Raw genomic sequence first — 57,671 nt, 5'->3', positions numbered from 1 at the left:
CTGTATGCCACGCCTCTCATCTCATTTTCATACATACTACCTTTACCAAGGTATGGACTCACCTGCCCAATCGACAAAACTTCCTGATTGCGCGGCGGTCATGCCATTTAACACCTCTAATAAGCATTCGGCACTATAGGCTGGCGAGAACAAGTGTCCGTCAGCCACGTTTCCTTGAAAAGGCGCAGACAGTTGCGTATTAACTGTGCCTGGCTGCATGACAACGACGCACACATCTTTGAGTGATCTTGCCCACTCAATACTCAGGTTTTTCATGCCCATATTGAGCGCCGCCTTGCTCATCCGGTAGCTGTACCAACCGCCTAATTGATTGTCACTGATGCTGCCGACGCGTGCCGATATTGTTGCAAATACGGCTGGTTTGTTCGTAGTACGCTGAGCGTTGGCTAAGAAGGGCTTGAAATGTTTGGCAATCAGCAAACTTGCCAAGGCATTCACCTGCATATTTTGTAAAAAAAACGCCGTCTCGATCTGCCGTAGCGCTTTTTCTGGTTGCTGCGCGTCCGTGTGTAATAGACCAGCACAGTTCACCACCCAATCAATATGCGCGGTTTGCTGCTTGAGGACGTCAGCGGCTTGCTGGATACTTTGCTCGTCACAGATGTTCATGGGTATCCAGTACAGATTGTCTGCGGCAAAATCAGGGACGTTTCTATGATACGTTGCAAAAACGCGAGGCCCATCCGTCTCGCTGCTTTTTTCACTGTTGATGAGCTGCTCAACCATGGCTCTGCCAATGCCGCCCGTACCACCAATGATGAGATAGGTTTTGCCCGTCGTTGTATCCGTCATAACAATTCCTTTTTTTGATTATTTTTGTGATGCGTGTTCATGGCGTCTGATGAAACTTGTCATTCATATCGTCTTATCATGATCAATTTTGGCGCATTTTTATTGGATTTACCATGACAAAAAGGTATAAAACCGCAATTATATATAGGCTACAATATTCAAAAACTGCCTACCAAATAAACGCTTTTATACGGATGTTATCGACCTATGCTATCCCCCCAAGACCAATTGACTGAGCTGGTACGCACGCTTGAGACTGAGCAATACGTCTTTGCCACTGATCCGCTACTCATCACGGAAAAGCTAAAAAATGAAGACGGCAAGCCCCTCCAAAAGTTGCATCGCCGCGCCGCGCGTATTGATAGCAATGGTGCATTGGCACGGGTGCTCGGTAAGATTGACGGTCGTATCAAAGGCATCATGATTGTCATGAGCATCTTGTGGTGTGTTTCAGGGTTTTTAGGACTATTCACCTTATTACAGAGCAATGTGGTGAATTTCTTTTATGTGTTGGTCTGCTTGCTGGGGTTTCATACCCTGATGCTGGTCGGCTGGCTGGTAATGGCACTCATCAATCAAGGCAAACAATCCTCAAATTGGTTCGCCAATTTCGTGAGTCCCAGTTATCTTATACGCGGCAAGGATGATGTCACTATCGCCGCCGTTGATTTATATGAGCGCCAATTGTATCACAGCGGTATGCGATGGTATTTGGGCAAGTTCAGCCACCAGTTATGGCTCGCCACGTTAACCGGCATGCTTTTTGCGATCATATTTTTGCTCGTGGTAAGGCAATATAGCTTTAGCTGGGAGTCCACCTTACTCTCTGATCAGGCGCTGATTACCTTAACGCGAGTGCTTGGCTGGTTGCCAAGTATGGTGGGATTTGAGGTTCCTGACAGCACTGCTATCGTCCAAAGCCGCTTGGTAACAGAGGCGATGCCGTTGTCTGTTGCGCGTCAATGGGCAAGTTTGCTTGTCGGTAGCTTGCTGATGTACGGTATCGTGCCGCGTGCGATTGCATGGTCATTTTGTGCGCTCATGTTCCGCCGCAAAAAAATGCGCTTGGATATCAAACTGCCCTATTATCAAAAGATTTTGAACTTTTGGCAGCGTCAGGTGGTGGATGCCGATGATTTTAAAGAAGCACCAGCGCCCATCGCGCCAACAGCAACGATCAGTGCGGGCAAAAAACTGGTTGCCTTGCTTGAATACCCATCAGATCAGGATGATTGGTGGCAATTGGGTTTGGATACTCATTTCAATGATAAATTTGAGGTCGAAAATTTTGGCATTATCGATGACCGTGATGATATGGCAAGGCTCACGTCTTATTTGGACAGGCATCCGGTACAGGTGTTATTGGGCATTCATGAAAGCGCGCTGCCCGACCGTGGTACCCTTCGCAAGCTCGATCAAATCGCCAGTCATGCGACAGAGGGGTTGATTGTACAATTACTAGGAAGTAGTCCTATTGGTGCTGACATATCCATATCACCAGACGATCCTAACAACGTGCGTTATCAGCAGTGGCAAACCGCCCTTTCTGCTCGAAAAATAGGCCTTGTCAATCCTGACAGTCACGTTGGTGGTACCGTTGTTGATCGTAACCTGTAGACAATTTTTTGATATCACCGATAAGAACTGACAGAACACCATTTTTATCCATGCTGATTCATAAGTTTAGTATCATACTGACATAACAAGGAATGTTTATAGTGCATTGACGATATAGTGGATAGGAGTCCAGCATGGCAGCAGATAACAATCTTATGACCCTAGGTCAGTACGGTCAGATATTGGATGACTATAAAAATACGTTGAACCAGCATATAGTGGCCATCTCTCCTGAATCTTGGCAGCCAATATTGAGTAGTATTTTACCTGGGCACTGGCAAGAATGGTTACTGCCGCTCGCTGGCGGGCCCTTTTTTCTGCTGTTTTTAGCCGAGTGGTTTTATCAGTCCAAGCGTGGCAATGGCAAAAGCTTTAGCTGGCGCCGTGCGATGACCAATTTTAGTTTAGGCGGTTCTTACTTGGGTTTTGAGCTGATTGTGCAAGCGCTCATCGTTTTACCTATTTGCTTGTGGTTATATCAATATCGCTTGTTTACTATTGAGGTGACCTTGCTGACCGCCATTCCGATATTCATCGCGGTTGAATTTAGCTATTACTGGTTTCACCGCGCCTCACATCGAGTCAATTGGTTTTGGTCGGCCCATGTCGTGCATCATTCTGATGACCATATGAACCTCTCTACCGCCATGCGCCAAAGCCTTTTGTATTCAGTCACCGGTTGGTGGGTATTCTTTGTACCACTGATGATACTTGGCGTACATCCAGTATGGGTATTTTTCCTTTATGCGTTAGATCTGATTTACCAGTTTTTTATTCATACCGAAACAGTGGGCAAATTCCCAAAATGGGTTGAATATGTTTTTGACACGCCATCCAATCATCGCGCTCATCATGGTACCAATGGTGCGTACATTGATCAAAATTATGGCGGGGTACTCATTATTTTTGATCGATGGTTTGGGACGTATGTAGAGGAAGACACGGTCAATAATCCGGTAAAATATGGTGCCGTTGGTGAAGACAGTCATGATCATATTATCGGCTTAATTTTTGGTGTGTTTTACCGGATGTGGCTACGGTTTTTTCGAGTCAAAGGCATTAAGAAAAAACTCAAAGTGCTGTTTTATCCGCCCAGTGCTACCGAGTCTAAAACCCATTGACGATTGTGTATGAATACCGATACCAAGCCTGACTTATTTACCATAAACAGCTACTATTATGTTTTTTATGCTTTTTGAACGTTACTCACTGATATAAGACGCTAGTATGAACCATGACAATAAACAAAATCGCGATAATAGCTATGACAATCGTGAGAATAATAAACCTGCGGGTCTATTTGCCGACAAGGCTTATGAAACAGCGCCTATCATCAATGCTGAGTCAGCACCGCACCCACAAAACCCACAGAAATTAAGTGAAGAGCCAGACCCGAGTACTGTGCCTCTTAAGAAAACCATCGCGAGTGGTGAGTCACTAAAGCTGACGGTCGTTGGTCACACCAACACAGGTAAAACCTCCATCCTGCGTACCCTATTACGAGACGTTTATTTTGGTGAAGTGAAAAATGAAGCGGCAACCACGCGGCATGTTGAGCGTGCCCAGCTGACCGACAGTCAAACCGGTGAAGTGCTGGTAACCTTATACGATACGCCTGGTTTAGAGGATGCCTCAGGGCTGATGGACTGGCTGGAAGACAATACTGCCAGTCGCCGCGATGGTATCGAGCGCTTACAGCAGTTTTTGGCAGCAGATATCGCCCAAGCGTCAGATGATGGTGCGGCTTATGGTTACGACGCGCAAGGTTATGATTATAGTCAAGAAGCCAAAGTGGTTCGGCAATTGCTGGCAAGTGATATGGCGATTTATGTCGTCGATGCCCGTGAGCCCGTGCTGGGTAAATACAAAGACGAGCTGGCGATTTTATCTTGGGCCGCCATTCCTGTTATGCCTGTATTTAACTTCACTGACAGCCAAGATGCCAATATTGATGATTGGCAGACCATGCTGGCAAGACGCAATCTGCACATCTCAACACGCTTTGATTCGGTGGCGTTTGAGTTTGAGGATGAAATGCGCTTATGGCAAAACCTCGCCACCATGCTCACTCACTCTGAGCGACTTGAGCAACTGATGGCGCAACGTGCTGAAAATTGGGCACAACTGCATGATGAGGCCAATATTATCATTGCAGATTTTTTGTTGAATGTGGCCGCTTTTGTACGTGAGATTGACGAAGATGATGACCCAATGCCTGTGTTACAGCAAATGCAGGAAGCAGTGAGACAAAGCGAGCGTACCATGCAGCACAGCCTGCTCAATTTATACAAATTTTATGACAATGCAGTAGCAGCGACCCCACTTGAATTGCAAGCGTATCAGCAAGATCCATTCGATCCTGAACTTTTAAAAAGCTATGGCATTCGCACCACATCAGGTGCTGCTGCTGGTGCATTATTGGGATTGGGGATTGATGCTGCTGCATTGGGCACAACGCTAGGACTGGGCGCGGCAATCGGCGGTATCGCAGGCGGGTTATTGTCTAACACCAGCAGTATTGCCGACAAGATTACGGGCGTAAAACGCTTATACATTGATCCTGCAACACTGACATTGCTCGCCACGCGTGCGATAGACTTGCTCACTGCCCTACGCCATCGCGGACATGCCGCAACCGATGCGACACAGCTTTTATATAAAGGCGAGACAAAAACCTTTGAATCATCTGACTCAGCAGCTAACGATGATAGTACAGATGAAACAAGTCGCTCAATCACGCCATGGCCCACGCATAAATTGCCAAGTGAGTTAAAAAAAGCGCGTGGCAAACCGCAATGGTCATCGCTTAGTAGTGGTAAATCAGAACAAGCACAGCTGCTGCGAGCGGATACGGCATGGTCATTGTCTGCAAAGTTACAATCTAATGAGCGCGCAAACTAGTGATTAATAAATTGCTCAAGGCGTCCGTACCGCGTACATCGGTTTGTTGTAGATAGATTGGATACAAGGGATATTTAGAAAAATTATTTTCGATATCTTGCATCAATTGCTGCTGACGATCAGCCCGATGACGCCAAAACGCATCAGATTGGGCTGGTGCTATGAGCTGATTGACGACGATTGCAGCTGGCGTGAGCTTACTCTCTTCCAACTGTTCTATGGCGCGCTTGGTCTCAGCCAATGGGAGTACATCAGCGGTCATAACCAATACAATAGCGGTCTGCGTACGATCATGTAGCAGTACCCCTGCCTGTCGAAACAGCTGTTTGCGCTTTTCTAGCACAGAGACGGCTTGCTCCCAGCGGTCTTGTTTTTTTGGAGCAAATGGGTTGGCAATCTCGTTTTTTTGCTGGAGGCTTTTTTGACCACTATTATCCAAATGTAGTGATACTGAGCGCAGCTTAGATTGCCTGCGCTGCTGGGCAAGCAGTCCATCCGTCCACGCGCCCATCATCTCTGGTAATACCAGTAACCGTAGCGTATGTCCGGTCGGTGCTGTGTCAAAGATAATATGCTCATAATGTTCATCAGCTGCCGTGACCAAATGCTGACACATAGATTCAAGCATAGCGGCTTCTTGCGCGCCAGGTGCTGACTTTGACAAACGCAAATGTTCACGAATTTTTGGCATCATATCAGGATTGGCATAAGATTTTATCGTACGCTCAACTTGAGCGAAATGTGCGTCAACGATGACATCAGGATTGAGCTCAATGGCATCCAGATAAGGATTGATCGCGATTTTTTCATTGGTTAATTGTACGTTCAGTACATCACCCAAACTGTGGGCAGGATCGGTTGAGACAATTAGCGTCTTTTGGTGTTGGCTGGCATAATAGCTGGCAAGTGCCGCAGCGGTGGTGGTTTTGCCCACACCGCCCTTTCCACCAATAAATATAATAGGCTGCGTTTTTAATTGTTCGACTAGAGTCGGTAGAGGTTGTAACGCCATACTCATTTCTCATTTTTATCAATTTACAACAGTTGTTGATGCAATTAACAGCAACCAACATGATCAAAAGGACATCTGTCCATACCCATGCGTGTATGCCATTCGTGGAAATTCTCTAAAAATAGTGGTTGCAGCTCCAAAGTATAAAAGCTGGCAGGATTATCAATCCCCAAACTCTCGGCAAACAGCAGCAGCATAAAAAAATCTTCTTCATCGCGGACAGCGCGCGCCATCGTTTGGCGATAAGGGGCATGATAAAACTCATTGAGCCCAGCCACAAAGCGCTGCCACCATGGTTCTATATCTGCATGATCCTTTGGTGTATTTGTATTTTCCATAATTATCTGTTCTCTTGCATGTTTTTTTACATTGACTTATCTTTAATCTATCATGCCTACACGATATAAAAAACGCCAGCAATTGCTGCTAGCGTTCTTTTGCTTCATTTACTATTTATAGAGTTTAGGTATCGCTTTTACCTTTGTGTATTGTCCATTCTTTGCGCAATACCGACAGACTCTCAAACGTCACCAAAATGGTTGCTATCAAAATAATGATATCCATAATGATGAGCAGCCAATTACCATCAGTGAAGAAAGTTTTGAGCTGAATGAGTAGTGCGAAGACCGTCATGACCAGTAAGAACGTCAATGGTGCCAAGGTATACCAGACAGGCTTGCCCTTACGTAATAAAATCACGGTGACAATCATTAAGGTCAATGCGGCCATTAATTGATTGGTTGTACCAAATAGTGGCCAAATAATCATACCGCCTGCACCATCGATACCACCTGCGCCAAACGCCAATAACAAACAGCTTCCGACTGCAAGTAACGTTGCGACAACCCCTTTGTTCAATGCTGGCAAGTTATAAAACTCTCCAAACTCTTGAAAAATATAACGCTGCAAACGCACCCCAGTGTCCATAGTAGTACCGGCAAATAGTGCTGCCATGACTGTCAGCATCGTTTGCGATAACACTAAGTCAATGCCAACCCCGGCATTTAGGATGGTAGCGCCACCATCAATAAAGGCACCGATAGAACCATCGCCGAATTTTTGATAAACCGCTTGCCAATCAGCCAGTGTGGCAAAACCTGCCGTGGCAGCAAGTATGGCACCCAGCGCAAGCATACCCTCACCAAATGCACCAAAGTAACCAACGAACCGAGCATCTTCTTCTTTATCAATCTGCTTGGACGTGGTACCTGTTGCCACCAATCCATGGAAGCCTGAAATAGCACCGCAGGCAATCGTCACAAACAACAATGGCATCAGTGACGGTGTGCCAACGGGTAATGCTGTGTTGATGGCTGGCGCGACAATATCTGGCGTCGCAATAAAAATGGCTGCGTACAATAAAATCAAACCGACAAATAACTGCAAGCCATTGATGTAATCGCGTGGTTGCAGCAGCATCCATACTGGCAATAAAGACGCAACTGCCGCATAACCGAATAAAATCAGAATCCATACGGCATTATCAGGCAAACCGAAAACAGTCTCAGGTAACACAATTGGGAACATGGGGCCAAGATAAATAAGTCCGTATAAAGCCGTGACACCAATGATTGATACCCAAAGCAGATTCATCTTATAGCGATAGATACACTGACCAATGATGAAGGCAACAATGAGTGCGCCCCACACAGGCAATACCGCTGAAGGCGTTTTTATCATCATATTAGCGATAGCAACACCGAATACGGCGTTTACCATCAGTAGGAGTAAAAAAATGACAATCATCATCAAACTGCGCACACGTGTACCCATTACAGTACCAGCGATAGAACCAATCGATTGGCCTTTATTACGCATACTTGCCCAAATGGCTGACATATCGTGGACACCAGCCATAAAAATGGTGCCCAGTACTACCCAAATGATGGCTGGCACCCAGCCCCAGATCACAGCAATAGCAGGACCGATGATTGGTGCTGCCCCTGCTACTGAGGTAAAATGGTGACCCCATAATACGTACTTATTGGTGGGAACGTAATCTACGCCATCTTTCATCGTATGAGCTGGCGTGGGACGACTGTTGTCTAATGCCAAAATTTTAGTGGCGATAAACTTTGAATAAAACAAGTAGCCGCATAGCATAGCGGCAACGCCAAATAACAGTACAATAGCACTATTCATTTATCTCTCCCTAGATAAGTATTAGTTAGCCTTATAAGTTCAAGCTTTTTAAATTAGAATATAAAAAATATGCTAAATTAGTGTGCGGTGAATGGTTCGGCTCATCGGTTATTAGATAAATCGTAAAAATATCGCAATACTGGCTATATTCAACAAAGCCCTGCATTTCATAATTGAAGCACACAAGTGATTAGCATGTATTACGATGAGCCTTTGTTTGGTATTCTTTTTAAATAGTAACTGATTTGACCAAGAATGTAACGTTGGTAAGGCATTAAAAACAACAAATAAAGGAAGCATGATGGCATATTATTTTGGATTCGTACCTTCAGATAAATTAAAAGCATTAATCAGCGAGGCCGAACAAGTCGTTGCTTCAAATGAACAGGTAGATTATTACCCTTATCGTGATGCCCTTACTCACCAAACAGCGCGGGATCTGATTGATAATCTCTTGGTAGGTTTGGTTGAAATTATTCCCAATCCTGAGCGTCAAGCTGCTATGCGCAAAATTGTCACTATGATTGAACGCTCAACCGATACCCTACTCAACATTTTACTGGGTAAAGAAAGCAACGAAGAAGTGATGCCAAGTTTTCATTTTTTGAGAGACAGAGCAACATTTATCGATAATGACGGCATAAAACGTGTGGGATTTAAGTTGTCTGATGCAGATGCCAAAACTGTTAATACAGGTTTCGCCGCTATCACACCTGAACACGTAGACGTGAAAGCATTTAAGACTGCGCTTGAAACGATGAATGAAGAAACGCTCACGCACTTTATCAGCCGTTATGCTGAGACGTTGAAACTGGGTATGATTAAGCGTAAGTCCGTGCCCGTTGCGAAAGCGGCTATTGATAAAGGTATGAACATGGCACTTAATAAACTTCTACCTGACTTACCAGATCGCTCTTTGAATCGTTTGGCAGACTACTACCGTCCTTTTATCATAGAAAAATCAGAATAACCGATAGGTCGTTTTTATTAGGACTGTAATGTTGGGCAAATTTACTAAAATTTGCTAAAATAGGCGGCACTTTTATCCAAGGCGCAAATCATGACCCAAATTAGTAATCAAGAAATAGAAAAAACCCTGCGTAATTCAGAGTGCCTTATTAGTAGTATCGAAGTTGCTGCTGCTTATGAGCGTCTTGCTGCTCAACTCAACCTACATTATGCGGGCTTAAACCCAATTGTAATGGTTGTAATGAATGGTGGACTTATCCCAGCTGGTCAATTATTGACTCATCTGACGTTCTACCATCGTATGCATTATATTCATGCATCGCGCTATCGCGACAACGAAGGCACCAGCGAACTCGATTGGAAATTCAAACCTGATGTCAGTATCGAAAACGAGCACGTATTGCTGATTGATGATATTTTTGATGAAGGTATTACTTTAAAAGCAGTCGTTGAAGAGCTGAGCAAAGAAAAACCTTTATCGATTGAATCTTGTGTCTTACTCAATAAAGAACACGATCGTAAAGTCGCAGATTTTGAGGTAGATTTTGTGGGTATCAATGTTGCAGACCGCTATGTTTATGGCTGTGGTATGGATTTTCATGGTTACTTGCGCCATTTGCCTGGCATCTATGCAATTAAAGAAGATAAAGTGTAACGCTTATATCTGAATTCTAAAAAAGCATCCAATTTGGATGCTTTTTTATTAGCTGAAGCACAAGTATGGCTAAGGATAATGACTAAAATTGTAGTCCTAAACCAGTATGACGCTCAGTTGGGGTTTGAACTGCTTTTTCAAACGCATATTTTGTACTATAGATGGTCACTTGTTTTTTAGCCCGTGTCACCGCTGTATAAATAAGCTCTTTGCTGAGCAGTCTGGCATGACTATTGTCAAAAGTAATAGCAACATGATCAAACTCAGATCCCTGTGACTTATGAATGGTCATCGCATATGCGGTCGCAATCACTTCTTCATTCAGTAGATTAACAGCGATACCTTGTGCTTTATTCTCAAAAAACACTTCTAATCGACTTCTCTCATCTCCTGTCTGCAAACAAAAACCAATATCGCCATTAAACAATCCTAACTCATAGTTATTTTGTAAAACCATAACAGGGCGACCATGGAACCATGTATTCTGACCTAGTGGTAGTTTGAGTTCAGCAAGATGCCATTGTGTGAGGTAATTATTGATATAGTGATCACCCCATTCACCATTATGACCCGCGCTTAAAATTCTAAATTGATTAAACACCTCTATCAGCGCTGTAACTGTCGCATTTACCGATTCTGGCATGGATTTTTTCATTGGATTTTCTAGTAGACCTTTAATTTTGGCTATATAGGGATGGTAATTTTCTGTCATTCTTGAAATATTTTTATTTCTACTTAGGCTATTTTTTATCTTATTATCATTACTCTCATCTATTTGCAGGGTGTTTACGTATTGGAAGCTCAATGCGTCGTCTTGTTTTAATAACTGCCAAATTTTTTGAGTGTCTACTTCTGTTTGATTGATTTGATTTGCAAGTTTACCAATACCTGATTCTGCGCTAAAACGGCGGCTTTCGAGTAGCTCAGCATGAATGGATTGTAATATCGGAATATGACACAAATCAGCCAGTACTGCTCCTGCATCTACCGCTGCTAGCTGGTTGGCATCTCCTAACAGTATCAGCCTTGCACCCGGCTTTACGGCGCTGACAAGATAATTGGCCAATTCAACACCCAGCATTGAGGCTTCATCAACAATAATGATGTCCTCACCCAAAGGATTACTGGCATCATAACGCGGTCTACCCGTTCTACCGATGCCTAGCAAACGATGGATGGTTTTGGCTTCTTGTAATTGCATTTTCACTTCTGATGTATCTAGAGCCGCTTGCAAAGACTCTTGCATTCGCTGTGCTGCTTTACCAGTCGGTGCTGCGAGCGCTAGGCTTGCACTATCTGTACTGAATCTAATGCTCTCTTGCTGCTCATCCCTACTCTCTGTGGCCTGTTGTAACGCAATAACGAGCTGGGCGACCGTATAGGTTTTGCCTGTGCCTGGACCCCCAGTGATGATACTAAACGCATTGTTGTTGGCCACATTGATGGCTTTTGTTTGTTGCTCGTTCAGGTTTTTGGGTATGGATAACGCTAGAGGTGTTATGGGTTGTTCTAAAATAGTACTGATGTGTTTTGCTAAGTTGAACTCCGCTTGCCAAGAGCGATGCAGCCAAAAAGTGATGGATACTGCTGATGTTTTTTCATGCTCAATTTTTTTATAAATAATGGGTTTGTTGTTGCTTAGGCTATTTTGTTTTGTGATGTCAGCGCCCACGTCTGCGAATAAAGTATGCTGAGTGACCAATTCCATGAAAAAATCTAAATCTGTATTTTTTAGTAGTCGATATAAGCTGGCAATCGTAGTAAAGCGCTTGTTCAGCATCTCTTTTTCAGGATTACTTAGGGCAAGCTGCACCCAAAGCTGACTTTCCTTGGTAAATAAAGTATCTAGCAAGGTAAATAGTGATATTTCAGCTGTCGAATCCTCTTCCATTTGTGTACTGATTTGGGTGTCTATCAGAGCGAAGATTGGCGTTGCGAGCATTGCTAACAACGCTTTTTGCCACCCATATAGCGCAACGAATTCGTGATTGATCTGGCCTTGCAACGGTACTTCATCCTCAGCTTCCTCAATAGTTAGTACTGTGTGCCCCTCTTCTAAATGGGTCGCTAACATCACAAAAAAAGCAGTGAATAGCATACTGTCTTCTGTTTTATCGAATTGATTGCTATCAGTATTTGCTTTTGAATCTGTTGCACTATACGCTAAATGCGTTTGCTGACGGCGTAATAGAATGTAGTCACTGAGGTTACTGGCCCAGCTTTCTTTTACCCCAATCGCTGCCTTACTTTTATTGTTATTATTACTCATAGTATGCTTGTCTCTATATTGATCTGCTGAATCGATAGGATATTTTTTGGATAGCTGATATGTATTTAGTACTTACGAGTCAGGCGTACCAAATAACGCGTTTAACCCTTTAATAAAATCAATTGGAATATCCCAAGTTACCAATCCATAGCGCTCATTAGGTGGTACGCTGCCAGCAGGTTCGCTCGTATTGGGTGATACATTATCGATTGCATCGGTATGTGAACCATATACGCCTCGTAAAAATACATACTCTACAGGGCCTAGATATTTCTCTTCATTACCTGCATAGTCCTGAATTCTTATGGAAAGAAACCGATGCAATGCTACTTGATAAATGGCTGCTTGTAGCCAGTACCCTGCTTTGGACATGGCGTGCTTGAGCGTATTTTTGTCATAATCACTTAGGCTATTTCCTAAAAAATTACTTTTATAATCGACCACATAATACCTGCCAGCATGCTCATATACCAAGTCAATTTCGCCGCGTAAATAACGATACAAATGCGTTGTGTTTTGCGCAACAAGGCTAACGTGTTTGTCTGTGTCATTAGGCAGATGCTGCTGAAACAGCTTATTCATATCCTGTGCCTTAAAACGTTCTGACAAACCCATATTGAACTCTAATTCAGCAAATCGCTGACTGACGCTAAGAGAACGTAAAGGTTGGTTGGATGCCAATAACGGCGCATGTATTACTTCTTCAATCCAACTGATCAATGCGTCATGCTTCGTCGTATCTATCGAATCAGGTTCAATGAGGCCAGCTGCTTTGCCCTCTTGCCCTTGTAATCGACGGCTTTGCTGCTCGGCACTGCTATAGACCAGCGGCAACTGATAGCTACTTACCGCTCTATCAATCACCCCAGACCACTGCGATTTATTGGTAAAATCAATTTTTTCAAATATCTCATGCAAAAACGTACCTGCATTCGCCCCTTTAACAAAGGTAAAGCGGATATCATCTTCCATCTTAAGCTTTGATTCATTGGCTTCTGTAACAGGCTCACTGCTATTGGATAATGGCTCAGCTGGAGCGGATGCGTTTCTCATGTCAATATCTATTGCATCATCAATACGCTCATCCACTATCGCCATCGCTTGGGTGGATTCATCCAACTGACGGGCGAGCGCGGTAAAACTGGTCTTGGCCCAGCCATAAAAGTAGTTGGTTTTCATGACCTCTGAAAAAGAATCGTACTCAATAGACTCTGTCATGGGTTTAATTGTAGTAAGCTGGGTTGCATCATCCAAGCCTGCTGGGTTGGCATGTTTCGCAAAGCTGTCATTATGGAACTCATTGACCTTATGCCCTCTGATCATGCCTATTGTACCTTTTAACCGATCAGGCAATTCAAAGTTCGCTTCTGGCGTATCAAACCAATAAAGCACGGGTTTTAAGTGAGCGTTTACATTTTTTTTCGGTTCTTGCAGCACTATATAGAGTTGCTCACTGGCGCGAGTAAATGCTACATAACCAAGACGGCGTAGCTCATCGAAATCCTCTTGCGTTTCAAGATCGGTATAGTAACCATCGGTGGTGGCAGAGCTTTGCAGTGGTGAGAAGCGGCGCTGATTGCCTATCAATTGATTTTGTAGTGATTGCTGCACTAATGCGGAAGGAGCTTGTGCGGCATTGTATAAATAAAGACCAGACTTCTCATTATTACCTGACTTTCTACTGGCATCACCCATACCCAGTACATAGACAATCGGGAACTCAAGTCCCTTTGATTTGTGAATGGTCATAAGCTGCACACCAGACTCTGTCGGTAGCGGGTACTGCTTGGCCCAATCGCTATTGGGCGCTGCATCTATGTGCTGTCTGAACCAAGCCAGCAGTTCGTGCTCGCCCATACCTGTGCCATACTGCGCCAACACATCCATTAAATGGCGCAGATCCATGATATGCCGATCTCCTTCGGCGTGAGCAGCCAGAGATTGCCAAACGCCTTGTGGCTGCACGGGGCTTTTATCCAATAAGTAATGTAGCGCCGACAATATGCCAAAATGCTGCCAACGCTGTGTCCCTTCTTTTAAATAGGTAATAAAGTCTTGATAGCTTTTTTTGTGATCAGTCGTTGACGCATCTTTTGAGTGAGTATGTGTTGTACTGCTGGCCTCGACCATACCTGACTCATGATCCGTCATCATAGCTTTGACGTCTTTGATGCTAAGACCATAGAGATGACTGGTCAAGACCCGATTGATCATGTCATGGCGGTACGGATATAGCATGGCGCTGAGCAGTGCTGCCACGTCTTCTGCCATGATGGTCTCAAAAATACTGACATCACTGGTGGTCAAAGTCGGTACACCCAGTTTCACCAATTCGTCTTCAACCCGCTTTAAGTCTTTTTTGGCACGTGCCAGCACACCAATATCACTAGGCTGGATGGCCTTGCCTTTTAGTGTCTGATTACTGCTGAGCAAAGTGGCAATATGACGCGCGGTGATTTCATGCTCATCATACTCAAGCTCTACGTCTTTATCACTAGGCAAATGCAATACGCTCACTGGCTGAGCAGAGAGCACCTCAGTCACCAAGTCGCTATTTATCCTGTCTTGGTTACTAAACCAAGACAGCTGACTTTCAGGTCGTGATGCTTTCATATGCTGGTAATAAATGTCGCTGCCCAGCTGCGATAACTTATTATTATCAGTTGTTACGATTGGCATACCAAACCAGCAGTTCAGTGCATGAATCACACCTGAATTTGAGCGGCGATTGGTATCAAGCGTCCAACGACTGCTGGTATCAAACTGGGCTTTCATGTAGTTATAGTTGGCCACATCGCCACCACGAAACCCATAAATGGCTTGCTTTGGATCACCCACCAATAGCAAAAACTCGCGATTGGTTTTATTAGAGCCTGATAGTTTGTCTTTTCCCTCTTGTGTTCGCTTGTTTTTTGGCAAATAAATGCTTTCAATCATAATGGCTTGTTCACCATTGATGTCTTGCGATTCATCGATCAGTGCCACTGGATAATGATGACGAATATAACGCGCCAGCTTGTTGCCTTGTCGCCCTGTCAATGCTTGGTTTAAACGCACCATTTGCAGGCTAAAGGTCGTCTCGCCGCGCTCTTCTAAAATCACTGGCAGCCTATCACGCACGGCAAGTACAATGTGACGGTTGAGATTGGCTAGTATCAGGACAATATGCTGATTCAATCCTTCAACCATGTCTAAAAGAGCCATTAACCTGCTGATGGTTTCTAACTCAAAAAGCGTCTGATGTTCTTTCTCTTTATTTTTATTGAAGTTCTTAATTTTACCGTCTTCATCTGGATATCTGGCATCCTGTAATGAGGTCAAAATCTTACGTTCGCTCTCATTTAAATAACTGTTAAATGCTAACTGATATTTTGCTATTTTCTGATGTACATCAATGAGGGCATCAAACTGCTTGGTTAAATTAGAACCACCACGAAATCCTTGCGACTTTCTATAATCAGGATTCAAATAAGGCTGAATATCGGCCAAATCTAACTGTGCAAACTCAGCAATGAGCTGTTCATATGCATTAAAGTCAAAACCTTGTTCAAGTTTTATCTCATCAATCGGTGCAGAAATAAAGTTAAGCGAACGAGAAACATACTTTTTATGATCGCTCACTGCAGTCAGCTTTCCCTGCTGATCCATCAGCGCATACAGCTTAGGCTGCTCATGATACAAGCGGCTTTGAAATTGGCGCAGCTCATCATGAATGATGCTGTCGGTCACTTGCTCAATGCTACTGTCTTCGATAATAGACATGCCTTGCTGATGACCAGTTTCGCTACTGTATTCGGTCAACCATTTTTGCGCCAAGCTATCTAGCGTACCGACGAAGAGCTTGTCCAATGTGGTTAATACCAGTGCGGTACGTCGCAGCGCTTCTGCCATCGGGTAGCTATACACATGATCTAATAAATAACTCACTAAATGTAAATTAATAGGATCTTGCATGATGTTATCTAAGCGTACATATTCGGCTTGCTCTATCAACCAATTGTCACGCGTTTCTTTTGCTTGGATACGCTTTTCAGTTACAACTTGCTGGTCTTGCTCAATATCTTGATTGAATGCATCAATATCTGTCTGAGTGTTTGAATCGATACTTAAATCATTACCTGCTGGTTTATCCTCATTACTGTCAGGCATTATCTGCAATACATCGGGATATAACATAGTTCTGTTCTTGGTGTCAGCACTTAGATTATTAACCCATTGTAGTAGCTGATAAAAATCTACCAAACGGTCGTGGATACGCTGACGCATCTCTGCTGCAGCCGCTCGCGTAAAAGTCGTGGCAATGATTTGCTCTGGCGCGCGCCGTGCTTCAATCAGGAGACGCAGCACAATACCAGTTAGCGTCCACGTCTTGCCAGTCCCTGCTGAGGCTTCGATAAGATGCTTACCCGTTAATTCAACGGCCACTGCTGGTGTCACATCTGCTTTAGGCTCAGCCATCGCAGTCAAATCATCACATTCACTTGAATACTCATCAAATAAATGCGGTTGCGTAGAGATATCAGTTGTGTCACTAAAGTCTGTCATATAGGCGGATACTTTTCATTATTATCTACAAGGTCAAAATCTATGAGGTCAAAGAACTAAGTGAAAGAAACTAGGCGTTAGCCATCCTACTAATTATCTAGCCCGCTTAGTGCCGTAAACATCGGCTCATACAGTGGTTGCGCCAAGGTGGTCAACGCCCTTGATAGCGCTCTAAAAGCATCTTGATCACGCAATATGTATTGCCAAATGGCATGTTGCGCGCAAGTATCGTATACCGCGTCTGAATAATAACTGGGTCTTAACCAGTCGGAAAAATCTGATCGTTTTGGCCAATAGCGTTCAGTTGTACTCTCGCTTTCTTCAGCTTTTGCGCATTTACCAAGGTAACTGAGTGCATACTCCGGCAGCAACGTCATCGGTACTTGACCTGATAGATTGCCAAAAATCGCCCACTTAATCAGCTCAATGACAGCATCTTCATACACAATAGGGCTTAGTTTAAATGTCATCGAGTTTTTATAAGCATCCACTTGCGAGCTGGCTTTATTAAAACGCCAAATGCTGACGCCATCATTTAATACCACCTGCTGAGCGGTGGTGCGTCTGGCAACTTGCCAATACAAATGTGACAACCAAAACTTGAGTAAGTGTCTGGGACTCGCAGAGTTAGGTAAGATATTTAACCATTGCTTGGGTGATTGCTCAGCATAAGACAGGCTTGATTGCTGATGAGCGTTTATATTACGGATATCTGGCGACACTGATAACGGTGCTGATATTGGCACTAATATCGGTACTGAGCCTTTTATTTTAATAGAGGCAGGCAGTAATTTACGCCATGCTTCTGTTTTTACCTGACGGTCTGAGCCGCTGTCTGATTGATGATTGCTGGCATTTAAAACCATTGCCACATCTCTGATTTCAATAGGTTTTTCTATCGTTGGGGTAAGCAGTTGCAAACCATTGCTATCTGATACCTCACTATAGCTACTATCCATGTCGATATCATCGAAACCATTAGCAATCAATTGCTCTTTGAACTCCATACATTGCTGTTGTAGCTTTTGCTTTTGGTTGGGTATGGTGGTTTGGCGAGCCACCCCTGCTGGTATCATTTTTTGATACATCATAGTGGCGTTGGCATTTTCAATAACTGCATTGCCATCACTTGAGGCGGTTGCATCGGCAACCAATGACTGAATCAAATGCTCTTTGATCTGATAAGTCGTCAGGTTATCCAAAAATAACGGCTCTTGGTGCGCCATCGCTGCTTCACCTTGCACCACATGGACCTTTTGAGTGCGTAAAAATGCTTTGGCAGGGTGACGTACTTGATAGACCAATCCTCCTTCAATGTCTATCTCACCAATGTTAAATATACTATCAAACATCGTTAAGTCAGGCGCTTTGGTCGCGTCATTGATATTAGGAGCACCATCTAGCGCCAACATATCAGCCAATGCAGACAAGATGTGATCATCTAGTTTTCCCAATTGACCAACGCCTTGACCAAGCATCGTAGCGATTGCTTCGTATTGTGCGTTATTGGGTAAGCCAACCAGTGGCGCATGCTTGCTAGTGGTTCTACCGCTTAAGGTATCAAAAACAGCTTGCCATAATGGCGCGGGAGGAAATTGTTTTTTCTGTGCCAATTTGGTTTTACGCATGGCTTTATTTAATAAAGCATCTAGCTCATCAGATACTGTGACGGCGTTATTACTCTGAGCATCAACAGTGGACTGACTATCATTAACGGATACCTTGGTCTGTTTTTCGTGCTCAAAGAGATCATTTTCCACGTCTGTCTCAAACAGACTGCGATGAAAAGGCAGTGCTGGATGCTCAGTTACCAGCCATTGTTTAATTAGCTTGGGTAAATAACGTTTAAGACTCTCAGTATTCGGATCAATATTTTCAGGCAAGGTTTCAAGCGAGTTTACCTGCCACTGTACCTCACCTTGTAAGAATTGTAGCAACTCACTGACGGGATTGGCTGGCAAGTGCTCATGCGTATCCGTCAGGCTTTGACCATTGTAGAATATCCAGCATGCGCTACGCGCGCACAGCAACGCATCCAAAAATGCGCCATTGTCATCATCTTCGCTGACTCTATCACCGCGACGGGCATTGGTGGCTTTGATCAAATCATATCGGTTATCACGGTCACGCGCCGGAAACTCAGAGAGATCCATGTTAAGCATCACCACCAATTCAAAAGGCACGTTTCTCAGGGCACCAAATCGACCAAAAGTAATCACACCCGTTGGCTCGGCACTGACTTGCTGACTTTCTAGCTCGTCTTCGATACTATCTAGCATAAAGCTCAGTTTTAATGGTAACTGCTCAACGCCTGCCAGCCTGTGTTCAACTTCTTTGTTGGCGCTATCACCGCTAGAGTACTGTCTATAATGACGGTTGGCGCGCAAACTTGATTTAAAGCCGTTCATGGCATTGTATATGGCGCGCATTGTACGAGTTTGATCGACATCGCCAAAGTAACGATGGATCACTTGCGTCTCGATCTGATCCAGCCAATCTTCCGCTTTCATTCTTTGGGTATGATCATCACGTCGTTCAACCAAACCTACATAAATACGGCTGAGCGCTTCAACAATCATCGCATCATCTAGGCTCACCTGTGGTAATGGCAAACTCATCTCAGGCATTGCAGTGCTTGCCCAGTCATCCTCATGCAAAGGATACAAACAATCACTCAAACTGGCCTCTGGCATCACTAATCCTAAGGCCAATCTGTCTAACGCTTGGGCAAAACTAAAGCGATAATCGTAGTCATTAACGTCTAAGGTTTGCTTGAGATGTCGCTCATCAAACCCGCGGATAAAGCCCGCCTCTACCAACAAATCGCAACCACGGCTCATTTGTTCATGAGTCAGGCCAAAGCTTTCAAATAAAGGAGGCAACATTAGCCAGTCTAAGACCTCGGCTGCTTCAAAACGGGCGCTATGACTGCCTAATAATTTGTAAAACCCAATGATGGCTTCCCATAGCTGACGAATATCAGTATCGACCACCCCTGTTACTTTTGCAGGCAGGGTCAAACCATCTTGGCCTTTACCATTGACAAAAATAGAACCAATGAGTGCATGATGACGCTCAACATCAGGTAACAAAACCACAATATCTGATATATGGCGTTTTTTCTGATTAGGTTTAACAGGTTCATTGAGCCAGCGCCCAATCATGATACGCAGTACTTCAAGTTGACGCTGTAAATTATGACACGAATGAATGCTTAGGCTATTATCTTGTGACGATATCGCCCAAAAACGCTCTTTTTCAAAGCGCTTATTTTCTAGCACTTCATCGTCGTACCAAGGCGTATCTGACGCTTCTTGCTCAAAACCTAACTCGATTTGTTGACTGACCGCTTCTGAAACTTTTGCCGCTGTTGCTTGTTGTGTCGATTGCTCATCCAGCATCAACACATCGTTTTGCAAACGTCGCAATAAGCTTGGGCTATTTTGCGCCCGCTGATAGGTATTATCATCAACACCTTGACCAGTCTCATCACTAAACCCGTCATCAAAATTGTCTTGCCACTCTACAAGCGCCTCTTGGTACTGCTCATTACCTGATAGGTTGGCAAGCATAGCAAAAGTATCGCGAGATTGTTTTCCCAAACGCGACAGCAAACTGTGACCATAATCACGCAAAAACACGCTTTCAGGATTGATGATCTGTTGACGCTGTAGCCATGACTTATCGACAATATCTGCCCAAAACAGCTTTGAGGGATTATAGTGCAGTAATGTGATGTCCATGTATTGCGATAAGCGCTGCAAAAAATCAAGCTCAGTCTGAGGCAATTGCTGAATGGTAAAGATACGCAATACCTTGGGCAATTGACCCCGCTCATTTGCCTGATTGTGCTTCAAAGCTGACCAAAAGTTGTCCTCAATGGTCACACGGTGCTGATGAACATCGGCAAACAACTGCGACCATAAGAATCGTTGCGCAACTTCCAGCTCTACATAATGTTCCACCAACCATTCAGGCGTACCGCGTGCATACTTATCAAAGCGCAATGACAACGCGTCTTTATCTGCTATCAGTGCATCTACGTTGAGTGGCTTATTGTGTGACCATAATGCCAGCCAATCCTCACGATGGGTTAAGTAGCGGTTAAATACTCTAGCCAAATCACTTGCCAGCTGCCAAATACGCGCATCTTGTTGTGCTTTGTCTTGTTGTACAGCGTCTTGCTTCACGCTTTCTTGTGGCTCATCAATCAAAGACGCCAGTAAGGGGTGAACGGGATGTGTCTCACTTTTGACAATCGACGCTTGATAGTAGGTGAGATATCCAAACAGTCGCCACTGCATGACTGTCGGCGATAATACAGCCACTTCAGGCACATTTAAAACGACCGCCTCAGGATTATTTTCTAACAAATAGGCATTGTGACGCGTTAGCACGTCCTGCATCAGCGTCCACTGATACTGACCCCAAAACTTGGTACGCACCAACGTACTGATGCCAGCACGACTGGCAATCGTCTTATCCAACCAGTCACCCAATACCATTGAGGGTACAATGACAATAAAAGGCTCGAACACAGATTGGTTCTTTGACTGATATTGTACAAGCAATTGATCAACGAGTTTTTCGGTACGGTGCGACTGAATGATGGTAAACATAGCGGATAATCTGATTGGAGTAGTAGAATAATAAGACCGACGAACACAAATTAAAGCAAAAAAGACAAAAAAATCTAAGACCAAAGGCCTTGAGGGGATTAAAAATCAAGCAACAAACGGTACTCATCAATACATGTTTGGTAGTCGTTACCGTACTGCATTTCTGCTAGCATGATATTTACGAATACAAAATAATGGCAGCCTCAGTGTGCCATTGATGGTTATCGTTTACTAGTGTAGATGTCAGTATTATAATAACTTGCGACAGCGAGTGTCGTCTTATTATGCCATTCGTGGTTACTAAAAAAGAGAGTAAACTGATATCTTTTAAATTGATTTCCATGCATTACATAAACTTAACCTTTATTATTCACGGAATGAATTAATATTATGCTCTTACGCCCAATCGATGCTATTTTTGTACATCCAAAACAACGCGTATACGTGGTGTATTATCGTGGTGAGTTATGGCAACTACCACGTATGAAAATTGATGACAGATCATGGCAAAATAAGCGACTTTATACTGATGATAGCAGTGGGCTTTACCTCAGTACTCATCAAACCATTAATGACCCCGTATTATCACAGAAACTGCGAACGTTGAATTTGCCTGTAGCAGTGCATGGCAGCACGTTACCACGCTTTGAGGCATGGTGGGAGACCCATGGTTTTAAATGGCTTAAAGATAAACTTATGAAGGGACAGTCGCCGCTAGCAGGCCATCAAGCCTCTACAAAAGCGATTGACAACCATCCTACTTCCGCTTCAAACTATTATCCCGCTGAGAGCCATAATACGGATCGTAACAGCGTTAATAAAGGTACAGCTCTTTCTCTAAAGAAAGACGTTTTTGCAGAGATGTTGGCAGAGTTGACAGAGGAAGTGCTGCACCAACCACTTTAAACCAAACAATAGATTACGTGTCTCACGTAACCTTTGAATCACTCACAAACAGAAGATCGGTCATATATGAAAGACTACAAGCTACTGATAGCTGGACTAATTTTACTGTTGATAATCTGTACTGTTCTCTTTACTTGGTTATGGGTTAATAACCGCAAAAACACCAACCCATTACCTATCATGGCTGGTGAAAACGAACCTAAAGTGATAGCTGGAAACGATAGCGAAATGCCTACTTCCGATAGTACGTTACATATACAAGCAGAAAAAAGCTTACAGGTGGCTCTAGACGAGGTTATTGTCCGTTTTGAATCTCGTTATCCAAGCATAAAGGTTGAGACAAGCTATGTACCCTCTCGTACTCTGCTTACACTACCTGATAACTCTTCTAACAATGAAGAAAACTCAGATTTCATTGTCAGTACAGACATGATTATTTCAAACAGCAGCCTACCAAAAAAACGACTTGCACCCTTACAAGCAGAGCTAAAAGCGGCTCAAGATAAAATCAATCAAAATGAAGCCGATACCAGTCAAACTGCTGAAGATAATAAAGACTCAATTAATGAAGATAGTGCGGAAACGGAAACAGCTCAGACCACTCATACAGATACTCGCATACTGAATTCTTATAGCTATGCGCTCAAAGACGATCAGATGCTTGAAGGCGTTATTTTGACGGATAACACTGCCGCGATTAATTTTCGCAATTTTTTACTTTCTAGCGTGGGGCAAGATATATTAAAAAAACATGATTACAATAATATTGAAGGTTATAAAAACAGTGTCAATGATTTATTTAGTCCAACCACCTCATCAGAAAAACCATCAAATGATACTTCAGTAGACGTCTCGGATGCTCTCAGCAATAGCGAGTCATAATAAATTGTCTCTATTTGGACTTTGCGGATTGCTTTTGTAACAACTTTTTCCTACAATGTCACTCCTCAGTGCGCCTATAGCTTAACAGGATAGAGCAGTTGCCTCCTAAGCGACCGATCGGGGTTCAAGTCCCTGTGGGCGCACCATCAAATATAAAGGTATGTATCGATAAACCCTTGTAAGCCAAGTGCTACAAGGGTTTTTTATTTTTTATTTACCGAAAAGCTATGTTAGCTTACAATATCCACTGGTTACAAACGATACTTTTTACGGTATTCCTTACGGTATTGATCGAAACCTAAATTAGGATACCGCAAAAATACCAAAAGTTAGCAAACCTCTCATTAATACACAGACCAAACAGGCCAAAGGAGTCAGAGAAAACTTATAAGCCTTCTCTGACTCCTAAAAATAATTATAGACAGCTTAAACGGCTGAATACACTAGAAACTCTCTATCGGCGCATTATCAAAGCTATTACATATACAATCTATTGAGCACTTTCTGGTGGTGTTTGATTGAAACTCGTATTTTCTTCGTCTACCATTGTTGAGTCACCGATTACTGAGCCATCAGTCATTTCATCGGTTACGGTATTATCCGTCATCGTACCAGTGCCTTCTGTACCAGTCGTAGTTGTGTCAGCTGGATCCATGGGGCTATCTGCCATGCCCATATCGTTCGTTGTTTCACCCATAGCAGTGTCTGTACCTACTTCAGTATCAGTCGGTCCTGTTTCAACAGATGCAGCTTCAGTAGTGTTCGTACTAGCTGGCTTCTCTTCCACTTCGTTACTGCAAGCACTAAGTCCCACAGCGCTGACCAATAACGCAATCCATAATTTACTTTGAAGTGAATGGTTAGAGGTAAGTTTCTTCATTTTAATATCCTTAATAAGGTTAAGATAAATAGTAGCGCTAAGATAAAACATTGATTATGGTGTTAAATATTGCAACCTAACCGTCACTTTAAACGAATTCTCATATTAATATATATACCTACTAAGACGTTTTTGTTAACTTTTAATAGCTTTTAATAAATTATTAACAATAACGTTTTTGAAGAGTAAAATAGCTGGACCCCTTAGGGTATTCTTTTATAATACTGATTACTTGAAAGCATAAAACATGAGTTCAAAGTAAAATATTCCATTTCTAAATGCGGTGACTGAGTTACCTAAAAAAGCAGTGGCATGGGGTGAAAGATGTTGAAATGGGGACCCTTGTCACCCTTTGAATTTAAAAAGCGGTATTATAATAATCTAAGCCTGTCAGGCATTTCTGACTGACTCAGGTGAACCAGTCTTTGATATAGTCGGATCAGTTCATTGACTTGATAGACCTGAGCGGCTTAGGATTCGCCTTGCACCGATCAGAAACTCCCACGCGCTCGTTAGCCCGCCAGATCAATACCCTTAAGGAGCTCGAACATGATCCTGAAACTTAACGTCAAACTCCATTATCGGCTCCCCGCCCCAATGGACCTTTTGCTTCAAATCGAAGCTGCCGATCTTGCGGATCAACGGGTGCGTTCGGCCGAGATTTGGACATCAGACGTTTCGCATTTTTCACGGGTCGTCGCCGATGATGGCATAGGAGAGCGGACTTGGATCCGCGCCGACGGGGATTTTAGCTGCACTTACATCGCAGAAATTGCCGTTGACCGTCCTGCCTTGGATATATCGACACTGCCCCAAGTGCCCCTCCATCTTTTGCCTGGAGAGACAATCAAGCATTTGATGCCGTCTCGCTATTGCCCGTCAGACCAGTTCCAAGCCTTCGTGGACGCCGAGTTTGGCGATCTTGCTGGCGGCGCACGGATTACCGCAATGCGCGATTGGATCGAGTCAGCGTTTAGCTATGTGCCCGGATCGAGCCACGCTCAAACTACCGCGCTTGACAGTTTTGTTCAACGTCAGGGCGTATGCCGCGACTTCGCGCATGTTCTTGTAGCACTAGCGCGCGCGTCGTCGATACCAGCTAGGTTCGTGAGCGTTTATGCGCCCGATGTGACGCCACAGGACTTTCATGCGGTGGCCGAAGTCTATATTGGGGGGAGCTGGCACCTCATTGATCCCACTGGCATGGCAGATGCTGACACGATGGCCCGCATTGGTGTTGGATCCGACGCGTCTAGCGTCGCGTTCTTAACTGCGTTCGGATCTATGGAATTGGTCAACCAATCGGTATCCGTGACCAGACAAGCTTAGCCTCGTTTAATATAACGGTTAGATGAAATCACTTTATGACCTTTATTTAAGTGCGTATACAATTCGGAACTTTTATTCTGACCTGCACTGCTTTCTATAAATAATCGCTCATCATCACTTATACTTATAATTTCAACAGACTCAGTTTAATGATTCAGTTTTGCCAAACAGTCAGAATTAATATCAGCAATCGTTTTGGCGCCAGTTAAAGTCATCGCGACACGCATCTCTTTATCCATCAGCTCTAGCAAATTGCTTACCCCTGCACCGCCACCTGCAGCTAAAGCATATATAAATGCACGCCCTAGCATACAAACATCAGCCCCTAAAGCTAACATGCGCACAATGTCTAAGCCATTGCGTATGCCAGAGTCTGCTAAAATTTTAATCTCTCCTTTCACCGCATCGGCAATAGGAGGTAGAGCACGCGCGCTTGATAAAACACCATCTAACTGTCGTCCACCATGATTAGACACGACTATACCATCTGCCCCAAAACGCACCGCGTCTTTGGCATCTTCTGGGTCCAAAATACCTTTGATGACCATAGGCCCATCCCAGTATTCACGAATCCAATCCAAATCTTTCCAAGAGATAGAAGGGTCAAAATTATTACCCAACCAGCCTATATAGTCCTCTAGCCCTGTAGGCTTACCTAAATAAGTAGAAATATTACCTAAATCATGCGGACGGCCATTCAGTCCTACGTCCCACGCCCATTGTGGATGCGTCACAGACTGTAAGTAACGTCGCATAGCGGCATTTTTACCACTCATACCAGAGTGCGCATCGCGGTAGCGTGCGCCTGGTACTGGCATATCTACCGTAAAGACCAGAGTCGAACACCCTGCCGCCTTAGCACGCTCCAAGGCATTTTTCATAAAGCCTCTATCCTTCAATACATAAAGCTGAAACCACATCGGACGGTTGATCTTGGGTGCCACTTCTTCAATTGGACACACCGAAACCGTCGACATTGTAAACGGAATGCCTTTTTGATCGGCTGCCGTAGCGGCCTGTACTTCTCCGCGGCGGGCATACATGCCTGTCAGACCGACGGGGGACAGGGCGACAGGCATAGACAGGGTTTCATTAAACAACTGCGTCTCTAAGCTCAGTTGTGACATATCATTGAGTACACGTTGCCTAAGGGCAATTTGTGATAAATCTTCAACATTACGTTTTAAGGTATATTCATCATAAGCACCGCCATCTATATAATGAAACAAAAATGGAGGCAGTCGGCGCTTGGCAGCGGCTCTGTAGTCATTTGCAGATGAAATAATCATACGTTTGCCCTTTTTATTCTGTTAGATAATTAGGTAATATTTTCGGACATCTACTTGTGCATAACTCAGTAATAATCGAGGGATACAACTGACTTATTTTTAAAGCAGCAAGCTTAGCCCGCACTTGCTACTACACACAGCACGAGCAGTTGCGTTTAGTTTTTAGCATTTTACCAATGCCAGGATTAAACGTATTCGTTGGGTCTAGGCTTTTATAAAAGTTCTGTAAATCAGGTTCCGCTTCGTATAAGTGCCCAACATTATGTTCAGCAGGATATTTTGCGCCGCGTTTATTCAACAGCTCTAACATCATTTTTTTGACCTTGTGAGCATCACTACCCTTTTTCAAGATATAGTCTTGATGAAACACATAACAAAAGAAATGTCCGTAATAGAGCTTTTTTTCTAGATGTTGTGCTATTTCTTTAGGTAGGGTTTCCAGCCAGTCTAATTCATTACGTGGGATAGCGATATCAAGCGCTAATATCTCACCCACCTCTTTTTCATGTATGACTTCATACCGTAGTGCAGCGCCTGCTGCTGCAAAACGATTTAAAAAGGCGCTTTCTGATTCTTCTTTATTACATTCAAAATAAGTACCCGTTTCCGAAGTTTCAAAAAAAGATTTCAAGAAATCTTGTGCCTCTTTTATACCGTCATCACTCATTTTTACGATGAGATGATGCTCGTACTTATCCCGATATTCTATCATTCGCTTGGGCAAATGCTTTGGAAATATATTGCCAATAAATTGCATGACTTTATCAGTAAAATGTTTAGGCATCCACGGCCACTTATTCAACTTGGCATCAATAGCGCCTTTGATAGAGAACAGTCTTGGCAATGCATTCGTACCTAGGTGCTTAATACTCAAGAAAGTGTCTTTGCCGTATTTAGCAGATACGTCAAATATATCACGGTGCATATACTCGCCAATTTCAGGAATATTTTTAAAGCTTGATAATATCTGTCGTCGCAACTGTGCAAGCTCACCTACGCTATTACTGCCTATATAAAAGGTTTTCTCTCTTGCAGCGGTTGGATAGGTATCAAGGCGTACGGCAAATACAGCAAGCTTGCCTGCACAACCACTTGCTTCATACAGTCTTCGCTTGTCAGCATTAAAACGACTGGGCGTGCCTGCCTCAACATCTGTCACTCTGGCGATATACTCTTTATCCGATGCCAGCTTGCCAGTGTCAGGTAATTCTCTTTTATCAAAATTACCTGTTTGTAAGTTAGTGAGTATTTCTTCAGGGGTATTTCCTAACTCTACATCTAGGTGATTGACTAGTACCAGCTGACCGTGTTCGTTTATTTGGGCAAACAGCGCCAGCTCAGTATAAGCAGGGCCTCTTTTAACAAGAGCACCACCTGAGTTATTAGATATACCACCAATAATAGATGCACCCAATGTCGAGGAACCAATGACTGAATGAGGTGCTCTATTTACGGCATTCAGTTGGCTTTGCAACTGATGCAATGTAGCCCCAGGTAAGCTAATCACTTGCTCATTATCATTCACCAGATACAACTGGTTCATTGCAAGCGTATTGATAACAACAACTGGTCTATCATAGTCATTACCACTAGGTGTTGAGCCTTCAGTCAGGCCTGTTTTTGCTGCTTGCATAATAATGATGCAGTCGCCTTTAACGCACACTTCTAAGCTACGCCAAATATCTAATAACGTTTGCGGGAATAAAACCGCCAAGGCATTGCCGCCACCAGAACGCCACCCCATTCTATAATGCTCGTTTTTCTCTGAGTCTGCCTGTACATTACTGGCTCCTAATAAGCTGGTTAGTTTATCTAACACGTGCTCAGGACTGAGTAGGTCTTGAGAATCTCTATTTAATGAAGAAATATGACGCTCCTTGTATTGTAATTGCATGTCACTCATGAGGCCAAAGGCCCTTTAAAACCAAAAATATAAATGGCGGCCATGACGATTATTCCACAAAACAACACATAATATAGAGTGGGTAAAATAGTACGCCTAAGTGTGGCGCCCTCCATACCAAGTAAACCCACCGTTGCTGATGCAGCCACTACATTATGTATAGCAATCATATTACCGGCGGCTGCACCAACCGCTTGAGCTGCGATAATTAGAGAAGGTGAAATATGTAAGCTCATGGCAGCTTCATATTGGAACTGACTGAACATCATATTAGATACGGTATTAGAGCCTGCGATAAAGGCACCTAAGGCACCAATGGTTGCACTTACTAAGGGAAAAGCATTGCCAAACGTACCCGCAAACAGCTCAGCACTAGCGACTGGCATACTGGCTACATCTGTTAGATTGACGCCAGAGTTGATAAAGATTCTGACCATAGGAATGGTAAAAATTAGCACAAACCCTGCACTCAAGACAGTTTTACTGGATTCCCCAAAAGCATCGCTCAAGGCTTTGGTTGGCTTGTTGGTTTGCGCAAAAGCAGCAACCAATGCACTGATCAATAATAATCCACCAGGCAAGTATAAGGGGCTAAAGCTGGCACTTATATCAGACTCACCTAAAATAGAGGTAAAGTCTAACGTCGCACTGGTGAGTAAGGTTTTAAACTCAACAAACACTCTTGAACAAACCAGCAGCAGCGCCACCAGCAAATAAGGAAACCATGCCATAACAGCGGACATTGTTTTATTTTCCAACGGGACAGCAATATCTTCCTTACTGATGACCAATTTACCCATCCACTCGCTTGGCCAGTTTTTTTGCGGTTCAAAGTCCCATGTTGTTTTTGGTACCAAAAACCCTCTTTTCGCCGCGTTAATCACAATCGCGATACTGACCAACCCACCGATTAGGGCTGGAAATTCGGGTCCTAAAAAAACACCAGTTAATGTATAAGGAATCGTAAAGGCCAAACCCGCAAATATGGCAAATGGCCAAATCGCAAGACCTTCTTTCCAGCTTTTGTTTTTGCCAAAAAAGCGCGTGAGCATCATCACCATAAGCAGGGGCATAAATGTCCCAATCACACCATGAATCATAGCAACTTGGCTGGTGATTAATTGTAGAAAATCCTCCCACGCCAAGCCTTGTTGTGCCAGTTGCACACTAATGGCAGTTGTATCCAACCCTTTATTGACACCAATGACGATAGGGGTACCGACCGCACCAAACGATACGGGCGTACTTTGTATCATCATACCCATTAAAACAGCACCCAGTGCCGGAAAGCCAATAGCCATCATCAAAGGTGCGGCAATCGCGGCTGGTGTCCCAAAGCCAGATGCACCTTCAAGAAAAGTACCAAAACACCATGCAATAATAATCGCCTGCACGCGCCGATCAGGCGATACGTTTATGAACCCAGCACGAATTACGGCGATAGCGCCTGTATGTTTTAGCGTATTCAGTAAAAAAATAGCACCAAAGACGATCCATAATACCGATACGGTTATCACGCTCCCCTCAAGAATAGAGGAGAACACGCGGTTGAATGTCATATCCCAGATAAAAAGAGCAATAGCAGCGGTTACAGCCAGAACAATCGGCATAGTTTTTTTTGCTGACCATTGCAAGCCAATAAGCAGGATACCGCTCAGTACAATGGGTAATAATGCCAGCAGCCCATATATTGTTTGATTCAAAATCACAACTCCTTTGTATTGTGTGTGCTTCCTTGTACAAAATTCCTTAAGCGCTTATCGTTATGATTCAATCGCACTTAATATAGGACTAACACACTCTACTCTTTGCTAATGAAGAGATAAATGGCATCAAAAGACAATGTTATTTTCCTTTTTTGCTATAATATGAAACACATTACACCAGTTAGAGAACAGATATGGCTAAAGCTGACGATATAATTCTATTCGTTCTGGTCGTTGATGAAGGCTCATTTTCTAAGGTTGCTGAAAAACTGGCACTAACCAATTCTGTGGTCAGCAAACGTATTGCACGGCTGGAGGAAAACTTAAATGCACAGCTTTTGTACAGAACCACTCGAAAGCTCAGCCTAACCGATGCCGGAAGAACACTGTATAACAAAGCTAAAATAGCTAAATTTGCCTTTCAAGAAGCAGAAAACGCGGTAAACGGTTATGGTGATAATATGAAAGGCCATATACGTATTACTGTGCCTGTGGTGTCCGCTAATTTGATATTGAGCGCGTCAATTGCCGAATTTTGTAAAATCCATCCTGAAATATCGGTAGAATTACAAATTACCAATCGAATCGTTGATTTAATTGAAGAAGGCTATGATCTTGCGATAAGAACTGCCGAACTTGAAGACTCATCACTCATTGCAAGACGCCTTATAGATAGCCAATGGGTCATATGTGCGACATCAAACTACTTAAAGCAGCATGGCACTCCTCAAACGCCTGAACAATTACAAAACCATGAGTGCTTGATCTATAAGTTTGATAACACTTCTAACGACATATGGCCACTATATATAGACGGCACAGAACAACTACTCCCTGTACATGGTCGGTTTCATAGCAATCATCTTAGTGCCATTAAACAAGCCACTCTTAGCGATTTAGGCATTGCATTTTTACCACAAGCACTTGTTTATAATGAGCTTCAGCAAAATACGCTTACGCAGATTTTGCAACGTTTTACCCGAAAAAGAATGGGGATGTACGCTGTTTACCCTAAGGCAAAGCAACCAGATCAAAAATTAAAACTGCTCGTTGCCCATTTGCGAGAATCATTACATCAAAAACAGGCTTACTACTGTTAAGTAATAAGCCTATTTTTGATGTATATAAGATGAATGGAATCGAAAAGCTAATAAGAGGTTCTTATTATTCGCGCTATAGAGGTTACTTGTTTTATATATAGGGCGTGTCATCAACATTGAATATAATCACACATACCAACAGTGAGTTTCTTAATATGAGCAACAAGCATGAAAACAATTCTATGATGCCACCCAAAAAGATAATTCAAGGGGGCGCACTACCTCATAAGACCATACTGAGCTTACAAGGTAGTACAAACAACTCTGACAAAGTTGTTGAAGTGCGTAATGGAGGGTTTGGATCGGATTTAGCATCCCATCCTACTAATCCCAATCAGTTTTACGCTCTAACTGATAGAGGCCCTAATGCGGACTTTGAAGGCTCAGAAGGTGCAGGTAAGAAATTTTTAATAGCAGATTACACACCCCGTATTGGGCTTTTTGAGATCCAAAGTGATGGCACTATTATCAAAATAAAAGAAATCCTACTAAAAGATACCTCGAAAAACCCAATAAGTGGACTGCCAAATCCCAAGGCATTAGGGGGCACAAATGAAGTGCCCTATGATATCAATGGTCAACTAATAACTTGTGATTCTACACGACCATTTGATGTAGTAATCAATCCAATTAAAACAGATGTATGGGGCCTTGACCCTGAAGGCTTAGTCGCTTTGATGGATGGTAGCTTTTGGGTTAGTGATGAATATGGTCCGCACATTGTGCATTTTAATGCTGAAGGTGTAGAGATTGAGCGAATCAACCCTTTTAATAATGATAAGCGTAATAATGTCATCGTGAACGGTAAAATCCTTCTACTACCCTATGAGCTGTGCAAACGTAATGCAAATAAAGGTATGGAGTCTTTGACCATTACTCCAGATCAAACAACTTTGGTTGCCATAATTGAAGCCTCTTTGAATAACCCTTCAGGGTCTGGTGCATCATGTGATCTCACCCGAATAGTGACCATTAACCTCAAAACAGGACAGATTTCTCAATACTTATATCGATTAAACAATGCACAGCAATTTACATCCGGTATTGTCGCCATAAATCATCATGAGTTTTATGTGATTGAACATGACAGGAAATTCCCATTACAGACTGGACATCCTCAAAAACATATTTACAAAATAGATGTCTCACAGGCTACTGATATTGAGAGCATTGTAAAAGCTAATGGTGATTCCAGCATAACCGATAACCCTTACCGCGAATTCGACTTAGTACAGGATGAGGATTTGGGATTACTTATTGATGGCAAAACCCTTGAACAGATTGTTGCCTCAAAAAATTTGGGATGGGAGCGTTTATTTGAGCTTGCAATTCTACCTGTGAAAAAGCAGTTAGCCGTCGATGTAATGTCAGAGATTGATTATCCGCATGATAAGCTTGAAGGCATTTGGTTGAGAGAGGATGGGTCTATTGGACTCTTAAATGATGATGATTTTGGCATCACTGATGAAGATGAAAATATAGAACAAAAATATTTAGATATTAATAAAACAATCGAAGATACCAATAGGCTTTATATTATCGAACCTAAACAATGTGAATAGAAAATCGCTATATATAAGACCGATTTTAAAGTTAAAACGGTCGAAAAGATAGCCGCTAATTACGTTGGTCTCTCAGTGGCTAAAAATCAGCTTCCGGATGGTCTCAGCCGGGCTTACAAAGTATAGTAGACAAAAATAAATAGATTACCAAATTTTCAATTGATGACCGTAGATAACCAAATAATGTGTCTTTACGTGCATTGACTTCTTTTAGATTACTTGGCTCGCTACATAGCCATTAAACTGTAAGTTTTATGACTAATATTTACATTGTCTTGGTATTTTGTTGTCAGTCTTATATTTCATTCAAAGACTTAAATTTCCTTGATACTCTTGTGGTCCATCAATCGTACGCATCCATTTAACCGACATAATTTGCCAACGTGGATCCTCTGCTTTTAAAAGCTGATAAGTTCCTTTAAAGTGTTCAAAACCATACATTACATAAATCTTATTTTCGGACTGTGTGGTAATGGATTCATAAAGTTTTTTACTATAATCACGTGGTTTTTTTCACAATGATATTTATTTACGGGCTATTTAATCCACGATTTAGATATGAGTATTTTATATATTGAAGTCGCTATAGACCTACTATCTCTTACGTGAGTTTTTTGCCACCTACATTGCTATACATTTAGAATATAGGTGGTCCTACCTCAATCTAAACTACAATCCAAATCCTTCTACACACTTACTAACTGGCTAATAGCTTTTTTCAAATTTCAAAAACAAGCTCGATAAGATCACTAAATAGCACTTAATCCCTATTGCTTACGCATTGAAACAGGCATCACTAACTTTCAAAATGAGACACAGGCTTAGCATTGCTTGTCGGCGTACTTTCTATGTCATTCAAATTGCCAGTCATGCTTGCTTTAACATCGCCTAGATTGGGAGATGAAGGAGTGAGCCACAGCACCATAATCATGCCTAGTAGAACGAAAGTAACACCTACTAAACGGCCAGCATTTATTTCTTTCATTGGTAAATTCATAAAACCGTATTGATCTAATATTAATGAAATAAGCATTTGCCCCGCTATCACGCACACGATAAAGCGAGTTGCTCCTAAACGAGGAACTAAAATTAATGCGGATGTAATATAAATGACGCCAGCTATACCACCAAGCCACACCCACATCGGTAATTGTCCCATTTGATTCAATATTGGCGCAGGGACACGCATAGCGAGAATGACAGGTATTGCTATAAGCACACTCACTAATAGCGACACTACTGTCGCCCAAAGAGGATGTCCAAGAGCACGGCCTAGCTCAGCATTACTTGCAGCTTGGAGAGGGACTAAAGCGCCGGCAACTAGGGCGATAATGGCAAAAAAGATGCCAGTCAGTGGGAAATTCATAAGTTTGCTCCAGATGTATTTAATTTTCTGGAATAATTATTTCATATTAAAAATTTGAATTGAAATTATTGTTTTTTTACTTCACTATTCGTCATATGAATAACTTAAGACGTATCGACCTTAATTTGCTCGTGACGTTGCACGCATTATTAATTGAAAAGCACGTATCACGAGCTGCTCTCCGGTTACATAAAAGTCAGCCGGCAGTTAGCCATGCGCTGGCTCATTTACGTACCATATTTGATGATCCTCTATTGGTTCGACGTTCGGGAAAGTTGGAACTGACTTCGCGAGCGAGCGAGTTAATTCTGCCCTTGACTGATGTCTTAGAGCAGCTTGGTGCGTTGATTGATACCCCAGAATTCAATCCTCTCAGTGCGAAGCGAGTATTTCGTCTGGCTATGTCTGACTATGGCGCGCGTGTATTTATGCCGAGTTTGGTGCGCTCATTAAGAATGCTTGCGCCTGGTATTGAGCTTGAGGTGAGTCAAGGAAGTCGAGAAGCGATGATGGCGGATGTGTTCGATGGTGAAACTGACATGGCTTTCGGTGTCTTTCCAGATAAAGTGCCAGAAGCGCTTCGTATGTACACCCTGTTTGTTGAGTCTTTTGCTTGTTTAGCAGACAAAAACACTTTGCCAAATAGTGGTACTCTCGACAAGAGTAGTTGGTTGGCTCGACCGCATATCCTCGTAGCCATGCAGTCAGGTGCCAACAATGAAATTGAACGTGCACTTAGTGGCACAGGATTAAGTCGTCATGTTGTAATGACTCTGCCGCACTGGGGAATTGCCAATCAATTAGTGGCCGGTACTGACCTGATCTTGACAGCGGCGCGGCGTAGCTTCGATATGACTGATAGCAACTCACAGGTTCAAATATTCGAACCGCCTTTTCCAATTGAATCATTCGATTTTAAATTGCTATGGCATCAACGCCGTGAGGGCGATGCCGCGCATAATTGGCTGAGGCAATTAATTATTAGTGTGCTTAATTCAGAGCTTAACGAAAAAAGTTAGCAGAAACGTTTAGAACAACAACTCAGTCCAACCACATATACCTATTATCAATGCTAGCCAACTAACCTTTAATATGTGTATAGCGCTTTTTGATCTATGCTGTCAAACCTGCAAATACCGACATTGATAGCTCAATGGCTCTATATCTTACTGAACCAATTTAATGAGCTAGTAATTGCTGAACTGATTCAATATAGATCGTTCCCTATACAAGCATCAAACTACTAATGTTAAATATAACTCTAATGGCTGCGAAGTCGGTAGCATGGTTAATTATCATTAAGCTGTTTGATTGAAATATCCCAAGTTGGTTCCTATAGGATAGTAAGCATAGCTCATAGTAATTTTAGTTTTAAGTAGGGCTAAGGAATTTAAATAGTTACTAAGTTTTCAATACACCAATTCCATACTGCATCCACATTCTTTCTCGATGCAGTCACTCGTTTTCGGACAAGATAATAATTTGGTTCTACGATTAGATCCGACTCACTCACTTGAATCAAGCGACCCGCCGATAAGTCCGCTTGTACAAAAGCCTGACAGGCAATCGCAACTCCCTGACCAGCCAAAGCAGCATCTAAAGCGAGTGCAGTTTGATTAAATACTGCACCCGGTAATTTACCTGTAATCCCAAAGAAGCGTGGCCAATGATTGTGCGAGTCGTGCAGCAATGGCATATCACGCAAGTACTTAAGTGATATAGGAAGTGTTCTGTCACCGATAAGATGAGGGCTGGCAACTGGTACAAGTTTTTGTTTAAACAGTAGCCGCGTCTCAAACGATGTAGGGAATGGTGGATCAGTGAGACGCACAGCAATATCTACTTGATCACGATCAAAGTCTGCAATGGATTCGGTCGCTACCGTGCGCAAATCAATATCAGGCACTGCGGCCGTTAAGGCAGATAGTTGAGGCAACAAGATTTTAGTTGCAAAAGCAGGTGTCACGCTAATAGTAACAGTTTCAGGCTCCTTAAGTAGTTGTACTGTTGCCTTATTTATAGTGTCAAAAGCCTGTGTGATTTCTGCAAAATATACGCTTCCTTTACTGGTAAGTGAAACGCCTCTGGGTAGCCTCTGAAATAAAGAAAACCCAATATATTCTTCTAATATGCGAACTTGCTGAGCAACTGCCCCTTGGGTCACAAAAAGCTCATCAGCGGCTGCACGGAAACTTAGCTTGCGACCAGCAGCTTCAAATGCACGTAAGGCATTTAGCGGCGGCAGAGAACGATGGTTTGGCATAACACCCTTCCAAACAATAGATTATCTACAGTCTAACACCTTTTAATATCATGCAAGTTATTTACATTCACTGGCTATAATGAATAAATGATAGCTAATGAAGTAGAGGGTGACTGTAGAAAAACTCATTCCTTTTACAGCAGTAGATCAAACAAAGAGCCTACTTCAGCTCTTAAACTTCTTTAATCTGTCATAAAGCCATACTCTCATCTATAAGTTATATAAAGCATAGATTTCATTGGCTCTACGCTTATCAAGTAGATACCTATTGATGGGAGTTTGTTCTACCTCACAAGCGAGGCAAATCGCCGTCTAGCTACTTAGATGGCTTTCGAGTTTTTAAGGTGGCTTTTATGTTTAGAGTATATACAGCGCTCATTTTACTGGGTGTGATTTGGGGGTCAAATTTCATTTTTATGAAATGGGCTACAGACTTAATTTCGCCCGCTCAAACTGTATTTTTACGAGTACTATTTGGTTTCTTGCCATTAGCACTAATCGCATGGCGTAGTAAGGTCATTACTCGTAAACAGCTGCCTCATATACCAAACTTTATAGTGATGTCAGTGCTCGCAACTTCTTTTTATTACTATGGGTTTGTTGCAGGCACTGCGCTATTACCCAGTAGTATTGCAGGATTATTGAGCGGTTCAATTCCCATTTTTACTTTTTTAGGTGCTGCGTTATTCTTGCCTGAAGAGCGACCAACTAAGCAAATGGCTCTAGGCGTTTTGTTAGGGTTTGCTGGTATTGCATTAAGCGCCCGACCTTGGCAAGGGGCGATGGGTGTTTCTCTCATAGGCGTATTATGGATGTTAGCAGGATCTCTGAGCGTCGGTGCATCATTTGTATATGCACGTCGTTTTCTATCTCCTTTGAAACTACCACCACTTGCGTTGGCAACTTGGCAGACGGGTATAGCCGTTTTAACGCTGTCAGTACTGATTGATTTTGAGGGTATTACTAAGATAGCAACAAACACGAAGGCAATGTGGGGAACAGTACTTGGACTTGGCGTATTAGGAACAGGTGCAGCTTATCTCATCTATTATTTTATTATTGAAAAATTAGGTTCTGTGAAGGCTGCTGGTGCTACTTATATTGCGCCAATCGTTGCTGTTATTATTGGTATCATAATTGGAGAGGATATTACCAGTCTAGAGATCGTAGCTTTAATATTGATTCTTGGTGGCGTTCTATTGATCCAAACTGGCAAAAGGGCTCCAGTCTAAGTTATATTTTTTTAGGTCTATCTAAGGCGAACCAATCAGATGCTTTCACTGGTTCGGTTCGCTAGTGAGGGCTTGAACCTTTGGCTGTTACTACTCTTTTCATCCCTCGGAGTATTTTTTGATACACTACCATAACTTTAATAGAGGCTTAAGCATATGACTAAACTACAAATGGTTACCTTAGGAATATGGTTACTGTCTATACCTTATTACTTTATTAGCCAGCGATTAACAGAGGATATGATCGCCCCTATCCGTATTGATCTATTGGCTATCTGTGCACTATTAGCAGCATTAACGTTAGCTACCTTGATTCAGTGGTTAATTAGGCAATATAAGTTACGGTCAACTTAGCATTACTTATAAAAAATCCGATGGTGGTCTAAAAAGTATGCTGACATGCTGGCGTTATCTATACCTAAATACTGCACAACTGAGGGACGCACTTGCTCGTTATTTAGAGCCTCACCTTCAATCTAAGAGGTTTTAATAATCTCTAGAGTCACTGTATTTAACCGTGTCTCGACATTCAGATCAAATCCTAGCGTGAGCAGTTTTCCTAATAAACGTCCTTATAGTATTCGTACACGACTGACGAGTGGCAATAGTTTTTTGTCCGACCATTACCACTCAGTCCTGTTTGAATGCTCATGAATATAAATCATATGCTTCATATTTTCCTCAGAGATGTGCAGAGATAAAGCCATTAATCTCCTTATATTATGCGGAGATTAAGCAATAGAGACAATACATAAGATCAATGAAGTCAGTATATGTAGGATAAAATAATCCTAGGTATTTTCGTCGACCTACTTTGACACGTAGAGGTTAAATTGAACGTTTGGGTCAATTTATATGACTGAAAGTAATATGTAAAAACAGTATTTTTAAGGTAATATTCTAATAAGAATCTGAATAGAATATTGACCCCAGTTGTCTATACTTAAGGAATATTGTGGAAACAATCGGCACACCTTGGCTATATGCCATTTTTTTTGCAATAGTCGCAGTCATGCTACTGATCGACTTTTTGGGCTTTAAGCATAAAGATCCGCTAGAGAATTCCGACGTAAACGCAGTACAAAATGAGCATCAACCTGTATCTATTAAATTGGCTGTGCTATGGAGTATTGCTTGGGTCAGTGTATCTGCTTTATTCGCAGGCGGATTATGGTGGTATCTAAATACAAATTTAGGCACGGCAGTTGCTAACCAAAAAACCTTGGAGTTTGTGACTGGTTATTTAATCGAAAAATCACTAGCGATTGATAATGTGTTTGTCTGGCTCATGATTTTTGGCGCGTTTGCTGTCCCACCTGCTTTGCAGCGTCGTATACTATTATATGGTGTAATAGGCGCTATTGTTTTACGCACTATTTTTATTCTTGCAGGCGCATGGCTAATTCAAGAGTTTTCATGGGTACTTTATATCTTTGGTGCGTTTTTGGTTTATACCGGTTATAAGTTTCTAAAAGGTGGTCACGACGAACCTGTCGATCTTGAAGAAATGAAGCTGTTAAAATGGCTACGTAGACATATGCGCATTACGCCCACGCTGCGAGGCGAAAAATTTTTAGTGCGTGAAAATGGTCTATTGTGGGCGACACCCATGTTGGTAGTGCTAATTTTAGTCGAAATCTCTGATGTTATTTTTGCGGTTGACTCTATTCCTGCCATTTTTGCCATTACCACCGACCCATTCATTGTATTGAGTGCTAACTTATTCGCTATTTTAGGTCTACGTGCTATGTTCTTCCTGTTAGCAGGCGCAGCAGCCACAATGCACTACTTACCATATGGGCTAGGCGTAATCATGACCTTTATTGGTATAAAAATGCTGCTACTTGATCTTTATCATGTTCCAATTGCCATCTCTTTAGGCTTTATTGCAGTAGTGCTAATTATTACTGGGTTGATGTCATGGCGTTATGCTAAAAATAATCCGCAGGCGCAGATATAAGCAAATATGGGACTAAACATATCTATCAAAACCTTGGTCTGAAACGTGCACTGTAAGTTTCTGCAGGAGCTGGTTTAGCTGCGTCAAGCTCCTGTTTAATCTCCTTATCTAACACTAAAAACTTAGGTATAGTTGACCAATACACTTTGACGAATGGTCATGCTTTTAGACTATTTAATATTATTGATGAGTACAACCGTGAAGCCTTAACCATTGGGATTGACTTCTTACTGCATGCTCAATCATACGTAGGCTGAATCAGCTGATTGAAATTGAATACCGAGGTAAACCGGTTCAAGTAAGATGTGATAACAGACCTGAATACCTTAGTAATACACTCAAAGACTGAATGATAGAACAAAGCATCCTGAACAATTATATTAAGGCTATCTACAACAAAATGCTTATGTTAAGCGCTATAAAAGAACGATACGCTATGATTGGTTAAACCAAGAATTGTTTACGGATTTAGATCGAGTCCGTAAACAAACAAAGGATTGGTTGCATCATTACAATAACGCACGACTTAATATGCATAGTAGCAGCTCTACGCTGACACAGAAATTAGATCAGGCAGTTTAATTATATTTATTAAGTGTCTTATAGTTAGAAGGATCGTCATTAGAGCAACAGATCCATGGATACATTCATTATTATAATATGGCAACGGCCATCGATAAAACGATGAATAGAAACTACTGTTACAAATTACCTTTGATTTGAACCCGTTCTATTCCATTACAATAATAAATAAGTCACCAATAGGATAAGGTAATTTAATGCATCAAATGAGTGAGTGGGTGCTGGCTATCATGGTAAAGTTTGGGTATCTCGGCATTGTATTTGCTATGTTTGCCGAAAATGTTTTCCCGCCTATACCGTCTGAGCTTATTATGCCAGCAGCAGGTTTTGCGGCAGCTAGAGGTGATTTAAATATATTTCTAGTTATACTAACGGGTACGTTTGGCAGCGTTATTGGTGCCTTGCCTCTATACTATTTAGGAACTTTGTTTAATAAAGAACGCCTAATATTATTTACTGAAAAGTACGGTAAATACGTATTTATTAAGGCTGAGGATATTTTATCTTCCAATGCTTGGTTCGATAAACGTGGTAAGAAAGCGGTCTTTTTTGGCCGTATGGTACCTGGTATTCGTTCACTGATTTCTATCCCTGCAGGAATGAATAAAATGTCGCTGATCTCTTTTTTAACATTAACGGCTTTAGGGTCTAGTATTTGGACGACAGCGTTGACTCTAGCAGGGTTTTATCTGGGTAAAAATTATGAAGTCATTGCGACCATGCTAGCACCATACTCTAAGCTTTTCTTACTGCTTGCCATAGCTATTGTTATCGCTTGGCTTATCAAACGTCGAATTTCTGCTCAGCACAGTAATATTAATATTTAAAAGGCTTTCTTAAATAAATAATTTAACTCCTATTTAAACCATTGCCTTAGATGATGTAATTGATCTTTTGGGATGCCATTATATTTACGCATATAATGCCTGCCTTAACTCCAAAAGTTGAACCGCCCAGAGATTGTCGAAGACTTCCTGTCCTTAAAGAATCAGACAAATTTGGGACGGTTTATAGTATAGCTATAGAAGCCATGAGTTTCATTAAATGTCATCTCTCTCAATTTTTACTAGAAGAATTCTTGTAGACAAAGCTTCTAAAATTGTAAAAACATACCCATCACTGCTGACTTGCTCATTAACTTGACCAATACCGCCTAGCCTAAAATTGATATAGCCACCTAAGGTCAACTGCTCGACTTCTTCTAATAAACTTGGCTCATTTAACTCAAGACGCAATTGATCTAGGCTAATAGTACCTTCAGCTATCCAATGATCCTCTTGTTTAAAAAACTCTAGCGTTTCATCTTCATCAGGAAACTCGCCAGCAATGGCTTCAAACAGATCTAAAGGCGTCACTAGTCCTGCGACTTGACCATACTCATCAACCACTATGGCCAAGTTACCCTTGGCATTTTTTAGTAAATTAATAAGACGCAAATTACCAATGCTATTAGAAACGAAGACAGGCTTTTGCTTAGTAAATAAAGGTTCTAAAGCCGAGTAAATATTGTCAGGCTGTTTGTTCAATACCGATAAGATATCTTTGGCTCGTACTACACTCAATATCTTGTTTAACTGTCCTTGGCAAACAGGTAATAAACTGTGTGGTGTTGATAGTACTTTCTTATATATCTCGTCTATACTATCTTCTATATTAATCCAAGAGATATCTGAGCGTGGCGTCATGATGGTTTCAACATCTCGTTCGCCTAACGCGAGCACACCGCTGATCATATAACGCTCCTCTTCTTCAAAAGGAATGACTGGTATGGAGCTTTTGTCTTCCGTTAGCAGATCTTCATTGTCGTTAGAAGTTTTACCACCCATCAGTTTTAGAATACTATCTGCAGCTCTATCTCGTAGAGGAATAACGCTCTCATGCTTATTACGGTTACGTTGCATGAATTGATTAAAGGCTTCAATAACAATAGAAAAGCCAATAGCTGCATATAAATAGCCTTTTGGTATGTGAAAGCCTAATCCTTCAACGATCAAACTAAATCCAATCATAAGCAAAAAGCCCAAGCATAGGATAACGACAGTAGGATGCTTACCCACAAAATCAGTTAAAGCTTTGGCCGCTAAAATCATTACTGCCATGGCTACAATAACCGCAGCCATCATTACTTCTACATGCTTTACCATGCCGACCGCGGTTATCACTGCATCAAAGGAGAAGACGGCATCCAAGATAACGATTTGCGCAACAACAGCCGCAAAGCCTGCATATACTTTACTATTATTATTAGTATCAGGTTTGCCTTCTAATCGTTCATGCAGCTCAAGTGTTGCTTTGAATAATAGAAAGAAACCACCGACAACCAAGATCAAGTCTCTGATTGATAAATTGAATGTACCATAACTAACCACAGGTTCAGTCAGTGTCACAAGCCATGACATGACAAACAGTAGCCCTAAGCGCATAACTAGCGCTAGACCAAGCCCTAGATTGCGAGCTTTACTACGTTGATGCGGGGGAAGTTTGTTAGCAAGAATGGCAATAAAAACTAAATTATCAATACCTAGGATAATCTCAAGACTAACTAACGCAAGAAAACCAAGCCATATCGAAGGATCGCTTAGAAGTTCTATCATTTAATTTGATACTCTTTATTGAAAGGGATTAAGAGAACAATACAGCTATTGCTAAAAAGTAACAGTGGTTTCAGTGATAATGCTGGTCTAAATCCAGAAGATAATTAGACAAACTACATTACAGATTTAAGCGTTACGGTTTATTAGTTCTTTTGCAAAAAATACCGACTTTATCCTGAATTCTGTGTAACAGTCATTCATTTTATGCCAACATTTACAAAAAATCTAGATACGCCTATTTAATATCGATAACTACACCTTCCCACACACGCCTTTAGAATTCTTAACTAAAGCCGAAATTTTCTGCCAAACTGAGCTATGCTGAAAAAATGTAAAACCAAACTTGGTAAACTAAGCATATTAAGCGGAGTTTATCAAAGAGTTGGTCGGCTATGCTATCAATAAGCGAATGACCGCAGATCTAGTAGGCAAAGCATTGAACATGGCTGTCAAGAATAGAGGCCCAAGCCAAATATTAATCGTGCACTCTGACAATCGAAGAATGAATTAGTATATCAACAAGACTATAAAATAAGGATTGTAGCGATCAACGATATTATTAGCTATATTAAGCTGTACTACAATCAAACGAGGATTCAAAAGAGTTTAGGTTATAAATCGCCAAGACAGGTAATGGAATCGCCTTTAATATTGACATCTCGACCAATATCGAAGGTAGTGATAGCCGCGTGCGACTAACCAGTGGTTATAGTTTTTTATCCGACCATTGCCACTCGGTCTAGTTTGGCAGTGATTGAGTGGAGGTAAAACACTATAAAAATATAGTGCCCAAATACGAGTTAAATTTTGTAGTACGGTGAGGTTATGACAATGTCTATCAAATCATTTTAAAATTATCAAAAGCCATAATCGCCGTTTTTTTAGTCTCATCAATATTTTTCTTTTGCCCACTATCTTTATCAAGATATACTAATACTGACTCACCACTAGCGACGATAGTATTCGTAGCCGTACTATAATAAGTATATTCATGAATCAAGCTAGCATTGCCAATTTTTTTGACTCGAACGCCAATCCATAAGGTATCAGGATGAGTCACAGGTTTGAAATATTGACAGGACGACGCTGCCATGACAGAAAAAGTCTTTTCATTGAATAAATTCAATTGACTGTTATAGTAGATACGGGCATTTTGAGCGTAAGTGTAATAGACCACATTATTGACATGGCCAAAAGAATCCATATCGCCCCACTCTACTTGTTGAGAGTAAACCGCAGCGAAACCATGCATAGGGTGATGCTTGTCTTTATCAAGCGTTTCTTGTATTTCCGGTAATATACCTAAAGCCTTCATATTATTCCCGTCTCGTCATACCGATGAATGTACCTATCTATTTATAAATCTATGTAAAAACCAGCCTATGAATACACCTACTAAAATAAGCATTCAGCTTAAATAATGGTTGTATAATCCTTAAAAAGTATTCTTTGAATCAAATCAGTTTTTCTGCGCACATCATCCGCATTCTTTTCTTATCAAGCTTGCCCACACTAGTCTTTGGCATCTCTAATAAAAATTTGATTTCATTTGGTACGCCATACTTTGGCAGATATCCTTTTTCAACTGCTTGAAGGCCTAATGCTAAAATATCAGCCGCTTTGGTATCCGCATAGTCAGGTTTTAAGACGACCAACGCTAACGGTCTCTCGCCCCACCTTTCATCGGGCACCCCAATCACCGCAACATCAGCGACACTTGGGTGAAAAGAGAAAATAGTTTCAACTTCAAGCGAGGATATCCATTCACCACCAGACTTAATCACATCTTTTAGCCGATCCGTAATGCTTAAAGTACCACTAGAAGAAATACTGGCAATATCTTGGGTATGCATCCAGCCACCTTCCCATAGCTCATTTCCAGCATCTGAGTTTTTAAAATAGCTTTGGGTCAGCCAAGGCGCTCGAATAACCAACTCTCCTGTAGATTTACCATCCATGGGTTGAGGCTTACCACTTTCGTCCCATATCTCCATGGAGACGAGCATAATTGGTGAGCCAGAAAGACAACGATAGTTAAGCTGCTCTTTCATTTCCATCGAGTCAGTTTTATCATCAAATACCGCTCTGGATAATACAGGACAGGATTCTGACATACCAAATCCAGACATAAACTCTATACCGCTTTCAATGGCCGCTTTGGCTAAGCCTTCATTTAACTTGGAGCCACCTAACAATAATTTGAGACCATCAAACTTACGTCCTCGTGCTGCCATCTCCTTTAATAACATCTGTAAGATTGCTGGAACGCCGTGTGAAAGTGTCACCTTATGCTGTTCAATTAAGTCTACCAGCCTTGGGGCGAGGTAGCGCCCTGGATATACTTGTTTGAGTCCTATCATGGTTGCTCCATACGGCCAACACCAAGCGTGCACATGGAATAACGGTGTCATTGGCATGTAGACATCATTGTAGCGAGCGCCTTGGCCTTCAGCATTTAGTGCGGATGCTAGCGTACTTGCCAGCGTCTGTAATACGATTTGCCGATGGGTAAAAAAGACACCTTTTGGGTCGCCCGTCGTGCCACTGGTATAAAATGTCGTGGCAATGGTGTTTTCATCGAAATCTGGAAAATCAAACGCGTCACTGGCCGCAGCTAACAGGGATTCATACTCACCTTCGACATAATCCGGCATGCTGGATCGCTCAGTTTGTGGCTCATATTCGCCATACTTTTCGTTATCGAGTTTTGTATCATCAAGCTCTGTGTCATCGAGCCAAATAATTTTCTCGATAGAAGGCGCGTCATGACGGTAGTTTTTCGCCATTGGCTCAAATTCAGCATTTAATAACAATGCTTTCGGCTTGGCATGATTGATGGTATAGAGCACTTTGTCTTCAGCCAGACGTACATTGACCGTTTGCAAAATCATGCCAGACATGGGTACAGCAAAATAGGCTTCAAGGTAACGATGACTGTCCCAATCCATAACGGCAACCACATCACCTGCTTGTAAACCCATGTTTTTAAGCACGTTTGCCAAACGGTTAACGCGCTTGAAAAACTCAGCATACGTATAAGTAACCTTATCGGCGTAACTAATAGTTTGATTCGTAGAGGGTCAAATCAGCACGCTTCAACGCCAGCTTAATGGCCTCAACAGGACCTACGCCCATAATATTTGGCTCAACCCCCGTGGCACCAGATGAGAGAATCTTGGCGATAGGCTTGAAGCCTAACTTTTCTTCCGCCTGTTTTGAGCCAATAATCAAAGCAGCGGCGCCATCATTGATACCTGACGCATTGCCAGCTGTAACGACACCTTCGTCATTTAAAGGTTTCAATTTTTGTAATGCTTCAACCGTAGAGCTGGCGCGCGGATGCTCATCTTCCACTATCACTTTTTCAGGAAGCTTTTTGCCTTGTGATACCATAATTGGTGTTATTTCATCGTCGAAGAACCCAGCTTGTTTGGCGGCTTGGTATTTAGCTTGCGAAGCTGCTGCGAACTTATCCGCAGCTTCACGACTGATACCATATTTACGAGCAACATTATCGCCCGTTTGCGGCATACTATCGCTACCAAACTGTTTTTCGATTATAGGATTGGGGAAGCGACTGCCAATGGTGGTATCAAATACTTTACATTCACGACTAAAGGGCTGCTCGGTTTTGGCAAATACAAAGGGTGCGCGAGTCATGGATTCAACACCGCCCGCTAAAATGATATCTCCCTCATTGCAAGTAATACTGTGAGCAGCATCAATGACGGTTGATAATCCTGAAGCACATAGGCGATTGACCGTTTGACCCGGTGTTTTTACATCTAACCCTGCTAACAGCGCAGCATTACGGGCGATGTTGCGTGAGTCTTCACCAGCTTGATTGGTATTACCGATCAATACTTCATCAAAGATATCGTTAGGCAATTGGTGCTTTTCCACCAAGTTCTTTATCACCGTGGCAATCAAGTCGTCAGGACGAGCCGTTGCTAATGCACCGCCATGCCGACCAAAAGGGCTTCTTAATCCATCATAAATATAGGCATCTAACATAACTGTTCCTTGTCGTATTTTTGATATTTGTCTTTTAAACCGTTGTCTTCTAAAGTATGGTTTTTAAAAAAGCTGTCTGCCTAAAATAAGCAGCCATAAAATGTATGGTTGAATAAAGTGACGCATCTATTATTACGAATATTGGGTTTGCTGAGTAAACAGCGAGATGCCAAGAGTAGCGCGGCGCTGTAACCATGGACTTGGACGATAACGCGGATCACCCGTTAACGCATAGATACGCGTTAGGATAAGTAGTATTCGCTCAGCACCAAGCTCATCTCCCCATGAGATAGGGCCATACGGATAACCCAATCCAAGCTTAACCGCCTTATCAATATCGTTAGGAGATGCGATGCCCTGTAGTGCAATATCACACCCTAAATTAACTACCATCGCAATGACTCGCTGCGTCACAAAGCCCGTGCTTTCATTGATGAGCGTGGCACCAGCAGTAGACTGTATTAATTCTTTATTTTCATTGATAGTTTTGTCTGGACTCTTACCGAACAAAGCATAAGCTTGTGCCACAAACTTATCTTGGGTGACGATACTTGGCATCAAAGTACGATGCATTGACAAGTCAGTCAGCATATCGATGGCAACCGCTTGTTTGGGATTCACTTGATAGCGCATAGCAGCATTGGTTGTGTCCTCGCCATACATGGCCAGTAATATCAGGCTGTCAGAATGTGGCTTGTCGTTATCATCAATATTGATATTGTTAGAATACAAATAATCAACCAGCTGCTGCCTATCCTCTACTAAATCTGCGCCAATCCAAACTGAAGTAATGGCTGCATCAGATACTGACACCTCAAACGATGACTGTTGAGGGGTATTTGCTGTGATTTTTTGACCCTCTTCATACTGATAAAAGCCTTCACCAACTTTGCGACCGAGCTTTTTCCCTATCAGCATTTGACGCGTTAAAGGATGGGGACGATAACGTGCCTCAGAGTAAAATTGGTTATAAACAGATTCCATCACTGGATGCGATACGTCGATACCCGTAAGATCAAGTAGTTCGAACGGTCCCATCCGAAAACCAGCCCCTTTACGCAAAATGCGATCAATATCCTCAAAACTGGCAACCCCTTCCCCTAATATTTTTAAAGCCTCCGTGCCATAAGCGCGGCCACCATGATTGACGATAAAGCCTGGCGTGTCTTTTGCTACCACACCCAAATGTCCCATGTGTGTCGCTAATGCAGTCAATGTCTCGACGACGGATGGATGAGTAGAAAGCCCCGGAATTACTTCAACGATTTTCATTAATGGCACTGGATTAAAGAAGTGAAATCCAGCCACACGTTCTGGGTGCGCACAATCGGCGGCAATCGCGGTCACGGCTAATGAGGAAGTATTGGTTGCCAAAATTGTCTTGGTAGACACAATGCTTTCTAACTGTTTAAAAAGCTGTTGCTTGATTTCTAGGTTTTCAACAATGGCTTCAACAATGACATCTACTATAGATATTTTGGCTATATCGTCAATTACTATCAGATTTGCCAAAGTAGATTGAAGCTGCGCGTCAGTGAACTTACCTTTCGCCGTTAGTTTTTCGAGCATGGTTTGAAGAGATTGACGCCCTTGTGCAGCAGCGCCCGTTTTGGCATCGAACAAAAGCACCTGAATACCTGCTTGGGCAGCAATTTGGGCGATACCCATACCCATGACACCTGTGCCGATGATGGCCAATGATTTGATGTTTGTTGTATTGGCGGTCATAGTAGTCCTTTATATGATCTTGTTGAATAATTTTATTTTCAAAAACGAGTCTGCTTATCCTTAGCAAACCACACGCTACTGACCTTTATAATTGGCGTCGCGTTTTTCCAAAAAGGCCTTCACGCCCTCTTTTTGATCTTCGGTATCAAACAAAATCTGAAAGGCTTTACGCTCCAAAGCCAACGCAGCCTGTAGCGGCATATCGACCCCAAGATTGGCCACTTCTTTGATTTGCATCAACGCTATGGGCGAGTAACCTGCCAATTTTTCAGCAATCTCAATGGCACGCTTGATGGTGGTTTCATCGTCAACCACTTCAGAGACCAGTCCCATTTGATCCGCGGCCTCAGCGCTGATCATATCGCCTGTCAGTATCAGCTTCATGGCTTTATGCTTGCCAATCACGCGAAACAATCGCTGCGTGCCTCCAGCTCCTGGCATCAGCCCAATTTTGATTTCTGGTTGACCAAATTTAGCGGACTTGCCAGCCACAATGATGTCAGCATGCATAGCCAGCTCACAGCCACCGCCAAGCGCATAACCATTGACCGCAGCAATGATTGGCTTGCGACAGTTGGTAATCGCATCCCAATAACGCTCACTATGACGTAGATATACATCGACTGTTTTTGCCGTCAAAAAATCATTAACGTCAGCACCAGCTGCGAATACCTTATCACCACCAGTCAGCACAATGGCTTTAGTCTGTGGCTCGTCATTGAGTTGGATAAAGATATCTGCCAGTTTCTGACGCAATTCAGTATTTAACGCATTGCGAACTTTGGGTCGATTGAGCGTGATCACGCAAACACCATTCACTGGCGACTCAATCAAAATTGTTTGCTCTTCCATGACACCATTCCTTTTAAACCTTTGTAAACAATAAATACCGCATAGCGATATTTAATTCCAATATATACTGTTTATTTCTATTTGTGAAGAGACAACCACAGATATTATTAAAAGAAGACCATAATTCTAATATATTCAATTGTCGTTAAATACCGCATTGCGGTTTTTTAAACCAAAATCATTGTAATTTAACAAGCTATCTATTATGCTGTTTATTCGAATGAACCGTAACACCCTCATTAAGCAAGCTTAGCCATTGTTTCAACAAGGAAGAAATACATGATTAGAGATAAGGAAGTACTCGACCATATCGTCCAAACCGTCCGTCAGTTTGTCACCGACCAACTGATACCAAAAGAGGATTGGGTAGCAGAAAACGATCGTCTGCCAGAAGATATCATTGAGCAAATGCGTGAATTGGGTTTGTTTGGACTGACTATTCCTGAAGCCTACGGTGGACTTGGCCTAACGATGGAAGAGGAAGTCATTGTGGCTTTTGAATTGGGGCGTACCTCACCTGCCTTTCGCTCATTAATAGGCACGAACAATGGTATTGGCTCGTCCGGTCTTGTAATTGACGGTACCGAAGAACAAAAACAAAAATATCTGCCAAAACTTGCGAGCGGTGAAATTATCGGCTCTTTTTGCTTGACCGAACCAGAGTCAGGCTCGGATGCTGCTTCACTTCGAACCACCGCCATTAAAGATGGTGACAACTATGTACTCAATGGCACCAAACGTTATATAACCAATGCCCCTCAAGCTGGCGTATTTACTGTGATGGCCCGTACTGACCCCGAAAATAAAAGATCAGGGGGCATCTCAGCATTTATCGTTGAGAGTGACACGCCTGGTATCACACTCGGCAAAATTGATAAAAAAATGGGACAAAAAGGCGCTCACACTTGTGACGTAATTTTTGATAACTGCGTCGTGCCTGCCAGTGCGTTAATAGGTGGTGTAGAAGGTGTGGGTTTCAAAACTGCCATGAAAGTGCTGGATAAAGGGCGTTTACATATCGCGGCTGCCAGTACAGGCGCTGCTACACGTATGTTAAATGACGCGCTGCATTATGCGGTAGATCGCAAACAGTTTGGACAACCCATTGCCAATTTTCAGCTCATTCAAGCGATGCTTGCCGATTCAAAGGCAGAGATTTATGCAGCCAAATCTATGGTGTTAGATGCAGCGCGTTTACGTGATGAAGGCAAAGATGTCATTACAGAGTCCTCATGCGCCAAAATGTTTGCCACCGAAATGTGTGGCCGCGTCGCTGATAGAGCCGTTCAGATTCATGGCGGCGCAGGCTATATCGCCGATTATGGTATTGAGCGCTTTTATCGTGATGTGCGTTTATACCGCTTATATGAAGGGACGACTCAGATTCAGCAAATCATCATTGCACGCAATATGATCAAAGAAGTGAGCGAGTAATGCGCACTTCTTTCAATGCCATTGGTTTGAGTATCAGCAGGCATTAACTTTATCAAAGCGTATTGAGGTATTTGCTAGGACGCAGATACCTCATTCATGTTAGTCACGTCACTATAGTGTTTTACTCTCACAACAATAAGGATATATATATTGTGAAAAGTGCTGCTATAACTTCGGATCCAGACTTGGGTGCTGCACAAAAGCAACCTTGGAAACTGGCGTTCTTTTTTTGTTTTTTAGTCTTGTTATGTGACGGTGCCGATATTGGTATTCTCGCCTTTACTCTCTCAAGTTTGAAGCAAGAATTTGGATTGACCAATGTTCAAGCTGGCGCGCTTGGCAGTTGGTCATTATTTGGTATGGCCATCGGCGGGGTTTTTGGCGGCTGGGCCTGTGATCGTTTTGGGCGAGTACGGGTTATTGTAATTGCAACGGCAATGTTTTCTATCTTGTCTGGTTTTAGCGGATTTGTGCAGAGCTATGAGCAGTTTGTGGGCTTACGATTTGTCGCCTGCTTGGGTCTTGGTAGTTTGTATATCGCAACCAATACCTTGATGTCTGAGATGGTGCCGACTAAACATCGAACGACGGTACTTGCCGCATTGATGACAGGTTTTACCTTAGGGTCTTTAGTAATCACAAGCATCTCCGCTTGGATCATTCCAAGTTATGGCTGGCGCACCTTATACCTCTTAACCTTTATCCCTATTCTTCTCTCAATCTCTATGTATTTTTTGATTCCTGAGCCGCAGTCTTGGAAAGCGGCGCGCGCGCTCAAACTCAGTGGCGCAAAAGACCCTCTACAAAAACCTGAAAATCCTTATAAAGCCATCTTTGAAAATCCAAAGCATCGCTTGATGTTTATCTTATGGTCGATGAGCTCAGGATTACTACTCTTTGGTTATTTTGGGGTCAGTAACTGGCTACCTTCTTATTTAGAAACCGAGCTTGGCATAAAATTTAAAGAGATGGCACTCTACATGGCGGGTACTTATTTGACTATGATGTTTGCTAAAGTCGTCGCAGGCCTTGTCGCTGATAAAATCGGTCGCAAAATCGTGTTTGCCTTTGGCACGATGGGTACCGCCTTATTTATTCCTATTTTGGTATATATGCATACACCGGAAAACATCGGCTGGCTGATGATTACCTTTGGTTTCTTATATGGTATTCCTTATGCCATTAATGCCACCTATTTAACCGAAAGCTTCCCCACCGCTATTCGCGGAACGGCGATTGGCGGTGCTTTTAATCTTGGACGACTCGGCTCAGTGATTGCCCCTGTCGCCATTGGTTATATGGCCATGCACAACTCTATCGGCGCAGGCCTATTGCTCATGGCAGGCGCGTACTTCTTATGTGGCCTTATTCCAACCCTATTTATCAAAGAACAGCAATATGACCCACAAAAAGCATAATAGTCGTCCATGTATGTACCGCATAGCGAAATAGATTATAATACCTTTGTGAATCTCTTAGTCGTGTCTTTAATATAATATTATTACCGCGAATTGTGCGTTTACTATCATATTTATATGAACTTAATTGAGATAAAAATACTATATGACCACTAAAAATCCTACAGACGAAGGTGCTAATAATACGACGCATATTGAGTTGCTAGAGCCCATTGCAGAGATGAGAGATCAAAACGATAGACAGTTCATCACTGCTTTGGCTCGAGGACTTGAGCTATTGCGTTGTTTTACCCCGCAACGCCCTTTTTTAGGAAACCAAGAGTTAAGTCAATTAACAGGGCTTCCTAAAGGAACCATCACGCGTCTCACTTATACCTTAGTCAAGTTAGGTTATTTAAAGCAATCTCCAAATAGTAGCAAGTATCAACTTTCTGTAGGCGTGTTGGGGTTCGGCTATACCATGATGGCCAATATCTCTATTAATAATTTGGTCACCCCCTTTATGGAAGAGTTGGCAGACTATGCTAACAGTGCCGTGGCTATGGCCACTCGTGATCGCCTAACGATGGTGTATCTCAATGTTGTGCAAGGATCTAGCACCACGACCATGCGACGCAATGTCGGCTCGTATTTACCGATTCATTTAAGCTCAATGGGAAGAGCCTGCCTAGCCAGCATGCCGCAAGCTGAGCAAGAATTCATACTGGATGCCATTCGTACGAAGCATAAAGAGGATTGGTTAAAGATCAGACGCGGGCTCGATAAGGCTTTTAAAGATTATGACGATTACGGCTATTGTTTTTCTATCAGTGAATGGCAAAAAGACGTCAATGCGGTTGCCACAGCATTGATGCATCCGACTGAAGGCCTATTGACCTTTAACTGCGGGGCACCAAGCTTCGTCCTTAGTCGTGACAAACTAGAAGAAGACATCGCCCCTCGCCTGCTACATATGAAAAATAGCATTGAAGACAATCTGTACATTAGCTAATTTATAAGGTTATTTTCATCTCGTTCATCTGCATTTTAGTCATAACAAATCGATAGTTGTTAATCGACAATCCACTTAAGCCAAGATAGCGGCTCTCTAGCCGTTCTATACCTTGCAAAAGCATTGCAGCAAAAACCGAGTAGTGAAACATCATACGAAGAAATACCTACTAACAATTTTTAAACGACTAATGCATAACCGTAACGACCTGCCGTTAGATGTGCCCTATAAAAATAACAAGTCATCCCCATCAACTATTTAAGCGGTCATCACATATAGTCAGTTCTCAGTAAAATAGATACGTTCATCATGATGTGAGACTGGTATAGATTTTTGTTGCGTGCTGTTAATACAAAGACTGCGCAGCACTCATCCCAGTCTTACGTCTCTTTTAAAGAGCATCGACCATAAATAATTTATATCACTTTTGCATATTATTTTCCGTGCCTTTAGGCGCGTTTTTTAAGGATTCACCATGAGCCAACTTTTTTCGCCTTTGACACTTGGGCAACTCACATTAGACAACCGTATTATAATCGCACCCATGTGCCAGTACTCTGCCAATGATGGCGCGGCAAGCGATTGGCATACAATCCATTTAGGCCAAATGAGTTTGAGCGGCGCAGGACTACTTATCTTAGAAGCAACTGCGGTCAATTCACAAGGACGTATCAGCTATGCTGATTTGGGATTATGGGATGACCGAACGCAAGCGGCACTAGATAAAACGCTAACAGCTATCAGACAGTACAGCCCGATGCCGATTGGCGTACAACTTGCGCATGCTGGGCGTAAAGCGTCAACCGAAAAGCCATGGGACGGCGGCGGGTCGATTGCCCCTGATAAGGTAAATGGTTGGCAAACGGTGGCACCGTCGGCGCTGGCATATGATGAAAGCTCTACCGTGCCTACAGCAATGACTCAAAATGACATTGACGAGTTAATAAGCGATTTTGTCAATGCGGCAAAACGCGCCGATGCGCTGGGTCTTGACTTGATTGAGATTCATGGTGCGCACGGTTACCTATTACATCAGTTTTTATCGCCACTTTCTAACAAACGTGATGATCAATACGGCGGCAGTCTTGAGAACAGAATGCGCTTGTTACTTGACGTATTTAAAGCAGTTCGAGCTGAGTTTCCAAGTGACAAGCCCGTGGGTGTGCGAGTGTCTGCAACCGATTGGGTCGAAGGCGGCTGGGACCTTACCCAAACGATCGAGCTGGCTAAAGCATTAGAAGCATTAGGCTGTGATTATATCCATGTGAGTACCGCAGGACTGAGCCCAGAGCAGCAAATCCCTGTGGAAGCGAGCTATCAAGTGCCTTTTGCCGCCGCGATAAAAGAAGCGGTCAATATACCCGTCATCGCAGTAGGCTTAATCACCGAAGCCGAGCAAGCGCAAAGCATCATCACCAAGCAGCAAGCGGATGCAGTTGCATTGGCACGAGGCATGCTTTATGACCCGCACTGGCCTTGGCACGCTGCTGCAAAGCTTGGCGCAAAGGTAAAAGCGCCTAAACAATATCTGCGCTCAAGCCCACATGGTAAGCCTTCTCCAATAGAGTAAGCATATAGGCAATACTGGCTCAATTGGTTATGACCGATTGAGCCTTTTTGTTATAAACAGAGTCGTCCAGCTTCGAAGTGGTTAAAACGCTAGGTTGTGCTATTTTGTATAATCAAATGAGAAGTAGGGGTTCATAACGTTCAAGTAGTGGAGTAACTTGTTATGTATCAAGTTTCAGCTCTGTATCAACACCTGAAATAGTTACTTTAAACCCTCTTTGAGAAAGATTTTCAAATGCCTTCGATAGGTTAACTTTACTAAAGAATGGCAAGTTACTCTTTAGGCTAGCTGAATCTTCGCCTAAAATTAAGAAGACGACTTCAACTCCATCACTTTTGAAATTGTCAAGTGAAACGCTATCCTGCAAGCCGCTGCTGACTTTTTTCAAAACTTTCCGTGCTTTTTTCCTAAACTCTTTGTCACCAAGTAAGATTTCAGCAGAAACGCTACCTTGAGCGAATAAGTGGCTTAAACCAGCTGAACCTCCTTTTCTATGCTTTACATGAATAAACTGTTTGTTATCGGTCATCAAATCGCAAAGTTCAATAGATGAGGTTGTCTTGTTACTTTTTATCAGCTTCTTATCAAGCAAGTGATAAGAATGGTCATTAGCAACCCTTTCATTGTAGTCGCCTTCAGTTTCAATTTTTGATTTTAGCTGCTCATCTTTAGTTTCTTCCCATACATAGATCTTGGGGAAAATCAAGTTTGATATATTTATTTGAGCAAGAACAGAATCAATTCTAGACATAAAACTATTATCAATTTCATACCATAAACCCGCGAACAATATATAAGTATTATTTGCTTCTTTATATTCAAAATAAATGCATTTATATATTTTATATGAGGATTCATTTTCGTGAACATCATATACGAACAATCGGTCCCGTTTAATTGAATCAATTGAAACCGCTGCAATATCTAAACTGTCAAAATAATTACTTGTCTCAATTATTGGCTTTATTGAACACTTAGAGCGAGTAAAACTAAAACCATAAATCGCATCCCATTGAACAATCTCAGGAAGAGTTATTGTTATGTCTAAACTCTTTAATTTAATTTTTTCAAGTAGCTTTTCGTCCAGACTATTGATTTCTGAATTTCCTTTAACCTTCCTAATATTGTCAACCCATGAAAATCCATTTTTATATGAGTCATTACTATAGTAGTTAGAAAGCAAATCTACCAAGCTTGATATTTCATCGACATCAATCTTTATAGCAAAGGAGTATACAGAATCACCGCCTGAAATATTTTCTAAATTCACGCTAGTTTTTGGTGACCCAGTAACAGCTCGTAAAACATCTCTGGAAATATCAATACCAAATACTCCAACCGTTGATTCCCTCGATGCTTGCGACTTTTTCTGTACGGCTTGATCTTCTAAAGTGAAGAGGTCAACACTGCGCAAGCTATCATGATTGAGCGTATTGAGTGCAGTTTTTATCCCAAAGTCATGAACAAAGTATTTTGTGTCTATCAAGAACCGACCATAACCGAAGGTAAAAGCCATTGTAGTCTTTGCTGTTTTTATAATGAGAACTGCCGAGCTAGAGCGATTAGTAAGTTCATCGAGTGAAACGCCTGTAATACCCTCGGTAAATGCACTCCATTTTGGCTTCTTTTCTTCCGGTATTTTTACGAATAGCTTTCCTTCAAGCTCATGCTTGCTGTCTAGATCATAAGCGTTCACTTGGGATGTTCCTTTTAAGAAATCGGATGCTTCTAGCGAAGCATGTTCATCCTTTGCCAAGAATGCGTTTAAGTATAAGTATGGCTTCTTTTCTTCCATTGAAATTAATTCCTTACTAATTCGTAACGTCTTATTAGATCCCATTTTGGTTTCCTGTAGTACTCCAAAATGCCCTATATTTCATTTACTCATACTTTCACTGAAAAATAAGCTCCTAAACATATAAATAATATATTGAACAGTATTTTCTATAATTTCACACTAAAACTACTTTTAATTATATTATTGGAAATTATAACGACTACATATACATTTGAATATTTTACGAAAGCTGACTCCTATGAAATTAGTCTTTTTGACACTGATCAAAAAGCATATGCATACTAAACTATAGGTGTTCTCCAAGTATTATGGAAGATCTCGATACTGAATAGTTATTGAGTTGTTCAGATAATCAACAAACTCTGTACTAAATATTCAATTTTTCTTTTCGTTGATAAAAAAAGGTTTTAGATCACCAGTATCTTCTTCGACTTTATTGAATCTCTTTAAAATTATAAATACTCAAAGATCAATACGACCACCCTATCCTTTAGGTACCAAATCGTCCTGGCGCTCGCCTGTCTGAATCAGGCCAAGCATCTTTTCTGCTACACGTTCAGGAGAATGAGCAGCTGAGCCAATATTGTTTATTTTCACTATTGTACCCAAACCCTAAACTACAGAATGCTCATGCAGCAGGTGAACCGATTAAATAATTATTTATTAACTAAAGTGCCGTGCCCACAATCATCAATTCTCTTAAACGGCGATCATCTTTATTAAAGGCAGCTTTTATAGCTGAACCATATTTTAAAACACAGTATCGCAAA

37 protein-coding genes, 1 tRNA gene and 4 pseudogenes are annotated in these 57,671 nt (G+C 42.2%); 22 read left to right on the top strand and 20 right to left on the bottom strand.

Going from position 1 to position 57,671, the window contains the following annotated elements; translation table 11 throughout:
* Positions 1-42: 42 nt before the first annotated feature.
* Complete coding sequence (locus A3K91_RS06630; protein ID WP_062844557.1) at positions 43-813, bottom strand: SDR family oxidoreductase; 771 nt, start codon at positions 811-813, stop codon at positions 43-45.
* Between the two features lie 207 nt (positions 814-1,020).
* On the opposite strand from A3K91_RS06630, the gene A3K91_RS06625 reads away from it, so the two are divergent.
* The 3 genes from A3K91_RS06625 to A3K91_RS06615 all read left to right on the top strand — a co-directional run bounded on the left by A3K91_RS06625 (position 1,021) and on the right by A3K91_RS06615 (position 5,331).
* Complete coding sequence (locus A3K91_RS06625) at positions 1,021-2,430, top strand: DUF2868 domain-containing protein (protein ID WP_062844556.1); 1,410 nt, start codon at positions 1,021-1,023, stop codon at positions 2,428-2,430.
* 134 nt (positions 2,431-2,564) lie between these two features.
* Complete coding sequence (locus A3K91_RS06620; protein WP_062844555.1) at positions 2,565-3,551, top strand: sterol desaturase family protein; 987 nt, start codon at positions 2,565-2,567, stop codon at positions 3,549-3,551.
* A 106-nt stretch (positions 3,552-3,657) separates the two neighbouring features.
* On the top strand, positions 3,658-5,331 hold the full coding sequence (locus A3K91_RS06615; protein ID WP_062844554.1) for a DUF3482 domain-containing protein: 1,674 nt from the start codon (positions 3,658-3,660) through the stop codon (positions 5,329-5,331).
* Here A3K91_RS06615 and A3K91_RS06610 read toward each other — a convergent pair.
* The 3 genes from A3K91_RS06610 to A3K91_RS06600 form a co-directional block, all read right to left on the bottom strand.
* A complete protein-coding gene (locus A3K91_RS06610) occupies positions 5,312-6,343 on the bottom strand; it encodes an ArsA family ATPase (protein WP_062844553.1) in 1,032 nt (343 codons plus the stop codon). The two genes, A3K91_RS06615 and A3K91_RS06610, sit on opposite strands and share 20 nt — an antisense overlap.
* Positions 6,344-6,387: 44 nt before the next feature.
* On the bottom strand, positions 6,388-6,681 hold the full coding sequence (locus A3K91_RS06605) for a cory-CC-star protein (protein WP_062844552.1): 294 nt from the start codon (positions 6,679-6,681) through the stop codon (positions 6,388-6,390).
* Between the two features lie 124 nt (positions 6,682-6,805).
* Positions 6,806-8,485, bottom strand: a complete 1,680-nt coding sequence (locus tag A3K91_RS06600; RefSeq protein WP_062844551.1) for a carbon starvation CstA family protein — start codon at positions 8,483-8,485, stop codon at positions 6,806-6,808.
* Between the two features lie 298 nt (positions 8,486-8,783).
* On the opposite strand from A3K91_RS06600, the gene A3K91_RS06595 reads away from it, so the two are divergent.
* On the top strand, positions 8,784-9,455 hold the full coding sequence (locus A3K91_RS06595; RefSeq protein ID WP_228139931.1) for a hypothetical protein: 672 nt from the start codon (positions 8,784-8,786) through the stop codon (positions 9,453-9,455).
* Between the two features lie 90 nt (positions 9,456-9,545).
* Positions 9,546-10,109 carry a hypoxanthine-guanine phosphoribosyltransferase gene (locus A3K91_RS06590; RefSeq protein WP_062844549.1) on the top strand — a complete coding sequence of 188 codons (564 nt, stop codon included), beginning with the start codon at positions 9,546-9,548 and terminating at the stop codon, positions 10,107-10,109.
* A gap of 82 nt (positions 10,110-10,191) precedes the next feature.
* Here the strand turns inward: A3K91_RS06590 and recD are convergent, their stop codons facing one another.
* From recD to A3K91_RS06575, 3 genes are all read right to left on the bottom strand, one after another.
* Entirely contained in the window at positions 10,192-12,378 is a 2,187-nt protein-coding gene (gene recD / locus A3K91_RS06585; RefSeq protein WP_062844548.1) for an exodeoxyribonuclease V subunit alpha, read from the bottom strand.
* A 72-nt stretch (positions 12,379-12,450) separates the two neighbouring features.
* Positions 12,451-16,923 (bottom strand): UvrD-helicase domain-containing protein, encoded by a 4,473-nt coding sequence (locus A3K91_RS06580; protein ID WP_062844547.1) that lies wholly within the window; start codon positions 16,921-16,923, stop codon positions 12,451-12,453.
* Between the two features lie 89 nt (positions 16,924-17,012).
* Positions 17,013-21,542, bottom strand: coding sequence for an exodeoxyribonuclease V subunit gamma (locus A3K91_RS06575; protein ID WP_062844546.1), 4,530 nt, complete (start codon positions 21,540-21,542; stop codon positions 17,013-17,015).
* Positions 21,543-21,932: 390 nt separating this feature from the next.
* On the opposite strand from A3K91_RS06575, the gene A3K91_RS06570 reads away from it, so the two are divergent.
* From A3K91_RS06570 to A3K91_RS06560, 3 genes are all read left to right on the top strand, one after another.
* A complete protein-coding gene (locus tag A3K91_RS06570) occupies positions 21,933-22,448 on the top strand; it encodes a hypothetical protein (RefSeq protein WP_062844545.1) in 516 nt (171 codons plus the stop codon).
* A 228-nt stretch (positions 22,449-22,676) separates the two neighbouring features.
* Complete coding sequence (locus A3K91_RS06565; RefSeq protein WP_228139930.1) at positions 22,677-23,330, top strand: hypothetical protein; 654 nt, start codon at positions 22,677-22,679, stop codon at positions 23,328-23,330.
* A 70-nt stretch (positions 23,331-23,400) separates the two neighbouring features.
* Positions 23,401-23,476 (top strand) — tRNA-Arg (locus A3K91_RS06560).
* Positions 23,477-23,820: 344 nt separating this feature from the next.
* Here the strand turns inward: A3K91_RS06560 and A3K91_RS06555 are convergent.
* On the bottom strand, positions 23,821-24,210 hold the full coding sequence (locus tag A3K91_RS06555) for a hypothetical protein (RefSeq protein WP_062844543.1): 390 nt from the start codon (positions 24,208-24,210) through the stop codon (positions 23,821-23,823).
* Positions 24,211-24,759: 549 nt separating this feature from the next.
* Here A3K91_RS06555 and A3K91_RS06550 point away from each other — a divergent pair.
* The gene (locus A3K91_RS06550) at positions 24,760-25,539 is read left to right on the top strand and encodes a transglutaminase-like domain-containing protein (protein WP_062844542.1); all 780 of its coding nucleotides are present in this window, start codon (positions 24,760-24,762) and stop codon (positions 25,537-25,539) included.
* Positions 25,540-25,685: 146 nt separating this feature from the next.
* Here A3K91_RS06550 and lldD read toward each other — a convergent pair whose 3' ends face one another.
* From lldD to A3K91_RS06535, 3 genes are all read right to left on the bottom strand, one after another.
* On the bottom strand, positions 25,686-26,828 hold the full coding sequence (gene lldD, locus A3K91_RS06545) for an FMN-dependent L-lactate dehydrogenase LldD (RefSeq protein ID WP_062844541.1): 1,143 nt from the start codon (positions 26,826-26,828) through the stop codon (positions 25,686-25,688).
* A 130-nt stretch (positions 26,829-26,958) separates the two neighbouring features.
* Positions 26,959-28,731 carry a D-lactate dehydrogenase gene (dld, locus tag A3K91_RS06540; RefSeq protein ID WP_084387286.1) on the bottom strand — a complete coding sequence of 591 codons (1,773 nt, stop codon included), beginning with the start codon at positions 28,729-28,731 and terminating at the stop codon, positions 26,959-26,961.
* Entirely contained in the window at positions 28,728-30,434 is a 1,707-nt protein-coding gene (locus tag A3K91_RS06535; protein ID WP_062844540.1) for an L-lactate permease, read from the bottom strand. Before A3K91_RS06535 ends, dld begins: the two co-directional genes overlap by 4 nt.
* Positions 30,435-30,631: 197 nt before the next feature.
* On the opposite strand from A3K91_RS06535, the gene A3K91_RS06530 reads away from it, so the two are divergent.
* Entirely contained in the window at positions 30,632-31,537 is a 906-nt protein-coding gene (locus A3K91_RS06530; protein WP_062844539.1) for a LysR family transcriptional regulator, read from the top strand.
* A gap of 155 nt (positions 31,538-31,692) precedes the next feature.
* On the top strand, positions 31,693-33,099 hold the full coding sequence (locus A3K91_RS06525; protein WP_062844538.1) for an esterase-like activity of phytase family protein: 1,407 nt from the start codon (positions 31,693-31,695) through the stop codon (positions 33,097-33,099).
* Positions 33,100-33,895: 796 nt separating this feature from the next.
* On the opposite strand, the gene A3K91_RS06520 is transcribed toward A3K91_RS06525, so the two are convergent.
* On the bottom strand, positions 33,896-34,465 hold the full coding sequence (locus tag A3K91_RS06520; protein ID WP_084387285.1) for a DMT family transporter: 570 nt from the start codon (positions 34,463-34,465) through the stop codon (positions 33,896-33,898).
* Positions 34,466-34,560: 95 nt separating this feature from the next.
* On the opposite strand from A3K91_RS06520, the gene A3K91_RS06515 reads away from it, so the two are divergent.
* Positions 34,561-35,484, top strand: coding sequence for a LysR family transcriptional regulator (locus tag A3K91_RS06515; RefSeq protein WP_062844537.1), 924 nt, complete (start codon positions 34,561-34,563; stop codon positions 35,482-35,484).
* Positions 35,485-35,855: 371 nt separating this feature from the next.
* Here the strand turns inward: A3K91_RS06515 and A3K91_RS06510 are convergent, their stop codons facing one another.
* On the bottom strand, positions 35,856-36,728 hold the full coding sequence (locus tag A3K91_RS06510) for a LysR substrate-binding domain-containing protein (protein ID WP_062844536.1): 873 nt from the start codon (positions 36,726-36,728) through the stop codon (positions 35,856-35,858).
* A gap of 353 nt (positions 36,729-37,081) precedes the next feature.
* On the opposite strand from A3K91_RS06510, the gene A3K91_RS06505 reads away from it, so the two are divergent.
* The 5 genes and pseudogenes from A3K91_RS06505 to A3K91_RS06490 all read left to right on the top strand — a co-directional run bounded on the left by A3K91_RS06505 (position 37,082) and on the right by A3K91_RS06490 (position 41,329).
* Entirely contained in the window at positions 37,082-37,960 is an 879-nt protein-coding gene (locus A3K91_RS06505) for a DMT family transporter (RefSeq protein WP_062844535.1), read from the top strand.
* 156 nt (positions 37,961-38,116) lie between these two features.
* Positions 38,117-38,314: a hypothetical protein gene (locus A3K91_RS06500; protein ID WP_062844534.1), complete on the top strand. Its 198-nt coding sequence runs from the start codon at positions 38,117-38,119 to the stop codon at positions 38,312-38,314.
* Positions 38,315-38,915: 601 nt separating this feature from the next.
* Positions 38,916-39,920: a TerC family protein gene (locus tag A3K91_RS06495; protein ID WP_062844533.1), complete on the top strand. Its 1,005-nt coding sequence runs from the start codon at positions 38,916-38,918 to the stop codon at positions 39,918-39,920.
* 146 nt (positions 39,921-40,066) lie between these two features.
* Positions 40,067-40,502: pseudogene (locus tag A3K91_RS14195) on the top strand (integrase core domain-containing protein); the annotation flags it as partial.
* 197 nt (positions 40,503-40,699) lie between these two features.
* Positions 40,700-41,329, top strand: a complete 630-nt coding sequence (locus A3K91_RS06490) for a DedA family protein (protein ID WP_062844532.1) — start codon at positions 40,700-40,702, stop codon at positions 41,327-41,329.
* Between the two features lie 213 nt (positions 41,330-41,542).
* Here the strand turns inward: A3K91_RS06490 and A3K91_RS06485 are convergent, their stop codons facing one another.
* On the bottom strand, positions 41,543-43,096 hold the full coding sequence (locus A3K91_RS06485) for a TerC family protein (RefSeq protein ID WP_062844531.1): 1,554 nt from the start codon (positions 43,094-43,096) through the stop codon (positions 41,543-41,545).
* Between the two features lie 370 nt (positions 43,097-43,466).
* Here A3K91_RS06485 and A3K91_RS14035 point away from each other — a divergent pair.
* A pseudogene (locus tag A3K91_RS14035) lies at positions 43,467-43,795 on the top strand (hypothetical protein); the annotation flags it as partial.
* A 139-nt stretch (positions 43,796-43,934) separates the two neighbouring features.
* On the opposite strand, the gene A3K91_RS06480 reads toward A3K91_RS14035, so the two are convergent.
* From A3K91_RS06480 to A3K91_RS06460, 5 genes and pseudogenes are all read right to left on the bottom strand, one after another.
* A complete protein-coding gene (locus A3K91_RS06480; protein ID WP_062844530.1) occupies positions 43,935-44,411 on the bottom strand; it encodes an acyl-CoA thioesterase in 477 nt (158 codons plus the stop codon).
* Between the two features lie 139 nt (positions 44,412-44,550).
* Positions 44,551-46,173, bottom strand: a pseudogene (locus A3K91_RS06475) (long-chain-fatty-acid--CoA ligase); the annotation flags it as partial.
* Positions 46,172-47,110, bottom strand: a pseudogene (locus A3K91_RS06470) (acetyl-CoA C-acyltransferase); the annotation flags it as partial. The pseudogenes A3K91_RS06470 and A3K91_RS06475, both read right to left, overlap by 2 nt.
* A gap of 132 nt (positions 47,111-47,242) precedes the next feature.
* Positions 47,243-48,838, bottom strand: coding sequence for a 3-hydroxyacyl-CoA dehydrogenase (locus A3K91_RS06465; RefSeq protein WP_062844528.1), 1,596 nt, complete (start codon positions 48,836-48,838; stop codon positions 47,243-47,245).
* A 75-nt stretch (positions 48,839-48,913) separates the two neighbouring features.
* Positions 48,914-49,690: an enoyl-CoA hydratase gene (locus A3K91_RS06460; RefSeq protein WP_062844527.1), complete on the bottom strand. Its 777-nt coding sequence runs from the start codon at positions 49,688-49,690 to the stop codon at positions 48,914-48,916.
* A 279-nt stretch (positions 49,691-49,969) separates the two neighbouring features.
* Here A3K91_RS06460 and A3K91_RS06455 point away from each other — a divergent pair, with 279 nt between their 5' ends.
* The 4 genes from A3K91_RS06455 to A3K91_RS06440 all read left to right on the top strand — a co-directional run bounded on the left by A3K91_RS06455 (position 49,970) and on the right by A3K91_RS06440 (position 55,103).
* Positions 49,970-51,124, top strand: a complete 1,155-nt coding sequence (locus A3K91_RS06455) for an acyl-CoA dehydrogenase family protein (RefSeq protein ID WP_062844526.1) — start codon at positions 49,970-49,972, stop codon at positions 51,122-51,124.
* Positions 51,125-51,276: 152 nt separating this feature from the next.
* Positions 51,277-52,542 carry an MFS transporter gene (locus tag A3K91_RS06450; protein WP_062844525.1) on the top strand — a complete coding sequence of 422 codons (1,266 nt, stop codon included), beginning with the start codon at positions 51,277-51,279 and terminating at the stop codon, positions 52,540-52,542.
* 145 nt (positions 52,543-52,687) lie between these two features.
* Positions 52,688-53,533: an IclR family transcriptional regulator gene (locus A3K91_RS06445; RefSeq protein WP_062844524.1), complete on the top strand. Its 846-nt coding sequence runs from the start codon at positions 52,688-52,690 to the stop codon at positions 53,531-53,533.
* A gap of 475 nt (positions 53,534-54,008) precedes the next feature.
* A complete protein-coding gene (locus A3K91_RS06440) occupies positions 54,009-55,103 on the top strand; it encodes an NADH:flavin oxidoreductase/NADH oxidase (RefSeq protein ID WP_062844523.1) in 1,095 nt (364 codons plus the stop codon).
* A gap of 160 nt (positions 55,104-55,263) precedes the next feature.
* Here the strand turns inward: A3K91_RS06440 and A3K91_RS06435 are convergent, their stop codons facing one another.
* Entirely contained in the window at positions 55,264-56,898 is a 1,635-nt protein-coding gene (locus A3K91_RS06435; RefSeq protein ID WP_062844522.1) for a TIGR04141 family sporadically distributed protein, read from the bottom strand.
* Between the last annotated feature and the right edge of the window lie 773 nt (positions 56,899-57,671).

Origin of the sequence: Psychrobacter alimentarius, from assembly GCF_001606025.1 — a bacterium.
Taxonomy (GTDB): Bacteria; Pseudomonadota; Gammaproteobacteria; order Pseudomonadales; family Moraxellaceae; genus Psychrobacter; species Psychrobacter alimentarius.
The sequence above is the reverse complement of the archived record's forward strand: the minus strand, read 5'-3'. Positions and strand labels throughout refer to the sequence as shown.

Coding starts and splice junctions, on each gene's coding strand:
- A3K91_RS06625 (WP_062844556.1), top strand. CDS start 1,021: ATGCTATCCCCCCAAGACCAATTGACTGAGCTGGTACGCACGCTTGAG.
- A3K91_RS06490 (WP_062844532.1), top strand. CDS start 40,700: ATGCATCAAATGAGTGAGTGGGTGCTGGCTATCATGGTAAAGTTTGGG.
- A3K91_RS06515 (WP_062844537.1), top strand. CDS start 34,561: ATGAATAACTTAAGACGTATCGACCTTAATTTGCTCGTGACGTTGCAC.
- A3K91_RS06530 (WP_062844539.1), top strand. CDS start 30,632: ATGGCTAAAGCTGACGATATAATTCTATTCGTTCTGGTCGTTGATGAA.
- A3K91_RS06580 (WP_062844547.1), bottom strand. CDS start 16,923: ATGACAGACTTTAGTGACACAACTGATATCTCTACGCAACCGCATTTA.
- A3K91_RS06525 (WP_062844538.1), top strand. CDS start 31,693: ATGAGCAACAAGCATGAAAACAATTCTATGATGCCACCCAAAAAGATA.
- A3K91_RS06485 (WP_062844531.1), bottom strand. CDS start 43,096: ATGATAGAACTTCTAAGCGATCCTTCGATATGGCTTGGTTTTCTTGCG.
- A3K91_RS06505 (WP_062844535.1), top strand. CDS start 37,082: ATGTTTAGAGTATATACAGCGCTCATTTTACTGGGTGTGATTTGGGGG.
- recD (WP_062844548.1), bottom strand. CDS start 12,378: ATGAGTAATAATAACAATAAAAGTAAGGCAGCGATTGGGGTAAAAGAA.
- A3K91_RS06555 (WP_062844543.1), bottom strand. CDS start 24,210: ATGAAGAAACTTACCTCTAACCATTCACTTCAAAGTAAATTATGGATT.
- A3K91_RS06455 (WP_062844526.1), top strand. CDS start 49,970: ATGATTAGAGATAAGGAAGTACTCGACCATATCGTCCAAACCGTCCGT.
- A3K91_RS06620 (WP_062844555.1), top strand. CDS start 2,565: ATGGCAGCAGATAACAATCTTATGACCCTAGGTCAGTACGGTCAGATA.
- A3K91_RS06615 (WP_062844554.1), top strand. CDS start 3,658: ATGAACCATGACAATAAACAAAATCGCGATAATAGCTATGACAATCGT.
- lldD (WP_062844541.1), bottom strand. CDS start 26,828: ATGATTATTTCATCTGCAAATGACTACAGAGCCGCTGCCAAGCGCCGA.
- A3K91_RS06610 (WP_062844553.1), bottom strand. CDS start 6,343: ATGGCGTTACAACCTCTACCGACTCTAGTCGAACAATTAAAAACGCAG.
- A3K91_RS06600 (WP_062844551.1), bottom strand. CDS start 8,485: ATGAATAGTGCTATTGTACTGTTATTTGGCGTTGCCGCTATGCTATGC.
- A3K91_RS06460 (WP_062844527.1), bottom strand. CDS start 49,690: ATGGAAGAGCAAACAATTTTGATTGAGTCGCCAGTGAATGGTGTTTGC.
- A3K91_RS06575 (WP_062844546.1), bottom strand. CDS start 21,542: ATGTTTACCATCATTCAGTCGCACCGTACCGAAAAACTCGTTGATCAA.
- A3K91_RS06465 (WP_062844528.1), bottom strand. CDS start 48,838: ATGACCGCCAATACAACAAACATCAAATCATTGGCCATCATCGGCACA.
- A3K91_RS06605 (WP_062844552.1), bottom strand. CDS start 6,681: ATGGAAAATACAAATACACCAAAGGATCATGCAGATATAGAACCATGG.
- dld (WP_084387286.1), bottom strand. CDS start 28,731: ATGAGTGACATGCAATTACAATACAAGGAGCGTCATATTTCTTCATTA.
- A3K91_RS06590 (WP_062844549.1), top strand. CDS start 9,546: ATGACCCAAATTAGTAATCAAGAAATAGAAAAAACCCTGCGTAATTCA.
- A3K91_RS06565 (WP_228139930.1), top strand. CDS start 22,677: ATGCCTACTTCCGATAGTACGTTACATATACAAGCAGAAAAAAGCTTA.
- A3K91_RS06500 (WP_062844534.1), top strand. CDS start 38,117: ATGACTAAACTACAAATGGTTACCTTAGGAATATGGTTACTGTCTATA.
- A3K91_RS06435 (WP_062844522.1), bottom strand. CDS start 56,898: ATGGAAGAAAAGAAGCCATACTTATACTTAAACGCATTCTTGGCAAAG.
- A3K91_RS06550 (WP_062844542.1), top strand. CDS start 24,760: ATGATCCTGAAACTTAACGTCAAACTCCATTATCGGCTCCCCGCCCCA.
- A3K91_RS06595 (WP_228139931.1), top strand. CDS start 8,784: ATGATGGCATATTATTTTGGATTCGTACCTTCAGATAAATTAAAAGCA.
- A3K91_RS06570 (WP_062844545.1), top strand. CDS start 21,933: ATGCTCTTACGCCCAATCGATGCTATTTTTGTACATCCAAAACAACGC.
- A3K91_RS06440 (WP_062844523.1), top strand. CDS start 54,009: ATGAGCCAACTTTTTTCGCCTTTGACACTTGGGCAACTCACATTAGAC.
- A3K91_RS06445 (WP_062844524.1), top strand. CDS start 52,688: ATGACCACTAAAAATCCTACAGACGAAGGTGCTAATAATACGACGCAT.
- A3K91_RS06510 (WP_062844536.1), bottom strand. CDS start 36,728: ATGCCAAACCATCGTTCTCTGCCGCCGCTAAATGCCTTACGTGCATTT.
- A3K91_RS06630 (WP_062844557.1), bottom strand. CDS start 813: ATGACGGATACAACGACGGGCAAAACCTATCTCATCATTGGTGGTACG.
- A3K91_RS06480 (WP_062844530.1), bottom strand. CDS start 44,411: ATGAAGGCTTTAGGTATATTACCGGAAATACAAGAAACGCTTGATAAA.
- A3K91_RS06520 (WP_084387285.1), bottom strand. CDS start 34,465: ATGAATTTCCCACTGACTGGCATCTTTTTTGCCATTATCGCCCTAGTT.